The organism is Ruminococcus sp. 1001136sp1_2201st1_G3_2201SCRN_220225, assembly GCF_040924365.1.
Lineage (GTDB): Bacteria > Bacillota > Clostridia > Lachnospirales > Lachnospiraceae > Blautia_A > Blautia_A faecis.
On the sequence record NZ_JBCOME010000038.1, the window covers coordinates 1 to 42,862 of the forward strand.

34 protein-coding genes are annotated in these 42,862 nt (G+C 43.6%); 27 read left to right on the forward strand and 7 right to left on the reverse strand.

The features are described 5' to 3' along the window. Positions 1-61: 61 nt before the first annotated feature. From AB5642_RS12650 to AB5642_RS12670, 5 genes are all read right to left on the reverse strand, one after another. Positions 62-2,041: an ABC transporter permease gene (locus tag AB5642_RS12650; protein ID WP_368371680.1), complete on the reverse strand. Its 1,980-nt coding sequence runs from the start codon at positions 2,039-2,041 to the stop codon at positions 62-64. Then, positions 2,035-2,745, reverse strand: coding sequence for an ABC transporter ATP-binding protein (locus AB5642_RS12655; RefSeq protein WP_008707470.1), 711 nt, complete (start codon positions 2,743-2,745; stop codon positions 2,035-2,037). The genes AB5642_RS12650 and AB5642_RS12655 overlap by 7 nt, the downstream gene beginning before the upstream one ends. Positions 2,746-2,818: 73 nt before the next feature. Next, the gene (locus tag AB5642_RS12660; protein WP_055066700.1) at positions 2,819-3,724 is read right to left on the reverse strand and encodes a sensor histidine kinase KdpD; all 906 of its coding nucleotides are present in this window, start codon (positions 3,722-3,724) and stop codon (positions 2,819-2,821) included. Positions 3,725-3,728: 4 nt separating this feature from the next. Next, on the reverse strand, positions 3,729-4,403 hold the full coding sequence (locus tag AB5642_RS12665; protein ID WP_008707461.1) for a response regulator transcription factor: 675 nt from the start codon (positions 4,401-4,403) through the stop codon (positions 3,729-3,731). Between the two features lie 227 nt (positions 4,404-4,630). After that, the gene (locus AB5642_RS12670) at positions 4,631-4,870 is read right to left on the reverse strand and encodes a DUF6061 family protein (RefSeq protein WP_020994096.1); all 240 of its coding nucleotides are present in this window, start codon (positions 4,868-4,870) and stop codon (positions 4,631-4,633) included. A gap of 415 nt (positions 4,871-5,285) precedes the next feature. Here AB5642_RS12670 and AB5642_RS12675 point away from each other — a divergent pair, with 415 nt between their 5' ends. Together AB5642_RS12675 and AB5642_RS12680 are read left to right on the forward strand one after the other, a co-directional pair. Further along, the gene (locus tag AB5642_RS12675) at positions 5,286-6,614 is read left to right on the forward strand and encodes an ATP-binding protein (RefSeq protein ID WP_237925432.1); all 1,329 of its coding nucleotides are present in this window, start codon (positions 5,286-5,288) and stop codon (positions 6,612-6,614) included. A gap of 22 nt (positions 6,615-6,636) precedes the next feature. Beyond that, positions 6,637-8,220 (forward strand): sugar hydrolase, encoded by a 1,584-nt coding sequence (locus AB5642_RS12680; protein WP_195391776.1) that lies wholly within the window; start codon positions 6,637-6,639, stop codon positions 8,218-8,220. 158 nt (positions 8,221-8,378) lie between these two features. On the opposite strand, the gene AB5642_RS12685 is transcribed toward AB5642_RS12680, so the two are convergent. Then, complete coding sequence (locus AB5642_RS12685; protein WP_118577551.1) at positions 8,379-8,882, reverse strand: hypothetical protein; 504 nt, start codon at positions 8,880-8,882, stop codon at positions 8,379-8,381. 125 nt (positions 8,883-9,007) lie between these two features. After that, on the reverse strand, positions 9,008-9,412 hold the full coding sequence (locus AB5642_RS12690) for a hypothetical protein (RefSeq protein WP_195391775.1): 405 nt from the start codon (positions 9,410-9,412) through the stop codon (positions 9,008-9,010). A gap of 335 nt (positions 9,413-9,747) precedes the next feature. Between AB5642_RS12690 and AB5642_RS12695 the strand changes: the two genes are divergently transcribed. From AB5642_RS12695 to AB5642_RS12815, 25 genes are all read left to right on the forward strand, one after another. Beyond that, positions 9,748-11,649: a polysaccharide deacetylase family protein gene (locus tag AB5642_RS12695; protein ID WP_306467799.1), complete on the forward strand. Its 1,902-nt coding sequence runs from the start codon at positions 9,748-9,750 to the stop codon at positions 11,647-11,649. 212 nt (positions 11,650-11,861) lie between these two features. Further along, positions 11,862-13,217: a trigger factor gene (tig, locus tag AB5642_RS12700; protein ID WP_195391774.1), complete on the forward strand. Its 1,356-nt coding sequence runs from the start codon at positions 11,862-11,864 to the stop codon at positions 13,215-13,217. A gap of 56 nt (positions 13,218-13,273) precedes the next feature. After that, on the forward strand, positions 13,274-14,377 hold the full coding sequence (gene nagA, locus AB5642_RS12705) for an N-acetylglucosamine-6-phosphate deacetylase (protein WP_118577548.1): 1,104 nt from the start codon (positions 13,274-13,276) through the stop codon (positions 14,375-14,377). A 60-nt stretch (positions 14,378-14,437) separates the two neighbouring features. Then, positions 14,438-15,754, forward strand: a complete 1,317-nt coding sequence (locus tag AB5642_RS12710) for a polysaccharide deacetylase family protein (protein WP_195391773.1) — start codon at positions 14,438-14,440, stop codon at positions 15,752-15,754. Positions 15,755-16,020: 266 nt separating this feature from the next. Next, positions 16,021-17,904 (forward strand): 1,4-alpha-glucan branching protein GlgB, encoded by a 1,884-nt coding sequence (gene glgB, locus AB5642_RS12715; protein ID WP_195391772.1) that lies wholly within the window; start codon positions 16,021-16,023, stop codon positions 17,902-17,904. Between the two features lie 232 nt (positions 17,905-18,136). Further along, positions 18,137-18,370 (forward strand): polya polymerase, encoded by a 234-nt coding sequence (locus tag AB5642_RS12720; protein ID WP_118577545.1) that lies wholly within the window; start codon positions 18,137-18,139, stop codon positions 18,368-18,370. Positions 18,371-18,463: 93 nt separating this feature from the next. Next, positions 18,464-19,723 carry a CobW family GTP-binding protein gene (locus AB5642_RS12725; protein ID WP_195391771.1) on the forward strand — a complete coding sequence of 420 codons (1,260 nt, stop codon included), beginning with the start codon at positions 18,464-18,466 and terminating at the stop codon, positions 19,721-19,723. 116 nt (positions 19,724-19,839) lie between these two features. Continuing rightward, positions 19,840-20,790 carry a GTP-binding protein gene (locus AB5642_RS12730; protein ID WP_148461569.1) on the forward strand — a complete coding sequence of 317 codons (951 nt, stop codon included), beginning with the start codon at positions 19,840-19,842 and terminating at the stop codon, positions 20,788-20,790. Between the two features lie 113 nt (positions 20,791-20,903). Then, entirely contained in the window at positions 20,904-21,482 is a 579-nt protein-coding gene (pth, locus tag AB5642_RS12735; protein ID WP_173719233.1) for an aminoacyl-tRNA hydrolase, read from the forward strand. A gap of 152 nt (positions 21,483-21,634) precedes the next feature. Then, positions 21,635-24,973: a transcription-repair coupling factor gene (gene mfd, locus AB5642_RS12740; protein ID WP_173772129.1), complete on the forward strand. Its 3,339-nt coding sequence runs from the start codon at positions 21,635-21,637 to the stop codon at positions 24,971-24,973. Between the two features lie 236 nt (positions 24,974-25,209). After that, positions 25,210-26,544, forward strand: a complete 1,335-nt coding sequence (locus AB5642_RS12745; RefSeq protein WP_173734764.1) for an FKBP-type peptidylprolyl isomerase — start codon at positions 25,210-25,212, stop codon at positions 26,542-26,544. Positions 26,545-26,784: 240 nt separating this feature from the next. Then, positions 26,785-27,786 carry an asparaginase gene (locus AB5642_RS12750; RefSeq protein ID WP_118583704.1) on the forward strand — a complete coding sequence of 334 codons (1,002 nt, stop codon included), beginning with the start codon at positions 26,785-26,787 and terminating at the stop codon, positions 27,784-27,786. Between the two features lie 178 nt (positions 27,787-27,964). Then, positions 27,965-29,122 carry a DUF4317 domain-containing protein gene (locus tag AB5642_RS12755; protein WP_118583706.1) on the forward strand — a complete coding sequence of 386 codons (1,158 nt, stop codon included), beginning with the start codon at positions 27,965-27,967 and terminating at the stop codon, positions 29,120-29,122. A gap of 328 nt (positions 29,123-29,450) precedes the next feature. Further along, on the forward strand, positions 29,451-30,230 hold the full coding sequence (locus AB5642_RS12760; protein WP_195391769.1) for a hypothetical protein: 780 nt from the start codon (positions 29,451-29,453) through the stop codon (positions 30,228-30,230). 222 nt (positions 30,231-30,452) lie between these two features. Next, positions 30,453-31,625 (forward strand): AAA family ATPase, encoded by a 1,173-nt coding sequence (locus tag AB5642_RS12765; RefSeq protein WP_148461573.1) that lies wholly within the window; start codon positions 30,453-30,455, stop codon positions 31,623-31,625. After that, entirely contained in the window at positions 31,622-32,533 is a 912-nt protein-coding gene (locus AB5642_RS12770; protein ID WP_118583712.1) for a LysR family transcriptional regulator, read from the forward strand. The genes AB5642_RS12765 and AB5642_RS12770 overlap by 4 nt, the downstream gene beginning before the upstream one ends. A gap of 449 nt (positions 32,534-32,982) precedes the next feature. Continuing rightward, positions 32,983-34,002 (forward strand): methionine ABC transporter ATP-binding protein, encoded by a 1,020-nt coding sequence (locus AB5642_RS12775; RefSeq protein ID WP_173719240.1) that lies wholly within the window; start codon positions 32,983-32,985, stop codon positions 34,000-34,002. A gap of 2 nt (positions 34,003-34,004) precedes the next feature. After that, a complete protein-coding gene (locus AB5642_RS12780) occupies positions 34,005-34,664 on the forward strand; it encodes a methionine ABC transporter permease (protein ID WP_117849363.1) in 660 nt (219 codons plus the stop codon). A 150-nt stretch (positions 34,665-34,814) separates the two neighbouring features. Next, positions 34,815-35,720 (forward strand): MetQ/NlpA family ABC transporter substrate-binding protein, encoded by a 906-nt coding sequence (locus tag AB5642_RS12785; RefSeq protein ID WP_173719241.1) that lies wholly within the window; start codon positions 34,815-34,817, stop codon positions 35,718-35,720. Positions 35,721-35,955: 235 nt separating this feature from the next. After that, a complete protein-coding gene (locus AB5642_RS12790) occupies positions 35,956-36,357 on the forward strand; it encodes a hypothetical protein (RefSeq protein ID WP_173719242.1) in 402 nt (133 codons plus the stop codon). Between the two features lie 217 nt (positions 36,358-36,574). Next, positions 36,575-37,927, forward strand: a complete 1,353-nt coding sequence (locus AB5642_RS12795; RefSeq protein WP_148461577.1) for an SLC13 family permease — start codon at positions 36,575-36,577, stop codon at positions 37,925-37,927. A 168-nt stretch (positions 37,928-38,095) separates the two neighbouring features. Then, positions 38,096-38,704: an AAA family ATPase gene (locus AB5642_RS12800; RefSeq protein WP_148461578.1), complete on the forward strand. Its 609-nt coding sequence runs from the start codon at positions 38,096-38,098 to the stop codon at positions 38,702-38,704. Between the two features lie 162 nt (positions 38,705-38,866). Next, positions 38,867-39,259, forward strand: coding sequence for a DUF6483 family protein (locus AB5642_RS12805; RefSeq protein WP_148461579.1), 393 nt, complete (start codon positions 38,867-38,869; stop codon positions 39,257-39,259). Positions 39,260-39,442: 183 nt separating this feature from the next. Beyond that, positions 39,443-41,995, forward strand: coding sequence for a transglutaminase domain-containing protein (locus AB5642_RS12810; protein ID WP_368371681.1), 2,553 nt, complete (start codon positions 39,443-39,445; stop codon positions 41,993-41,995). Beyond that, positions 41,992-42,792, forward strand: coding sequence for a TraX family protein (locus AB5642_RS12815; RefSeq protein ID WP_173719244.1), 801 nt, complete (start codon positions 41,992-41,994; stop codon positions 42,790-42,792). The genes AB5642_RS12810 and AB5642_RS12815 overlap by 4 nt, the downstream gene beginning before the upstream one ends. Positions 42,793-42,862 lie beyond the last annotated feature (70 nt).

Below are 42,862 nucleotides of genomic sequence, written 5' to 3' on the forward strand. Positions count from 1 at the left end.
GCATGTCTCTATTGTATCATGCTTATGTGTATTTGGAATTTCTCATTTTGGCTTGTACTATTTATATTCTAGCACCATAGTTTTCTTCGCCACTTTGGAATTTTAACAGTTCATCTGTATAGTTTTCTGTCTTTGGTACTCGAAGAGTAATGGTATCGCCCGGCTTCTTTCCATAAAAAAAGTAATTTCCCTGACCGTCCATATTCGCCGTCACAATCACTTGATTATTATTCTTTATTGTTTCCGGCTGAATCTCTCCCTCCAGAATAAAATCCCGAAGCTGTTCTATCATCGCTTCATCGTAACCGTACACATTATATTTAATCCGATAATTTCCATCTTCCTGCTGCTTACAGATCCCATCATATCTCTGGATATAATACGGCTCCTGATTTTGATATTTGAAATAGTCACTCCATTCTTCTTCTGACAAAAATTCGTTTTTGGAAATCTGTAATTCCCCCATCGTATACTTTGTCGCATATACATTCTCTGTTTCCGGCATGTTTTTAATCTTATCTGCTACCGCCTCCGGAATCGTATCCTTCAGCGAGTCAGATTTTAAAGAAATACGGTACTCAGAACCAAGCCCATCATCCGATATCAGCGAAAGTTCTGCGTGAACCTTCAAATTTTCTACCATATAGGTGGTACATAAGAAAATGCAACCGCCGATAGACAAGGATAATAAAATCCCTATTACCTTTCGTTTATTGGCAAACATGAATTTCCGCACCACTACATTTGCCATATTAACATTTCGCATAGCGTATATTTTTCTTCTTTTTACAAAAGAAGTATCTCCACTCATCACAGTTTTCAGCGAATCTTTCCGCATGGAACGAACCACGAGAAAGGCAACGAGTGCTAACGAAATCAGTAGAAATACAAAACCAAACACAACAGCTTCCTTTGAAACAAAAAACTCTACTGTATTTTCTCCTTCTGCTAACGTATGGTCCGCAACAGAAAGACCATTCCCTGCTCCACTGATTCCTTTTCCACCAAATACACCGCTAAATTTCTGATACATAAGGCTTAAAACACCATTTCCTAAAAGACATCCTAACGGATATCCAATGAAAAATAACGTCCAAAGTTCCAAAAGTAAGGTGCCACCAATCTGCGCTTCACTGATACCTAATGTCTGTAATATTCCGTACTCAGAAGTTCTCTTCGATACAGAAATACTGAATACGCTGTAAACTACGAAAAGACTGAACAGACATAACAGGAAAATCATTCCGTTGTAAGCCAGATTGTAGTCGCTCTGCAATTTCAAAACGATATAAGTGAAGTTTCCTTCTTCTTCAAACAGACCAAATTTCACGATTTCAGAAATGCTGCTTGGTGCTTCTCCGCCAAGATACTGTATTACTTCATCATTTTCTGCTACCGATTCAGAAGATAATTTATGTTCCTGTAAAAAAGCATCCAACTGTTTATATAACTTCTCATCTTCATTAAAACTGAGATATAAAAACGTCTGGCTTCCTCGACCTTTAAAAGAATCACTTACAAAAACTTCCATTTCACTGGAACTTGCCGCCCATTCGCTTTTCAGAACACCAGTAACAATATACTCTTTTTCACCAATGCGAAGGGAATCTCCTAAATTCCCTGAAAATCCAAGATTACTAAGCACAAATCCATCCGCTGCAATTTCATTTTCTTTCTCAGGGAATGTTCCTTCCAACAAGTCTCTGTGTGCCATTTGACGATAAGTTTCATCGGCATGGATAAAACAGATCATAAATTCTTCTGCCACAACGTCACGGATTTCCATTTTTCCACACTGTTCCAGCGTATATCCTTTTCCTTTCTCACCGCTTTCTACAGAATTAAAAAGTTCCTTATCCGTTTCAATATAATAATGCCAGTCTCCGTAAATAGTTTTGCTGTTCGCCAGATCACTTTTCTGACTGCTGTAAATCAAAGAAGAAATCCCGGAAAGCAATGATGCTGTTAATAAAATACTCGCAAAAATTGCAAATGTCTGGCTCTTGTAATACCGCATATATTTCCATGCCAGCTTTAACATACGACATCACCGCCTTTTGCCGGAAATCTTCTCTTTCCTGTAACAATCTGACCATCTTCAATATGAATTACTCTGTCGCAAGTCTGTGCAATGGCTTCATTATGCGTTACCATGAGAATCGTCTGATTGTACTTACGACAACTCGTTTTTAATAACCCCATAACCTCAATGGTTGTGGCTGAGTCCAAATTACCTGTCGGTTCATCGCAAAGCAGGATACTCGGTTTATTTGCCAAAGCTCTGGCGATTGCAACTCTTTGCTGCTGACCGCCGGATAATTCGTTTGGATATTTCTTGCGTTTCTCCCAAATGCCCAGTTCCCGCAACAATTCTTCGATATATTTGCGGTTAATATGTTTTCCACAGTCAAATGTAACCGGCAATGCCACGTTATCATACACATTCAACACAGGCATTAAACTATAATTCTGGAATACAAACCCTATATTTCTTCTACGGAAAATCGTCAGTTCTTTTCTTGAAAGAGAACCAATCTCTTTATTCTTTATAAAAATCTGTCCACTTGTCGGATTATCCAGACCACCGATTAAATTAAGACAAGTAGATTTGCCTGAACCAGATGTGCCTACAATGGCAACAAACTCGCCTTCTTCTACTTTTAGATTGATATTCCGTAGTGCCTTTACCTGATTATCTTTTTCTCCATATATTTTCTCAACATTTCGTAATTCTAAAATACTCATCCGTCATCACTCCTCTTTTCTTGATACATCCAGTATAACTGCCGTATCTTGCAATTTCTTTACAAACGGATGATTAGTTCTTACAGTTTTGTAAGAACACAGAAAAACAGCTTCCCTTTCCATACTCGGAATCTACCGTCATATATCCTTTTTCTTTTTCCAAAATCAGATTAGAAAGATACAAACCAATCCCAGAACCTTCCATATTCTCAACTTCTGGGCTTCTATAAAATCGTTTGAATATATCGGTCATTTCCTCCTGCCGGATACCACGCCCATTATCTGCAATCTGAATCTCTGTGTATAAATCATAACTTTTTACACAAATGGAAATAGTTCCTCCTCTATCGGTGTACTTAACAGCATTTTCCAACAAATTTACAAATACTTCTGCTGTCCATTTTCGATTATGATACAGTAATCTGTCCTCAAATGGTTCCAATGTAAAGTTGATTTCCTTTTTTTCCAGTTTCTCATAAAGCGTATCTACTGCGTCTAAAATCGTCTGCTTGATCCCTATTGCTTTTCCTTCAAAGCCATCAATATTTTGCTCCAATTTTACCATCTTCGATAAAGACTCCACAATCCAACTCAGCTTGTCAATCTGTCGTTGCATTTTTTCAGAAAACAATGTTTTCCGTTCTGATGTAATTTCCTCTTTACTTAAGATTTCTGCATAGAGAGAAATATTCGCTAAGGGCGTTTTTAATTGATGAGACATATTAGATACCAGACTTTTCACCTGCTCTTTTTCTTGTTCGGCACTATTCACGTGATTATCAAGCACTTCCTGTATCTGCTTGATTTTACTGACAAGGGCAGAATATTCTCCTTCTTCCACATCAGAAGCTGCAATCATTTCCCGATTTAACACACTGTCCAGCAAACGGTCAATCAGGCGATATGTTTTTCTTTTTTGATATATGCTATATCCAATCGACAAACACAAAAGCACTGCTAAAAGTATCGTAATCCACATCTCTTTATTCCTTCCAGATATATCCGATTCCATGAACTGTTTGAATCCATTTTGGTTTCGATACATCATCCTCTATCTTTGTACGAAGCCTGCTGATATTCACAGACACCGTATTGTTATCTACATATTTTCCATCACTATCCCATATCTTCTCTAAAATCTGCTCCTTAGAAAGGATATGATTCTTATTTTCAATCAAATACACCAACAGACGGTATTCCAATTTGCTAAGAGAGATTTCTGAACCTCTTTTATATACTTTACAAGTACTCTGGTCTATGCTTAATGAACCTGTAACAATCTTTGTACTTTCAGATTTTTCTTGAAGTATCCGCTTCATTCTTGCTTTTAATACACCCAGAGAAAATGGTTTTGACAAGTAATCATTTACCCCTAATTCTAAAGCCTTTATCTCATCCATTTCTGTATCACGAGCAGTCAGCATAATGATTGGGATATTGCTGTAGCTACGAACTTCTTTACAGAGTTCAAAGCCCGTTCCGTCCGGCAGGTTACAATCCAAAAATACAATATCATAACCACCGTTTGCGATTTCTTGTAAACCATCCTTTTTTGTCCCTGTCTCTGTCACATCATATCCATCACCAGAAAAGGAGAAGGAAAGTCCCTCTCTCAAATCAACATCATCTTCAACTATTAGAATTTTATATTTTTCCATCATGTATTTCCTTTATTGCTTCATATCAAATTACTGCTTTTTACTTCATATTTCATTATACAGTAACCACCCTCGTTGTAAAGCAAAAAGCAAGCCATTTCAGACTTGCTTTCCACCATACAGTTTTAAAAATTAAACTCTATTGTAAAATGCGTATTAGCAATCATCTTGCATCTTAAGAACCCTCAAGAAATGAGATAGATCTACAACAATATTTCACTTCTTGCTTAATAAAGTTCTAATGAATCTTCTGCATCCACCCACATCTGTAAATTGCCATCAAGATATAATCTTGCATATTCCAAAGGCTCATCCACAGCCAATGAAGTAAGCGCACATTCTGATCCATATGTGGTTTTTAAATTTTTTTCAGCTTCCCAGCAATCAATGCGAAGCATATATCCGGCACTTGTGTAAACATCAATACTATCGTGGTTTATGTTGTATTCTGCATAAATTGTTCTCATCGTATCTTATCTCCATTTTCTTTTGATAATCAGTTATAAAGTTAAATATCGAAAACATTTCAATCAGTTCACCATGTCGTTATTGTTATATGTTATATTGTGTTATGAAATTTTCTTTCCCTTAATTTTTCCCATATTAAGGTTCATAAAAACCAATGGGAGAATGTAACACAAGGGAAAGAGTAAGGGAAAGTTCACTTGCTACAAACTTAGTATTTTCAAGGGTTTGCGAAGAATTTGATAATCAAATATAACAGTTATTAAATTTCCTAAAATATGTGAAATATCAACTGGAATTTGTAGAGACTTATCAGGGTAGTGATATTATGGTAAACGGCGATACGATCCAGGTGAGCAGAAGCAGGCGCAAGCCCTTTCTGGATGCGCTGAATGAATACATGAATGAGGTGGGAAAATGAGAGGCACAGTAGTCAACACTCCCGGATATTATTATGCTATTTCCTACTGGCTTTCTGCACTGGTAATGATCCTTGTGCAGGGGCGCGGAAATAAAAAACTGTGGAAATATCTGCACGGGGCACTGAGTTTTATCAGTATTTTTACCGTTATGTTTTTTACAGATGGAATAAAGCAGATGTTTTTCATGCCTCTTATGGTTTGTGTGTTTTTGCTGATGCTTTTGTACATCAGGATGGCAGGAGAGCTTCCATGGCGTGAAACCGGATTTTTCTGTGCGAAGGCATTTATCAACGCAGAATTTGCAGCCTCTTTGTGCTGGCAGATTCATTATTTTTATACAGGTGATTTCAGCGGTCAGGAGAAGGGGACACCAGAGCAGATGCTATGGAGAGTGCTGCATATGGTAGTTATTTATGCAGTACTATACATTCTGATTTATTTGATCGAACGTTATCTGAAGAAGGATATTGAAGAATTGCAGATCACCCGCAGAGAATTACTGGTTGTATATTTTGTGCTGATTATGGTGTATTGTATCAGCAATGTAAGCTATGTGGATGTAAAAAGTATTTTCAGTGCAGGAACAGCTATGGATGTGTTTATTATCCGTACACTGGCGGATCTTAGCGGTATGGCGGTGCTTTATGCTTATCACATTCAGGTAAAAGAGATCCAGATGCGTTTTGAGAAGGATACGCTTCGGAATATTATGGATATGCAGTACAAAAATTACAAGCTTTCCAAGGAGAGTATCGACATTGTAAATCAGAAATACCATGATCTGAAGCATCAGATCAATCTTTTAAAAAGAGGCGCAGATTCTGAAAAAGCAGGGGAATACCTGGAACAGATGGAGCGTGAGATCAAGATTTATGAGACACAGAATAAAACGGGAAATAAGGTCCTTGATACCATTCTTACCAGTAAAAGCATGCATTGTCAGAGACATGGTATTGAGCTGAAATTTATGGGTGAGGGGCAGCTGCTGAATTTTATGGAGGATATGGATATCAGTGCTCTTTTCGGAAATATGCTGGATAATGCTATTGAAAGTGTGGTGAAGATCAAAGACCGTCAGAAACGTCTGATTTCCCTGCATGTGATTCAGGATAAACAGTTTATTCGTATTCGCACAGAGAATTACTGCGAGGAGAACGTTCAGTTCCAGGATGGAATCCCGATCACCACCAAGAAAGACAAACGGTTCCATGGATATGGAATGAAGAGTATGAAAAAAATTGTAGAGAAGTATGGCGGTTCAGTTATGGCGGGCAAGGCGAATAACTGGTTTGAGCTGAAGATACTGATTCCGATGAAACATTAGACGATTTTTAGGAGGAAAAATAATGCCATCATATAGTATAATTGAGAATTTCGAAGTACATAAAAATAATCGTTTTCTGGAAATTGCAGAGGCCCTGAAGCCGGAGCTTTTGCATAAAGAAATTAAGGCTGAAAAGGAAATTATGGTGGGAAAAGACCGCCAGATGAGAACGGTTATTACAGAAGAGCACCCGATTGAAAATCTGTATGCAAAATATTTAAAAAGAGATGATACAGTATTTGTGGATTTCGGGGATCATGCTGTAGGTTATGTGACTTTGGAGCTTAGTAAAACAGGAAGCCATCAGGATGCACCGGTTTATTTTTACCTGAAATTCGGTGAGCGTCTGGAGGAAATGACGGACAAAACTGCTGATTATGACGGCTGGCTCAGCCGTGGCTGGATTCAGGAGGAGTATATTCATGTGGACGTACTTCCGGCGAAGGTGAAGCTGCCAAGAAGATATTCTTTCCGTTATATGGAGCTTCGTGTAATTGATACTTCTGCCAAGTTCCAGCTGAAAATCGATGGTATTTCCTGTGATACGGTTTCTGCTGTAGACATGGAGTCTGTAAAGCCGGTGGATTTCGGAGATCCGCTTCTGAATCAGATTGATCTGGTAAGCCGAAAAACCCTGAAAGAATGCATGCAGGATGTTTTTGAGGATGGACCGAAGCGTGACCGCAGAATGTGGCTGGGAGATCTGAGACTTCAGGCGAGAGCCAATTATTACACCTTTAAGAATTATGATCTTGCCAAACGCTGTATGTATATTTTTGCAGGACTGCTTTTTAATGAGGGAAAGCTAAGCGCCTGTGTATTCACAGAACCGGAGATGGAGCCAGATGATACTTACCTTCTGGACTATGCATTGTTTTTCTCATCTGTGCTTCTGGATTATTATGAGGCAACCGGTGATCTGGAAACACTCAGGGATCTTTATGATGTGGCAATTGATCAGATCCGCATTGCTATGACGCAGTTAAATGAGAAAAATGTTGTGGAGGATTTAGGTGATGCATTCTGGTGCTTCCTGGACTGGGGAGATGGTCTGAATAAGCAGGCCGGAGCTACAGCAGTTCTGATTTACTGTATCCGTTATGGAATCCGCCTTGCAAAGATTCTGGATAAACAGGAGGATATCAGCTGGCTGGAAGAGAAGCAGGCCATGCTGAAAGAGGCAGCAGTGAAAGAGTTCTGGGATGAAGCGCTTGGAATGTTCGTAAGCGGTCCGGACCGTCAGGCTTCCTGGGCAACCCAGATCTGGATGATCCTGGCACGTGTCTTTGACAAAGAGACAAACTGTAAATTGATCCATCATGTAATGGAAGTGAATCCAAGAATCCGCATGGTAACTCCATATATGTATCATCACTATATTGATGCGCTTATCCGCTGTGATGAGAAAGAGCTTGCACTGGAAGAAATGAAGCGTTACTGGGGCGAGATGATCCGCGACGGCGCCGACACCTTCTGGGAACTGTACAATCCATACAACCGGGAAGAATCCCCTTATGGCTCCAGCATGGTTAACAGCTACTGTCACGCATGGAGCTGTACGCCGACGTATTTTCTTAGAAAATTTTATATGGATAATGGGAAATAAGATTGAGAATGAGGATCTTGCAGAAATGCAGGATCCTTTTTGAAATGAGAGAAAGATTCTTGATAAAATGCAACACGCAGGAAATAATGTCTGGCATTACAATATGGGGAAAGGAGCATTAAAATAGCCCTGCCATCATAATGGCAGGGCTAAAATAATCATTTCTTTTTATTCTTTTTGGATTTCTTAGTCTCATTCTGGGCTGCCTGAGCTTCCTCAGCAGATTTCTTAAAACGTGCGAAAAATCCTTTTTTCTTCTTAACCGGAGCGTCCAGGTTACCGCGGATGCCTTTTACACCTACTATGTAAAGTCCACTTACTTCAGCTTTGATCTCTTTCTTCACAGGGATAAGGTCGAATACCTTCTCGTCTGCGATAAGAATGGAAATCTTCGGTCCGACTTTAGCCTTAACGATCGGCATCTTGGAGCGGCGGAGAAGCTTCGGTGTCTGGTCGATGACCATCTGTGGGAGACCTGATTCCTTAAGTGGCATTCTCTTCTTATCAATAACGAGCATGGAAACGGTCTGTTTACTTGCCTCGATCTGTGCCTGCTGTTCTTCCTGCTTCTTCTGGGTCTTCTTGCCAAAGAAATATAAACCAACCAGTAATCCGATGAGGATTACAAGAATCACCAGAAGGACGATTGTTACTGGATGCATACTTATCCTCCTACTATATTATAAAGTTTCTTAATAACTATTCAGCCTGCACGGTTCCGCAAAGCGTGTGACCGTGAAGAAACTGAACAGTTACATTCTTGTTTCACATAAACTATATTTTAACATCATTTTTTGGAAAAGGCAATTGTTTTGTTATCTCCTTTAAAAAGCTTATACGCCGTGAAAGTATATAAAACCGGTACCGCAAATGCTGCAAGATTCATAAGAACCAGTATAATACTTCCCTTAATATGAAAGAAGTGGGCAATCTGGGGAATAAAGGCCAAAATTCCAAAGATAACGGTGCTCATTCTTCCTTTTTCTGCATTCATCACGCCTATAATTCCAATTGCAATCTGAAGAAGTATAAATGCATAAGTAAGTGCAAAAGCCTCTGTAGTATCACCATGGCTTACATGTCTGCCCACAATATTAGTGGTTCCGATCCAGAAGCGGGCTGCGATCAAAGAAGCAGAACCCAGGGCTATTTCAAATAGTGCGCTGATGCGCATAATATCTGATCTGTTCATATTTTCCTCCTTTAGAGTGAATGATATAGAGCTTAATATTTTTGATATTTGAGGTTAAAACATATTTTATCATGTGTTTTTTATTTTAACAATATATGGCAATAGAATGCAAGGATATTTACTGAGAAGAGGTGGTAATTATTTTGAATATCATGTATAATAGAAATCTACTGGTTACAGAATGGATAGATTTATCTGGTATGGTTATAATAAATGCCAGATTACAGATTCCGTTCAGGATTAATAGGAAGCTTTGTAGGTTTTCTTTATTAACTGGTCTTGCGGGAAGAAGGTGTTTTGAGGGGGGCTTACAGTATAGTTAGGAGTTATACATTATGAAGAAATCGGATACAGAACAGGAACAGCCTGGTCTGGAAGAGAATAAAGTTTCCGACAGCCAGTCCAAGCGGGAGCTTGACAGAGAATTACAGGAACTGGCAGAGAAGGAACACCAGGAAGAGATATATTACGAAGAACGACGGCGCGAGAGACATGAGCGCAATCTGAAGAGAAAGAAGAGGCAGATACGGAATCGTAATCTGGCTCTTATTATTACTGCTCTGGCAGTGTTGGGCGGTGTGGGATACTTTTATAGAGAGCAGACAGGGTTAAAAGACGGCATGGAAACGCTGGTAGCCAAGGTAAGGGATTTGGTTCCTGATAAGAATTCCGGTAAAGAGAGCAAGGCAGCAGAAGAACTGGCAAAGGCTGACCAAAGCACCGAAAGCATCGAAAACCCCGATATTAATACAGAGGAAGCTGCTGACAGCTCAGACAGTACAGATATACAACCGGAATCTGGTGAAGGCACGGCAGATGACAGTGATGAGACAACTGGAAATACAGGTGACAATTCAGAGGATACTGCACAGGATGAATCCGGGAATATGTCCGATGAAGAGAAAACAGAAGATAATTCTTCAGATTCTGCAAATCAGCCAGAGCAGGATGCAGCCCAGGCAGCAGCCATAGATTTAAATGGGGTTATGCCACAGGCAGCAGCTGCCGGCACAGGTATCATCAGGAGGCAGATCCGTCACGAGAAGAAGGTACTGACCACAGCCAAGGAGAAAGCTGCTCAGTATGATTATGACGGTGCAATCAGCCTTTTGCAGAAGGACAATGCATATGTGAGAAATGTCCATTTTCAGAATGCTGCAGAGAAATTCCAGAAAAAAAAGGATAAATGTGTAGCCTGGTCTCCGGAACAGGTAACTCACATTTTTTATCATTCCCTGATCGTGGATACTTCCAAGGCGTTTGATGGAGATTACAAGACAGATGGTTATAATCAGGTTATGACCACTATGGATGAGTTTAATAAGATAACCCAGATCATGTATGACGAGGGATATGTAATGGTAAACCTTTATGATCTGGCAGACGTTGATGAAAATGGGAAAATGCAGGCAAAGCAGGTTTATCTTCCTAAGGGAAAAACACCGTTTGTCCTTTCGCAGGACGATGTATGTTATTACCACTCCCAGGATGGAGATGGAATTGCCACCAAGCTTGTTATAGATGAAGAGGGGAAGATCCGCAACGAATATGTACAGGATGATGGAAGCACAGTTGTAGGTGACTATGATGTTGTACCGCTGATCGACCGGTTTGTGGAGGAACATCCTGATTTTGCATATCATGGACATAAGGGAATTGTAGCGCTTACAGGCTACAATGGAATCCTGGGTTACCGCACAGATATCAGCTATCAGACAAGACCAGATGATCTGAATGATGATAAAAAGGCGTGGCTTGACGCGCATCCTGATTTTGATCTGGATACAGAGCGGGCAGAAGCGAAAAAGGTTGCAGATGCCATGAAGGCGGAGGGCTGGACTTTTGCCAGCCATACATGGGGACATAAAAACATGTCCACAGTTTCCATGGAACGCCTTGAAACAGATACACAGAATTTCAAAGAGAACATTGACCCTCTTATTGGCGGAACAGATATTATTATCTTTGCTTTCGGAGCAGATATTAATAACGGCGGAGAGTATACTGGCAATGAGAAATTTGAATATCTGAAATCCCAGGGATATGATTATTATTGCAACGTGGATTCTAATCAATATTTTGTACAGATGGCAGATGAATATTTCCGGATGGGAAGAAGAAATGTGGATGGATACCGAATGTATTACAATCCGGACATGCTGGCAGATCTGTTTGACGTAAGCCAGGTATTTGACCCATCCAGACCCACTCCTGTACCGCCTATGAATGGGGGCTGATAAGACCAGCTGCAAAGAAATCATGCATTCGCATGATTTTGCGCTGAGATTCTCGGGTTTTATGTGAACTTTGTTCACATAAAACACCTCGCGGAACGTTACCAGTGAACAGTAACGCGGCGGAGATAAAATAAAAATGATTGCCTCAGTGGGCTTCCTTTTTAATAGAAAATGTGATAATTTTATAAAAGAGTAACTGAAGGGAGTATGAAATGAAAAGAAAAGTATATTTGGCAGCGTTAGTAATGTGTATGGCACTTGCTGTAAATGGCTGCGGAAGTGATAAAGAAACTACCAGTACAGAGAGTGAGAGCACTGCCACAGAGCAGCAGGCAGAGGATTCGGCAGAGGAAGAAGAGGTACAGGAACCTTATACAGATTCTACCGGTGCGACACGCCTGGTTTCAGTGGATAATGTGGAGAAATATGTTACAATTGCAGACTATAAGGGGATAACTCTTGATAATTCTGTACCAGAAGTGACAGATGAGGATATTGAGAATCGTATCGCAGAGAATTTGAAAGACAATTCAGTGGAAGTGACAGATGAGAACGCTGTCATCCAGAATGGTGATACCGCTACTATTAATTTCGTAGGTACAAAAGACGGGGAAGCTTTTGAAGGTGGAACTGGTAATAATTATGACCTTGTGATCGGAAGCGGCACAATGATTCCCGGATTTGAAGAAGGAATCGTGGGAATGAAGAAGGGTGAGACTAAAGACGTATCGGTAACCTTCCCGGAGAGCTACCGCAACAGTGAACTGGCTGGACAGGATGCAGTATTCCAGATTACCGTGCAGAGCTTTAAGAGACCACCGGAACTGACCGATGACTGGGTTGCAGCGAATACCGATTACAAGACAATTGATGAATATAAGGCTTCTGTTCGCGCACAGCTGGAGCAGGAAGCACAGGATCAGGCCGACAGCAGTCTGCGCAGCACTGCATGGAATACTGTTTACACCAATTCTGAGGTTGTGGAATATCCAGAGAAAGACGTAGAAGAGGCAGTGAAGACATTTAAGAAACAGGCAGAAGCATACGCGAAGCAGGGAAATATGGAGCTTGAAGACTTCGTAGAGTCTCAGGGCGTTTCCATGGATGATTTCGAAGCCCAGTGCCAGCAGTATGCCCAGGCCAAGGTAAAACAGAATCTGCTTATTCAGGGAATCATGGACGCAGAGGGAATGACTTTGGAGGATGAGGAAAGTCTTGCAATCCAGAATCAGCTGGTAGAGCAGTATGCTTCTGGCGATCTTGCAGTTCTTATCGATACTTACGGTCAGGTTGCAGTGGATGAGAGTATCGGACTTATGAGAGTTCAGGATTTCATTATTGCAAATGCTAATTATGATCAGACAGCAGCGGATACATCTGCTGAAGGTGAGGATGCACAGGCTGCTGAGGGAACAGAAGCAGCAGATCATGCAGATGACAGTACGACTGACGGACAGAGCACTGATGGCGGGGATACAGCAGAAGAGCAGGAAGCTGGTGCAACCGCAGATACAGGCACAGCAGCGGATGCTTCAACAGATACACAGGATGACAGTACGGAGAATTGACGGTTGCCGCTTATAACAGAAACAGCAGCCAATGAATCTCAGGAGGGAATGGAGTTATGATTATTAAAAATGGAGAAGTTTTTCAGGAGGATGGAAGCTTCAGATTACAGGATCTGTATGTGGAGAATCATAGAATCGTGGCTTCAGAGGATGAGGTTACGGACAAGACGATTGTAGACGCGGCTGGGCTCAGGGTGCTTCCGGGGCTGGTGGATATTCACAGTCACGGTGCATTTGGACATGATTTTTCTGATGCTGATCCGGAAGGACTTAAGATTATTCTGAAATACGAAAAGAGTCACGGAATTACTTCCTATTGTCCTACTTCCATGACATTGCCGGCAGAAGAACTGAAGGAAATTTTTGCTACTATTAAGACTGTGGGAGAAATGAAAGACGGAGCTGCTGTCCGGGGAATCAATATGGAAGGCCCATTTCTGGATGCGAAGAAAAAAGGCGCCCATGTGGAGGGCTATATCCGCAAACCAGATGCCGGATTTTTCCGTGAACTGAATGAATATTCCGGAAATATGGTGAAGCTGGTAACTCTGGCACCGAATGTGGATGGTGCTATGGAATTCATTGATGAGGTACATAATGAGGTGTGCATTTCCCTTGGTCATACAGCAGCTGATTACGATACAGCAGCGGAGGCCATGAGAAGAGGTGCACACCATGTGACACATCTTTATAATGCCATGCAGCCACTGGCGCACAGAGAACCAGGACTGATCGGAGCTGCCTGTGATGATGGGCAGTGTATGGCAGAGATGATCTGTGATGGCATTCACATTCATCCCGCTGTGATCCGCGCTACATTTAAGATGTTTGGACCAGAGAGGATTGTACTGATCAGTGACTCTATGATGGCTACTGGAATGGAGAACGGAACCTACCAGCTGGGTGGACAGGAAGTAACGATGAAGGACTGTAAGGCAACTTTGAAGGACGGTACGATTGCCGGTTCTGCTACGAACCTGTATGATTGTATGCGCAAGGCTGTTTCTTTTGGTGTTCCCCTTGAAGAAGCGATTTTTGCAGCAACACGAAATCCGGCAAAGAGTATTGGTATTTATGATGAAGTTGGTTCCCTTTCTGTTGGAAAGAAAGCGGATATTCTTCTTGTAACAGATGATCTGGAGCTGAGAGAAGTGCTATGACAGAACTTTTTTGCGGAAAATTTTTTCCACTATGTAACGAGAGATAAAGAGGGAATATGAATGGATAGAAGGGTTTTGCGCGAAAGAATGCGCAGGAAACAGCGCCAGATAAGACGAAGGAGGATCATTAAGCTGGTTACCTATGTTGTGGCAATGGTGCTGGCTGTGATTTTTGTAATAAGAGGAGTGATTTTTCCAATCGTAAGTCGTGTGGGAGGAAAGAGTACTGGAAAATCACAGAGCGTGCAGGCGGATGCAGGTGACGGAGCTGCTTCGAATGCGGATTCCAATTCTACAGATGCTCTGAGACAGCCTCTGAAAGGACAGAGCGATGTGACCAAGGTTTCTTCACTGACTCCAGGCTGGCATGAGGATTCCAGCGGACGCTGGTATCAGAATGCAGATGGTACATATTATACCAATGGTTTTGCAGAGATTGACGGAGTGAAATATGCATTTGATTCCAATGGATACATGCAGACCGGCTGGGTGACCAAGGGGGTAAACGATTATTATTTTAATGAGGATGGTTCTTACAATGCTGAGAAGAAACGCCCTTTGATCGCACTTACCTTTGATGATGGTCCGGGACAGTATACAGACAAGCTTCTGGACTGTCTGGAGGAGAACAATGCACATGCTACCTTCTTTATGTTGGGACAGCTGGTTGGACAGTATCCGGACGAAGTGAAGAGAATGGTGGAACTTGGCTGTGAGATCGGAAACCATTCCTGGGATCATCAGGATATGCTGAATCTGAGTATTGATGATGTTATAAAGGAATTCGGCGATACCGATCAGGCATTGATTGATGCCTGTGGACAGGAGTCCACGGTAATTCGTCCGCCTTATGGAGACTGCAATGATGAAATTATTTCGGCAGTTGGGAAACCTTTTATTTTGTGGTCTATTGACAGTCTGGACTGGAAATATCTGGATACAGATCTGGATTACAATGGCATTATGAATGACAGCAATCTGGGAGACGGAGCCGTTATTCTGATGCATGATATTCATGGTCCTTCAGTTGATGCGGCACTCAGACTGATTCCAGATCTTATTGCACAGGGATATAAACTGGTAACGGTAAGTGAGATGGCAGCGGCGAAGAATGTTACCCTTCAGCCAGCAAAATATGCAGAGTTCTGGCAGAGCGCCCTTGATGCAGGTTATGTGCCTGGATATAATGGAAATGGCTCTTCTGAGGACTCTTCCACAGATGGAACTTCTGATGGCAGTTCAGATGACAGCAGTAATGGAGATGAGAGCGACTTCAGTGATGGTTCCGGTGATGGAAGCGACGGCAGTGAAAGTGACGGATACACAGACGGCAGTGAGAATAGCGAAGGGGATTTTAGCAGCGACTTAGGCGAATAACGGAGAAAATAAGAGGCTCTAGAGCCTGTCTGGCATATGTGTTAAGCTTCGGGACTTCCGGAAATCGCAGATGCTGTATAGTGTGAATGATAGTATACGCTTGTACTTATGAGAAAAATGTCAAAGTACAGGCGTATTTTTTTACAGTAAAAATGAATTTTGATGTAGATTTTTTATGAATAATAGACAAGTTTTTGGTGGCATGGAGGAAAAGAGTATGCTATAATGTGCATAAGAATTTGAAAGTTTAGGGAGGTAACTTTCTGATGGGAGAGAAATTACAGTTTACAGAGCTTGACCAGTATCTCTTTGGTCAGGGAACCCATTATGATGTTTACAGAAAGCTTGGCGCACATCCTGTGAAACAAGGGAAAAAAGAAGGTGTTTATTTTGCAGTATGGGCACCTAATGCGCAAGCTGTTTCTGTAATTGGAGAGTTTAATGACTGGAATGAACAGGCTGCTCCAATGAAAAAGGCAGGTCCGATCGGTGTATTTGAGACATTTGTCCCTGGAGCGAAGATTGGACAGCTGTATAAGTTTTTTATTGTAGGAATGAACGGGGAGCATATTTATAAAGCTGACCCTTATGCAAATGAGGCAGAATTAAGACCGGGAACGGCATCCAGAATCACGGATATCGGGGATTACAAATGGAAAGATACCACCTGGATGAAGAATCGTCAGAAATTTGACGAGACTAAGGATGCCATGGCGATCTATGAGGTACATCCTGGCTCCTGGATGAAGCATCCGGCTACAGAGGAGAATGAGAAAGGCTTTTTCAATTACAGGGAACTGGCGGTGAAGCTTGCCCAGTATGTGAAGGATATGGGCTATACACATGTGGAGCTGATGGGGATTGCAGAGCATCCCTTTGACGGTTCCTGGGGATATCAGGTCACCGGTTATTATGCGCCTACTTCCCGCTATGGAACACCCCAGGATTTCAAATATCTGGTAGATTATCTTCACAGACAGAAAATCGGGGTTATTCTGGACTGGGTGCCGGCACATTTTCCCAAGGATGCCCATGGACTGGCGAATTTTGACGGAACTGCAGTTTATGAGCATGCAGATCCCAGACAGGGGGAGCATCCGGACTGGGGAACCAAGATCTACAATTATGGCAGACCGGAGGTAAAGAACTTCCTGATCGCAAATGCTCTGTTCTGGATCGAGGAGTGTCATGTGGACGGTCTTCGTGTGGATGCCGTTGCATCCATGCTGTATCTGGATTATGGAAAGAATGATGGTCAGTGGGTAGCCAATAAATATGGCGGAAATCAGAATCTGGAAGCAATTGAGTTTTTTAAGCATCTGAATACAGTGGTTCTTGGAAGAAACCATGGTACTGTGATGATTGCAGAGGAGTCTACCGCATGGCCGAAGGTTACAGGTAAGGCAGAGGATGACGGCCTTGGATTTTCCCTGAAATGGAACATGGGCTGGATGAATGACTTCCTGGAATATATGAAGCTGGACCCCTATTTCCGTAAGTTTAACCATAATAAGATGACTTTCTCCATGACATATGCTTACAGTGAGAAATATGTGTTAGTAATCTCCCATGATGAGGTGGTTCATCTGAAGAAGTCTATGCTGGAGAAAATGCCAGGTGAGCTAGATGATAAGTTTAAGAATCTGAAGGCTGCTTATACATTTATGTTCTGCCATCCGGGCAAGAAGCTTTTATTTATGGGGCAGGAATTCGGTCAACTTCGAGAGTGGAGCGAGGAGAGAGAACTTGACTGGTTCCTTCTTGGGGAAGAGAAGCATCGGGATTTGAAGGATTTTGTGCAGACATTGCTGAAGATGTATCGCAAATATCCTGCGCTCTATGGAACGGATACGGATCCGTCTGGCTTTGAGTGGATCAATGCAGATGACGGGGACAGAAGTATTTACAGCTTCGTAAGGAAATCCCCTACAAAAAGAAATAACCTTCTGGTAGTATGCAATTTCACTCCTGTAGAACGTCCGGATTACCGTGTTGGTGTGCCAAAGAAGAAACAATACACACTGATTCTGGATGAAAACGGACAGACTGCGAAAAAGGTATTTAAGGCAGAAAAGCAGGATTGTGACAATCGTCCGTTCTCCTTTGCTTATCCGCTGCCAGCTTACGGAGTTGCTGTGTTCCAGTATTAAAAGCTTCCAAATTCCGCAAGGAACAATTCTCACAGACAATTTTCAGATTGCTGTGATAATTTAGTATTAAAAATACCCAAAGAATGGGGCAAATTCGGGTTTTGTTTGTGACTGTTGGGGATTTTTTCCCAGAAGGTGAAAAACCTGTTGCTATTTGGAAAAAGTTGAGATATAATGAGCCCGAACAAAAAGAAATGGAAAAAGTTGTACATGTTGAAAGGAGAATATTGACATGAAGGTATCTAATATTAAAGACATTCAGAAATTTTTTGATGTAGTAGACAGCTGCGCTGGTAAAGTAGAGCTTGTAACTGGCGAAGGTGACAGACTGAACCTGAAATCTAAATTATCACAGTATGTATCTCTTGCGAACATCTTCTCTAACGGTGAGATTCCGGAGCTTGAGATCGTTGCATATGAGAAAGAAGACATTGATAAGCTTATGCACTTCATGATCAACGGCTGATTTGCATAAAACTGTGAAATTGGGATAAATATATTAGGGGATGTGACTTGGTCATGTCCCCTTTTTCTGGCATAATAGAAAGGGGAATACAAAATGGTAAAGATTGACATTATCTCCGGTTTCCTTGGAGCTGGTAAGACAACTCTTATTAAGAAACTGCTGAAAGAAGCATTTGAAGGTGAGCAGGTAGTTTTGATCGAGAATGAGTTCGGTGAGATTGGTATTGACGGGGGATTCCTGAAAGATGCCGGAATCGAGATCCGTGAGATGAACTCCGGATGTATCTGCTGTTCTCTGGTTGGAGATTTTGGTGCTTCCCTGAAGGAAGTTGTAGAGAAGTATCATCCGGACCGTATCCTGATCGAGCCATCAGGTGTTGGTAAGCTTTCCGACGTTATCAAGGCTGTACAGGGTGTGGAAGAGGATGTTGATATTCAGCTGAACAGCTACACTACAGTTGTTGATGCCAAGAAATGCAAAATGTATATGAGAAACTTCGGCGAGTTCTTTGACAATCAGGTTCAGTATGCAGGCGCGATTATCATGAGCCGTACCGATATTGTAGACGAGAAGAAAGCAATGGAGTCTATGGAGCTTCTTCGTTCTATCAATGAGAAGGCAGCTATTATTACCACTCCGATTGAGAAGCTGGATGGAAAGAAAATCCTGGAGGTTATGGAGCATCCGGTATCTCTGGCGGATGAGCTGCTGAAAGAGGAGCATGAGCATCATCATGCCCATGATGATGAGTGCGGTTGCGGACATGACCACGATCACGAGCATCATCACGACCATGATGATGAGTGCGGCTGCGGACATGACCACGATCACGAGCATCATCATCACGACCATGATGATGAGTGCGGCTGCGGACATGACCACGATCATGAGCATCATCACCATCATGACCATGATGATGAATGTGGCTGCGGACATGACCACGATCACGAGCATCATCATCACGACCATGACGAGTGTGGCTGCGGACATGACCACGATCATGAGCATCATCATCACGACCATGATGACGAATGTGGCTGCGGACATCATCATGATCATCACCATCATCACGCAGACGAAGTATTTACCAGCTGGGGACGTGAGACTATTAAGAAGTTTACAAGAGAAGGGCTTGAAAAAATGCTGGAGAGCCTTTCCGCTTCTGAAGAGTATGGCGTGATCCTTCGTGCTAAGGGAATGCTTCCGGCAGAGGACGGAACATGGATCTACTTCGATATGGTTCCGGAAGAAACTGAGATCCGTGAAGGTTCACCGGAGTACACCGGACGTCTTTGCGTAATTGGTTCCAAGTTAAATGAAGAGAAACTGGCCAAGCTGTTCGGCGTAGCTTAATGCTTGACATATAAACGGGATAAAAGGCTTTTTGTAAGCTTGTTTGTTGCTGTTTATAAGCGATATATGCGAACGTACTGCTTTTAATTAAGAAAAATACAGGGAGGTTTCTGTAAATGGATGAAATTACAGTACCGATTTATCTCATAACCGGCTTCCTGGAAAGCGGCAAGACCTCTTTCCTTAGCTTTACCCTCCAGCAGGATTACTTCCGTACAGAGGGAAAGACACTTCTCATTCTCTGCGAAGAGGGAGAGGAAGAGTACGATGAAGAGGCTCTTGCAAAAGATAATGTTGTAGTCGAGGTTATTGAGAAAGAAGAAGATTTTACACCGGAGCGCCTTCAGGCACTGGATATTATCCATCAGCCGGAGCGTGTGGTTATGGAATATAATGGAATGTGGCTGGTAAGCAAATTTGAGGAGATGAAGCTCCCGGCAGGCTGGGGAATTGAACAGCACATTACCTGTGTAGATGCAAGCACATTCCAGGTATATATGCAGAATATGAAATCCATTTTTATGGATATGGTTCGTAATGCGGATATGGTTGTGTTTAACCGCAGCAAGAAAGAATATCCTCTTGCAAACTTCCGCAGAAGCATTAAGGTTGTAAACCCAAGTGCAGAGGTTATTTTTGAGGACGAAGAAGGCGAGATGACGGATATTTTCGCAGATCAGATGCCATTTGACCTGGATGCAGAGATTGTAGATATTCCGCCTGAAGATTACGGAATCTGGTTTGTAGATGCTATGGATCATCCGGATCGTTATGTGGGAAAAACTCTTCGCTTTAAGGCTCGTGCAAGACGTCCGAGAGGTATGGGCAGCAAGTTCTTCATTCCGGGACGTACTGCCATGACCTGCTGTGCAGATGATACTTCATTCCTGGGATATATCTGTAAGAGTGCATATGCACCGAAGCTGAAGCCCGGCGAGTGGGTTGAGGTGACTGCCAAGGTTGCCTTTGAAAACCGTTCTGAGTACCAGGGCGAGGGAATTGTTCTTTATGCAGAGAATGTGACCCCGTGCGAACCTCTGGCTGATGAGATGGTTTATTTCAACTAATTTGATAATAAATGAAAGTCATCTGCTTTATGCTATTGGTTAAGCAGGCTGCGGCTCTAGAGCTTTGGAATTGCTGTGGAGGACTTTCGTAGTAGAATAAGGAAAATAAGATTATGTATTTAGTTGTTGGACTGGGAAACCCCGGGAAGCAGTATGAGGCGACCCGCCACAATATGGGTTTTGATACGATCGATGTGCTTGTGGAACGTCATAAGATTCCGCAGGGCGGCGTAAAATTTAATGCTATGTACGGTTCCGGATTCATCGGAGGAGAGAAGGTAATCTTTATGAAACCTTTGTCCTTTATGAATTTAAGCGGTGGTCCGGTACAGGAGATGGCTGCTTATTTCAAAATCAATCCGGAGAGTGAGCTGATCATTATTCAGGACGATATTGATCTGGAGCCGGGACAGCTTCGTATCCGGAAGCAGGGCAGTGCAGGCGGCCATAATGGTCTGAAGGACATTATTGGCAGACTTGGCACACAGAAATTCATGCGTGTAAAAATTGGTGTAGGAGCCAAACCAAAAGGATGGGATCTGGCAGACCATGTGCTTGGCCGTTTTTCATCCGGGGACCGCAAGCTCGTGGATGAAGCAATTGAGTTTGCAGCAGATGCTGTAGAAAAAATTATAACAGATGGTCCGGATGCGGCGATGAATGAATACAACCGAAAGAGGGTTACTGAGTAACAAAGGAAGTCCAGCAACAAGCTGGGCTTCTTTTGCCCCTGGAGCGTCCCCCAAAAGCTTTGTGAAAATTATGACGTGCAGATAGCTTGCAGGAATGGTTTCATGTTTTGGGTGGGCTCTAAGGTGCGGCTTTTGAGAAAAGGAGGAAAGCCATGCTTTCATTTACCCAGCCCCTGAAGGGGATGGCAGAATTTGAAGAAATAGAAAAAAGCCTTGAGAAAAATCAAGGCATTGTGCAGATCACAGGCTGTCTGGAATCCCAGAAGGCACATCTGATCCATGGGCTTTCCGGCAAAACACCTATGCGCCTTGTGATCGCAGGAGATGAGCGCCAGGCTAAGGAAATCTTCGAGGACTTGCGCTTTTATGACAAAAATACCATGTTTTACCCGGCGAAGGATCTTCTCTTTTTCCAGGCAGATATTCAGGGAAATCTGTTGATCCGCCAGAGAATGTGTGTGGTAAAGGCACTTCTGGAGCAGAAGGAACTGACTGTGGTTACCAGCATTGACGGCTGTATGGACTATCTGATGCCCCTGGAAGAAATCGGGAAAAAGGTGCTTCATTTCTATTCTGACAGCGTGATCAACATGGATGTACTGAAAAATACCCTTGTGCAGCTTGGATATGAACGCGTAGGACAGGTGGAAATGCCGGGACAGTTTTCTGTGCGCGGTGGTATTGTAGATATTTATTCCCTTACAGAAGAGAATCCATGGAGAATTGAGCTGTGGGGAGATGAAGTGGATTCTATCCGAAGCTTTGACGCAGAGAGCCAGCGCTCTCTTGAAAATCTGGATGAGATTGCCATTTATCCGGCTGTGGAGTGGAATAACGGCAAAAAGATGGTATCTTTTGTGGATTATTTTCCCAGGGAAAAAATGCTTCTGTTTCTGGATGAACCCAACCGTATTTTGGAAAACGGACTGGGCGTGGAGGAAGAGTATGCCGCCAGCCGCACACATCGTGAAGAAAAAGGAGAAAAGAACCTTCCGGTTCAGTGGCTTTGTGAATTTTCCAAGGTTCAGAAAGAGCTGAATAAACTTCGTGCAGTGTCGTTGTCGGCATTGGAGCCAAGAGGCGTGGAGTGGAATTTTGCCCCGGAGAAATATAATCTGACGGTGCAGAGCGTAACTTCTTATAACAGCAGCTTTGAGCTTCTGGTGGAGGATCTGAGAAAGTATAAGAAAAAAGGCTACCAGATTGCCTTGCTTTCCGGTTCCAGGACAAGGGCGGAGCGTCTGGCAAAGGATTTGCAGGAGCATGAGCTGAATGCTTTTTACGGTTCAGATTATGACCGCGTGATCAATCCAGGGGAAATTATGGTTCTCTATGGACACGCCCGGAAAGGCTTTGAGTATCCGCTGATCAAATTTGCGGTGATCACAGAGTCCGATATTTTCGGCCAGGAGCAGAAAAAAAAGAAAAAGAAAAAAGTCTACAACGGCAAGCGGATCCAGGATTTTGCAGAGCTGTCTATCGGGGATTATGTGGTCCATGAAAAGCATGGACTGGGAATTTACCGTGGAATTGAGAAAGTTGAAGTAGATAAGGTCTTAAAAGACTATATCAAGATTGAATATCGTGATGGAAGTAATCTGTATATTCTGGCAACGCAGCTGGATGCGCTGCAGAAATATTCCGGCGCAGATACAGCCAAGGCACCGAAGTTGAACAAGCTGGGAACCCAGGAGTGGAACCGCACGAAGTCCAAGGTAAAGGGCGCTGTCAAAAATATCGCCAAAGAGCTGGTGGAGCTTTACGCTGTGCGCCAGGAAAAAGAAGGTTATGTGTGCGGTCCGGATACAGTGTGGCAAAAGGAATTTGAGGAAATGTTCCCATATGAGGAGACAGAGGATCAGCTGAACGCCATCGAGGATACCAAGCGGGATATGGAGAGCACCAAGATCATGGATCGTCTGGTGTGCGGAGATGTTGGATATGGTAAGACGGAGGTTGCTCTTCGCGCAGCGTTTAAAGAGGTGCAGGAGAGCCGGCAGGTTGTTTACCTTGCACCAACTACCATTTTGGCGCAGCAGGTGTACAACACCTTTGTCCAGAGAATGAAGGAGTTTCCGGTGCGCGTGGATCTGCTTTGCCGATTCCGTACACCTGCCCAGCAGAAAAAGACTTTGCAGGATCTGAAAAAAGGACAGGTAGACGTTGTGATCGGTACCCACAGAGTTCTTTCCAAGGATGTGGAGTATAAGAATCTGGGGCTTCTGATCGTTGACGAGGAACAGCGTTTCGGCGTTACTCACAAGGAGAAAATCAAGCAGCTGAAAAAGGATATTGATGTTCTGACTCTGACTGCGACACCCATTCCACGAACCCTTCATATGAGTATGATCGGAATCCGTGACATGAGTGTGCTGGAGGAGCCGCCTATGGATCGTATGCCGATCCAGACTTATGTGATGGAGTATGATGAGGAGACTGTCAGGGAAGCTATCGGAAGAGAACTGCGAAGAGGCGGCCAGGTTTATTATGTTTATAACCGGGTTACAGATATTGATGAGGTTGCCCTGCGGATTTCCAAGCTGGTGCCGGACGCAAGGGTGGATTTTGCCCATGGACAGATGAGCGAGAGAGAACTGGAACGGGTTATGTATGACTTTATCAATGGGGACATTGATGTGCTGGTTTCCACTACTATTATCGAGACAGGACTGGATATTTCCAATGTAAATACCATGATCATCCATGATTCTGACAAGTATGGGCTTTCCCAGCTTTATCAGCTGCGAGGCAGGATCGGACGTTCCAACAGGACAGCGTATGCGTTTCTGATGTACCGAAGGAACACCATGCTTCGGGAAGTGGCGGAAAAACGACTTTCTGCTATCCGTGAGTTTACAGATCTGGGAAGCGGATTTAAGATCGCCATGCGTGATCTGGAGCTTCGAGGGGCTGGAAATCTGCTGGGAGCACAGCAGCATGGGCATATGAACGCAGTGGGCTATGATCTTTACTGTAAAATGCTTAGCGAGGCGGTCAAGGAGGCAAAGGGTATTCATACCATGGAAGACTTCGAGACTACCATTGACCTGAATATGGATGCTTTTATCCCGGACACCTACATCAGCAATGAATTCCAGAAACTGGATATTTATAAGCGCATTGCAGGGATTGAGTCCCAGCAGGAGTATGATGATATGCTGGAAGAGCTGATCGACCGGTTTGGGGAGCCGCCGAAAGCAGTGCTGAATCTGCTGGCTATTGCAAGACTGAAAGCACTGGCACATCAGGGCTACATTACGGAAATCAAGCAGATGCAGCGTGAGATCAGGATCACCCTTTACGAAAATGCACATCTGAACCCGGAAGGAATTCCGCCGCTGGTTGCCAAGTACCGCAGACAGCTGCAGTTTAAACCGGATAAAGAACCGAAGTTCCTGTTTGCACCGGTGGGGGATATTGTGCAGGCGCTGACGGTGTTTGCAAAGGAACTGATGGAATTGGTGGAAGAGGAAGGAAAGAGCGAAAAGTAGTAGACAGCTGGGCTGTTGAATGCTTTCGGATATTTTGATTTAAAGTAGGTTTTGGGTGGGGAAGATCCGATGGAAATTCGCGAAAATTGTGTGAATTCTATCAGATTTTCCCCTTTCTACTTGCCCTCATGGGAAAAAAGTTTTATACTCTTATTAGCGTGTCCGCATTGGGAAATCATGTCGGCTGTGCGTGGTGACTAAGCGGCACATCAGTGAAAGGGTAATTGGTGATCAATATGAAGAAAATCGTGAAGAACACAACCGTAGTGGCATTAAGTGGCGTAATGGCAATTGGAATGCTTTCCGGATGTGGAAGTAAGTCTATAGATGGAGAGAAAACCGTTGCGACTGTAGATGGCACAGACATTCCTATGGGTGTTGTAAGTCTGTATGCACGTGAGTCACAGGCACAGACCGTTGCCATGTATAAGAGCTTTATGGGAAGTGCAGGAAATATCTGGAGCCAGGTAGTAGATGAGGATGCTGGTACTACGTACGGTGAGCAGGCTGTAGGACAGTTCCTGGAGCAGGTTGAGCTGATGTACATCATGAAGGAGAAGGCAGCAGACTATGGCGTTGAGGTTACTTCTGATGATGAGACTGCTATTGCAGATGCAGCAGCACAGTTTATGCAGGACAATGACGAGGACACTCTGAAGGAGCTTGCTGTTTCCGAAGATCAGGTTAAGACTCTTCTGGAGCTTGAGACTTATCGTCAGAGAATTTACGATCCGATCCGCAACGAGGCTGAGGTTAACATAACGGATGAGGAGGCACAGCAGTCTTCTTTCAGCTATGTAAGTATTTCCATCAGTGGAGATGACCTTACCGATGATGATATTGCTACCCGCAAGGAGCAGGCACAGGAGATCCTGGATAAGATGAAAGAGGATCCGACAGCAGACATGGGCGAGACAGCCAAGGCTGTTGATGATACTTACAGCGGACTGACCGGAACTATTTTCACAAATGACAGTGATGATGAGGATATTTCCAATTCTTATGATGACGCTGTTGTAGAAGCGCTGAGAACTCTGAAGGATGGAGAGGTTTACGACGAGCTGGTTGAGACTGATAGCAGCGTATATGTACTTCGGATGGACAAAGTAAAAGACGAGGATGCAACCGCTTCCAAGAAAGAGTCCCTTGAGAACACCAAGCGCAGCGAATACTATTCCGAGACAACTCAGAAATGGCTGGATGATGCTGATATTACTGTAAATGATAAGGTGCTTTCTACTTTGACAATTACAGATGAGCACAGCTTTACAATTAAGGAGACTACAGCGGATACAAGTGAAGATGCAGCAGCTGATACAACAGATGCTACCGAGGATACTACTTCTGAGGATGCCGAGGCAGCAGATGAGGACGAGGATGCTGATACTGCTGAGACAGATGCTGCAAAGAGCGACAGCGCAGAGGAAGCTGATACCACAGACAGCGCTGACAGTACAGACGAGACTGCAGAAGAGGACAGTGCAGACAGCAAGGCCGAGGACAGCAGCGAGAGCGCTGATTCTGAGGAGAACGCAGAGGATACTGCAGAAGAGACAACTGAGGAGAACTAAAAGTGAGATAAAGATCGAAACTTGTTGTATCGTATGTATTGCAAAATGTTTTCTGAAAGAATTGAGATTATATAAAGTGGAGAAAATGATAAAAGAGCCTGCCTGGGGTGATTCGGGCGGGCCCTTTGTCTATACAAAGTAAAATACTTATGAAAAAAGCTTTTCGCTACAAAGTAAGGTTTCAGAAAATGCAGGTACAGCAGATTGAACATGTGGATAACAATTACACAGGGGGACAACATGAAAAAGATACTTCTTATTGCAACCGGGGGAACCATTGCTTCCAAATATACAGCAGAGGGGCTGGCACCGCAGATTTCCGCAGATGAGCTGTTGGAATATATTCCTGAAGCCCGGGAATTCTGCACCATTGATACCGTTCAGCCTTTTGCCCTGGACAGTACCAATGTGTGTGCAGACCATTGGCTGAAGCTGGCCAGACTGATCGAATCCAAATATGAATTTTATGATGGCTTTGTGCTTTGCCATGGAACGGACACTATGGCATATACAGCTGCTGCTTTGTCTTATCTGATCCAGAATAACCGCAGACCTATCGTGATTACCGGTGCCCAGAAACCTATTGACCTGGCAATTACAGATGCACGTTCCAATCTTCTGGACAGTCTCCGCTTTGCCTCTCACGACCGCGCTCATGGAATTTCCATTGTGTTTGGGGGAAAAGTGATCGCAGGAACCAGAGCAAAGAAGGAATTTTCCAAAAGTTACAATGCCTTTTCCAGTATTAATTATCCGGATATTGCATCCATTCACGATCAGAAGATTATTTTTTATATTGATGACAAAGACCAGTCCACCAAGCCACTGGTGTTTTATCATGAGATGAATCAGAAGATTTTTCTGCTCAAATTGATTCCGGGGATTGACGGGAAAGTATTGGATGCTCTTTTTCCCTCTTATTCCGGACTGATCATTGAATCCTTCGGCGTAGGCGGTCTGCCTCATTACGAAAATGATAATTTTATAGATGCGATCGCGCATTGGATTGAAGCTGGCAAGCCTGTGTGCATGGCGACCCAGGTTACCCATGAGGGAAGCGACATGGAAGTTTATCAGGTTGGAAAGGTCATCAAGGAACGGTTCCCGGTGCTGGAGTCGTATGATATGACGCTGGAGGCGTCTGTGACGAAAATGATGTGGGCGCTGGGACAGACACGGGATATGGAGAAGTTTAAGGAGTTATTTTATACGACCATTAATCATGATTTATTGTTTCTGTAAGTAAGTCTTGAAATTTTCTGGAGTGTTAAGCTAAAATAAAAAAGCTGAAATTATGGAGCTGATAATACTTTCAGAGAATCTTTATGGATGGAGCGCAAGGCAACAGACTCAATTCATATCAGAGATGGGATATCGGTTTTGAAAACATATTTTCTGGAATACTGGAGGACATATATAAATGAACAAAAAAGAAATTTCTGAAATCAAGAAACAGCTGACACCAGCCAATTGCAACATTACCAGAATTTGTGGATGCTATGTGGATGCTGAAAAGAATAAAAAAACAGAACTGAAAGAAGCGTTCCTTTCCCTCTCCGAGGAAGAAATGTTCAAATATTTTGAAATATTCAAGAAAACCCTTTCTGGTACTCTTGGAAAGAACCTGATGAATATGGAATTCCCTCTGGCAGAGGAAAAAGAGGGTGGCAAACACGAATTCCTCATGAAGCTCCGCGCCAGTAAACTGAAGGATGACGCTTTAATTGAGAGCTTTTATGACAAAATTATCGAAAATTACGATTATCCGGAAAATTACTACATAATCCTGGTACACGCTGTGTACGATATCCCGGGAAGAACTTCAGATGGAATCGATATGGATGATGCTTCTGAAGAGATTTATGAGCACCTTCTTTGCAGTATCTGTCCGGTGAAGCTGTCTAAGGCAGGTCTTTGCTACAATGCGGAGGCAAATCTGATCCAGGACCGTATCCGTGACTGGATCGTGGAAATGCCAGAGAACGGCTTCCTTTTCCCGTTATTTAATGACAGAAGCACAGACATCCACGGCATGCTCTACTATTCTAAGAATGCAGAGCAGCTTCACGATATTTTTGTGGATGAAGTGTTTGGCTGTACTGCTCCGCTTTCTGCAGGCGGACAGCGTGATTCTTTCAACATGCTGGTGGAGGAAACCCTTGGTGACGACTGCCAGTATGACACCGTTATTGGAATCCATGAGAAATTGAACGAGATCATTGAAGCACAGAAAGATTCCCCAGACCCGGTTGTGCTCACTCAGTCTGAGGTGAAACGTCTCTTTGAGGACTGCGGTGTAGAAGACGAGAAACTGGAAACTTTTGATAACCAGTATGAGGCTGTAGCCGGTGAAAAAGCCACCATGGTAGCCTCTAATATTACCAATACCCGTAAATTCGAGATCAAAACTCCGGATGTAGTGATCCATGTTGAACCAGATAAAGTGGAACTGGTGGAGACCAGGATCATTGACGGCCGCAAGTGTCTGGTGATTCCTATGGAAGACGTAGAGATCAACGGAATCCGTGTGCGGATGGGCGGGGAGAGCAGTGAGGAATCCGAGGAAGAGTTTGAGTAATATTCTTGGTTGTGATAAAATTTTTTTGCCGAATATGAAATATAAAAGGCTTGTTGTAAAAGAAATAGTTGTAAAACAAATAGTTTTAAAACAGGAAGGATGCAATTCTTGGCGAGTTGCATCCTTCCTGTTTTTGCCTGGATGAGGGTTTCATAATGGGGGCATGCAAATTGTGGGAATGATTTTGGGGCGTAATCTGGAATTAAGAATATCAGAAGTAAAACCTAAATAATTCTACGATTGTAGAAAAAGTGATTGACATTTAATTTCTACAGATGTAGTATATAACCAACTTCTACAAAAGTAGAAAATGAAAGGGGATTTTACTATGAAAATGAAACTGGTTAAAATGATAGCACTTATGGCGGCGGTGACATTAAGTGGTTGTTCAGCTGGAACTTTAGAAAATACCGGAAATTCTGCCTCTGATTCTGCTGCAAATATAGTATCTTCAAATAAAAAGGCTTCTTCATCCACGAAGGGATCAAATACTGTAAGTTCCATTGGTACGGCAGGTAATACTGCAAGTGGTGCAGCAGGTAATACCGCAAATAGCACAGCAGGTAATACTACAGGTGGCGCGGCAGGGAATACCATAGCCAGTACAGCAGGTAATACCACAGCTGGCACAGCAGGTAATACCACAGGTGGTGTGGCAGGGAATACCACAGCCAGTACAGCAGGTAATGCCACAGCTGGTGCGACAAGTAATACCACAACTGCCACAACAGATGCTACATCCGATATTCTTTCCACCACAACAATCACCCTGTATGATAGTGATGGAAATACAGTTTCTGTAGAAAGAACAATTTACAAAAATTATGACTGCGAATATGTAGATGCTGACGGTATGGAATACAGCACCGATGACGATGTTTATTTTACAGATGAAAATGGAAAGACCTACCAGTCCTTAAATGACAGTACCCATTATTTTGGTGCCGAGTTAGAGCAGCATGTATTACAAGATGCCAATGGAAACGGTGTGACAGTTACAGAAACAACTAATGGAGATTATTACTATATGGATGATAATGGTACTGGTTATATTGACAACGGCGACGGAACCTGGACGGATGAGAATGGGAATAGTTATACAGAATAAGAGGAGGGATGCGGCTGAAAGTTTTTTTCAAAAAGGTGTCAGGCTGTGTACCATTCTCGGGCTATGGAAATGTGGTGTTTGGCTTTTTTAGTCATACACCCTTTTTTTGTATTAAAGACTGGCAAAAATCCTCAGTGGAATAAATCGCAGTGCTGTGTTAATATAGAAGAAAATTGTTATTGTTTATTGGTAACGCAAAATCGCAGAAAGGACGGCTGTCTTATGGGAATCTACCTGAATCCGGGGAATAATAAATTCAAAAGAGCGGTGAATTCGGATATTTACGTGGATAAAACAGGATTAATAAAATATACAAATAGTATTGTCGATACGCTGCAGTCCTGTGTATGTGTCAGCAGACCAAGGCGTTTTGGAAAGTCTATGGCAGCAGATATGCTTACGGCTTATTACAGTAAGGGCTGTGATTCCAGAGAACTCTTTTCCGGTTTGGAAATTGCCAAGGATGAAAGCTTTGAGGAACATTTGAATAAATACGATACCATTTTTCTGAACATGCAGGAATTTTTGAGCAGAAGTTCAAATGTGAAGGAATTGTTGGAGAGAGTAGAAGGCAAAGTAATCCGCGAATTGAAGAAACAGTACCCTGATGTGGAATTATATGACGAAAATGATCTGGCGGAAACTATGCAGGATATTTTTGCAGAAAGTGAGTGCCCTTTTATAGTTATTATTGACGAGTGGGATTGTATTTTCCGGGAGTTCAAACATGATAAGGCTGCGCAGGAGATTTACCTTGATTTTCTGCGTGATCTGCTTAAGGATAAAGAATACATTTATCTTGCCTATATGACGGGAATTTTGCCAATAAAGAAATACGGAACCCACAGTGCACTGAATATGTTCGATGAATTTTCAATGATTGATCCGGGCCCCTTGGCTGAATATGTAGGTTTTACAGAAAAAGAAGTAGAAGCACTTTGCCAGAAGTATCAGATGGATATTAATGAGATCAAAAACTGGTATGATGGTTATTCTTTTGAAGAAGTAGAATCTGTATACAGCCCGAAGTCGGTTGTGAGCTGCATGCGCCTTGGAAAACTGGGAAATTATTGGAATCAGACAGAGACTTTTGAGGCATTGCAGATTTATATTGATATGAATTTTGAAGGACTCCGGGATGATGTTCTGAGAATGATTGCAGGAGAAGCAGTACCAGTAAATACAGGAATTTTTACCAACGATATGATAACTTTCAGAATTAAAGATGATGTGTTGACATTGTTGATTCATTTGGGGTATCTGGGGTATCATTATGCAGAAAAGACTGTTTTCATTCCAAATAATGATATTCGCTTAAAATTTATCTGTGCATTTTTAGATATATATGTAAAAGCTAGTTTGAAAATACAATACAGAAAAGAGGAATCCATATGACTCTGGCACAACTTCGTTACGCGATTACGGTGGCAAATTCCAATTCCATGAATGAAGCTGCCCGGAATCTTTTTATATCACAGCCCAGTTTATCCTCAGCAATCCGTGAACTGGAGGAGGAAATCGGAGTAGAGCTTTTTCGCAGGACCAACCGTGGAATTTCCGTCACCCCAGAGGGAGAGGAATTCCTGGGCTACGCCCGCCAGGTGGTAGAGCAATACGAACTGATCGAATCCAAATACGTTTCCAAAGAACATACCAAGAAGAAATTCAGTGTTTCCATGCAGCACTACACCTTCGCAGTAAATGCTTTCGTGGAAATGGTGAAGCAGTTCGGAATGGACGAATACGAATTCGCCGTCCACGAAACCCGCACCTACGACATCATCACCGACGTAAAAGACTTCAAAAGCGAGATCGGCATCCTTTACCTGAACGACTTTAACCACAAAGTCCTTGAGAAACTTTTCCACGAGTTCAATTTGGAATTCCACCCAATTCTGGAATGCAGCATCTATGTCTACATGTGGAAAGGCCATCCCCTTGCCGACCGCGACCTGATCACCCTGGAAGACCTTCGCGAGTACCCCTGCCTCTCCTTCGAGCAAGGCACCTACAACTCCTTCTACTTCGCCGAAGAAGTCCTGAGCACCTACGAATACAAACGCCTTATCAAAGCCAACGACCGCGCCACCCTCCTGAACCTGATGGTAGGCCTCAACGGCTACACCCTCTGCTCCGGAATCATCTGCGAAGAACTAAACGGCTCCGACTACTGCGCCGTGAAGCTAGACTCCGACGAGGTCATGACAATTGGCTACCTGGCTAGGAAAGGTACCACAATTAGCAAATTAGGGCAGAAGTACCTGGAAGAGATTGCCAAATACAAGGACAAAGCATTACGATAATCCATTCACTTACGTAAACTTCCATTTGCAACTAAAGCTGAACCTAACCACCCACTACACCCCCCACTTTCAGTTTGGGCGGAAACAGCGCAGCGCCTTCCCGCCCAAACGTCCGCTTCGCTCAACTGTTCACCAACCAGTACACAGCCAGTGGGGGAGGGATAAATCTAAGCGAGCCATTTAAGGAGCGCCCTTAGTGGCGGTGAGATCCATGACTTACGGAGACTTATGCGAGAGGGCTCTCCCGAGCGCATTAGTCGCAGTTAGTCATTAGCTCACCAGAACGTTGCGACGGCGAGCGTGATTTATCCCTCCCCCGCTGGCGTCCACTTTAGCTATAGCCTTACCCTATAACTAGCCCAAACTTTTAAGAATTAACACTTTTACTCCAATTGTGTTATAGTAACCATATCGACGATGAAACACCACTTAAAGGAAAGAGGAAAGACATGTCTTCAATATTAATCCAAGATGTGAGCAAAACCTTCGAAACCAAAGACGGTTCCGTACAAGCCCTGAAACACGTAAGCCTCTCCATTGAAACCGGAGACATCTACGGAATCATCGGAATGTCCGGTGCAGGAAAAAGTACCCTGGTACGATGTATGAACTTTCTGGAAGTACCATCCGAAGGAAAAGTATTAATAGACGGAAAATCCCTCAGCGAATTTTCCCCAAAAGAACTCCGCAAAGAGCGAGAGAAAATAGGAATGATTTTCCAGCATTTTAACCTGCTCATGCAGAAAAACGTACTGGAAAACGTCTGCTTCCCACTGTACATCCAGGGGAAGAAAAAAGCCGAAGCAAGAGCAAAAGCCCTGGAGCTTCTGGAAATCGTAGGACTGGCAGACAGAGCGAAAGCATATCCCGCACAGCTCTCCGGTGGACAGAAACAAAGAGTGGCAATCGCCAGAGCCCTGGCCTCCGATCCACAGATACTGCTCTGTGACGAAGCCACAAGCGCTCTGGATCCCCAGACCACATCCTCCATACTTGAACTTTTGCAGGACATCAATCAGAAATTCGGAATCACCATTGTGATCATTACCCACCAGATGTCAGTTGTCCGTGAGATTTGTACTCATGTGGCAATTATGAAAGACGGTGAAGTAAAAGAACAAGGCCTTGTAGAAGAAATCTTCAGCCACCCGAAATCACAGGTAGCCAAAGAACTGATTAGCAAGGATTCTGGAAACGACGTAGAAAGCAAAAAGCTTACCCAGTCAGAAATCCAGGACGGCGAAATCGTTCGAATCGTATTCTCTGAGAACTCCGCATTCGAACCAGTAATCGCAAACCTTATATTAACCTTCCACGAACCTGTAAACATTCTGAAGGCAAACACCAAAAACGTAGGCGGTGTAGCCAAAGGAGAAATGATCCTCCAGTTCATGAGTGACAGTACCAATGTACCGGAGATGAAGAAATTCCTTACAGAACGTGGACTTGAGATAGGGGAGGCGAACTGATTATGTGGACGAAACAAGTAACCGATATGATAATCGCAGGTGTAGGGGAAACATTATATATGACCCTGTTTTCCACCTTCTTCGGATATGTATTTGGAATGCCCCTTGGAATCCTGCTGAAAGTATCCGACAAAGAGGGTCTGCGGCCAAACGCAGTACTATATAAGATCCTAGATGTGATCGCAAATATTTTCCGAAGCATCCCATTCCTGATCCTGTTGATCCTGCTCATTCCATTCACCAGATTTCTGGTAGGAAAAAGCTATGGAACCACAGCCACTATCGTACCCCTTACCATTGCGGCAATCCCTTTTATCGGACGAATGGTAGAGTCTTCCTTAAATGAGGTAGACCCGGGAGTTATCGAGGCTGCAAGATCCATGGGAGCAAGCAACCTTCAGATCGTATTTAGGGTAATGCTGGTAGAAGCAAGAACATCCCTGATCTCAGGAGCTACCATTGTAACAGGAACTATCCTTGGTTACTCCGCAATGGCAGGAACCGTAGGAGGAGGCGGACTTGGAGACATTGCAGTCCGTTACGGATACAACCGCTGGCAGACGGACATCATGCTGGTGACAGTTATCCTTCTGGTAGTACTGGTACAGATTTTCCAGACAATTGGTATGTTCATAGCCAACAAGCTGGATAAAAGAAAATAAGCCACAGATTATTTTATAAGAAATGGTATCTGTGAGCAGTAACCAAAATCGATAATTGACAGGAGTTTTTAGTAGCCCCTGTTTATTATAAAAAATGATTGTAATGTAGAAACTAAATATATTTTTCAAAAAATAAGGAGGAACTTTATTATGAAAAAATTAATCGCAGCAGCACTCACAGGAGCATTAGTACTTGGAACCGTTGGAACATCCGTTGTTTTCGCAGCAGATGATGACAAAACCATTACAGTAGCAGCATCCGAGACACCACATTCCGAGATCCTTGAAGCAGCAAAACCGATCCTTGAGGAAGAGGGATACGACCTTGAGGTAACGGTATTTGATGATTATGTACAGCCAAACGAAGTTGTAGAGAGCGGCGATTTCGATGCAAACTACTTCCAGCACATTCCATATCTGAACAGCTTCAACGAGGAAAAAGGAACTCACCTTGTAAATGCAGGCGGAATCCACTACGAGCCCTTTGGAATTTATCCTGGAACAAAATCCAGCCTTGATGATATCGCAGATGGCGACACAATCGCAGTACCGAACGATACCACAAACGAGGCAAGAGCACTTCTTCTTCTCCAGGACAACGGAATTATCAAACTGAAAGACGGTGCTGGCCTTGAGGCAACTGTAAACGATATTGAGGAGAACCCATACAACGTAGAAATCGTTGAGCTTGCAGCTGAGCAGGTAGCACGTGTTGCAGAAGAGACTTCTTACATTGTCCTTAACGGAAACTATGCACTTCAGGCTGGTTATTCTGTATCCAAAGATGCACTTGCATATGAGACCTCTGATTCCGAAGCTGCCAAAACATATGTAAACGTAATCGCAGTAAAAGAAGGAAACGAGAACAGCGACAAGATCAAAGCTCTTGTAGATGTATTAAAATCTGACGAGATCAAAGACTTCATCAACGAGAAATATGACGGAGCCGTTATCCCATTCGAGGATAGCGATGACGCAGAGGCTGAGGACACAGAAGCAGCAGATGCAGAAGCTGACACAGCAGACGAGGCAGCTGAGGAGACAGACGCTGAATAATCTGTAAAAATTAAACAGGATTTTATTAAGAGAGTGATTATAAATCGGATTGAAATGCATTGGAAAAGATACATTTCAGTCCGATTTTTGCCTGTAAAAAAAGAAGTGTCCAATATATAGAACAGCACATAATTATGGAAAAGGGTGACCTGCAGCCCTCTGCAAAAACAGTTGAAAAACCTTATAAAATCTGCTATTATAAAAACGAATTTTTTAGGTATCGAGGTGAGGCCAAGTGAAAAAAAACGAATGTGCGAACCGGTTTGTCTGCCTGTTTTTCAGTGTGGCAGTTGCGGTTTTGTGTGTGCTTTTTGCAGGCATGGAAGCGAAGAGCATTATGCATGTTTACGATCTGAAACCGGCCTCAGCTTCTTTGATTTCACCAGAGCTTTCCAGAAGCACCCAGACAAGTGCAGAAGAATTGACAGGACTTCGGCAGGTGTCTGTAAGGCTGGAGGCGGACCAGCGCCTTCGCCACAGGTCAGGCGTGGAAATTGTGGTGCTCATCATGCTGGCAGTTCTGCTGGCGAATACCGTATTTTATAAAGCAAAGAAACATCTGCTGACCAGAAATGATGCTGACGGCAGACGGTTTATCATCTGTTACATCCATCATCAGGACGGACAGAAGCACTGAAGATCATATACCATTGTTTCATATTGCTGATTGCTGCAATTGTTTTCATTATGAGTAAAGCATTGCAGTGGAGAGCAATTATTTTCCATGTAAACAAACGTATATGATTGGAGGTATGGCACTATATGTTACTTAATATTTTTATAGGAGTAATGATTGTTGCAGCCATTGCTGTCGGTATCTGGATGGCATGGTTTGACAGTCATGGAGGAAAGAAATGATAGCACAGATTTTTGCAGTAGTAATTTTCCTGGCGATGTTCATTCTGATCATCACAGAAGTATGGGAAAGACATATTGTTACGCTGGGATGTGCGCTCCTTACATTGATTCTTGTATTTGGAATCTGTATGCACAGCCCCTCAGCAATTATTGAAACACTGAACATACATAGTATTTTTTCACCGGGATTCTGGCACACAGCAGGTGAAGCAAGCGAAGCTTCTGCTGGAATCAACTGGGAAACTATCGTGTTCATCGCTGGTATGATGATCATGGTAGAAGGCATGGCAAACTCCGGATTTTTCCGCTGGTTATGCATGAAGATCGCGAAATTGGTTAAATACCAGATCATCCCGATCTTTATCACATTTATGCTCCTGTCCTTTGTACTTGCTATGTTTATCGATAGTATCACCGTAATCCTGTTCCTTGCAGCGGTTACCGTAGAATTGTCACAGCTGCTGAAATTTAATCCGGTACCAATGATCCTTGCAGAGATTTTCTGCGCCAACCTTGGTGGATCCGCAACCATGTGCGGAGATCCGCCGAACATTATCATTGGAACATCACTTGGATTTTCCTTTGCAGATTTCGTGACAAACACAGGTCTGATCGCGGTGATCGCACTGGTACTGGTTGTAATCTATTTTTACTTTATTTTCCGCAAAGAGCTTACCGAAAATGCGGGAAAAATTGATCCGTCTACGTTACCGGATCCGGAAGAAGCGATTGTAAGCAAGAAGGGCTTCACCATCAGCTGTGTGATCTTCCTCTGCGCTGTTGTCCTTCTGGTAACACATTCCCAGACAGGGCTTACCGTATCCTGTATCGGTGTATTTATCGCAGCAGTGACACTGATCACTTCCGGAAAAGATGCTTTGGACCTTCTGAAAAAGGTTGATTACAAGACACTGCTGTTCTTCGTAGGACTTTTCGTAGTTGTTGGCGGTCTGGAGCAGACCGGTATCCTTACGATCCTGGCTGGATTTATTGGAAAAGTCAGCGGCGGAAACCTGATGGTAATGATCGCCATCATTATCTGGGTATCTGCTATCGCAAGTGCATTTATTGATAACATTCCGTTTGCAGCTACCATGATCCCGGTTATTGACAGTCTAGCAGCCGCACAGGGAGTTGATATTTCCATTCTGGCATGGGCTCTTGCAATGGGTACTGACATCGGCGGAAGTGCAACCCCGATCGGAGCTTCTGCAAACGTAGTCGGTATCGCAACAGCAGCCAAGAGCGGTCACATGATCAAATGGGGAAAATACTGCAAGGCAATGGCACCTGCCACGATCCTGGTTGTCCTCGTTTCCATGCTGATGATTTATGCTAGATATTTATAATGCCATAAGGGGGAAGTGTAGAACTGTCAATTATCAGAGAAAAAGCAGTGCCAAAGATCTGGCATGCCATGAATAACTGACAGTTGGTCTTGCCCGCTTTTAACGGCATTTTATCCGGAAAAATCCGTGAAACAAGAGCGGATTTCTCTGGTTAGAAGGGAGGATACCATGAAAACACAAAAACAGGTGATCATTTCCATCGGACGAGAGTTCGGAAGCGCAGGCCATGAAATTGCAGAGCGAATCGCCAAGCGCTATGGACTTTCTTTATACGATCACAATCTTTTACGCGAGGTGGCAGACAGCCATAACGTAAATCCAGAAGAGCTGGAAATCTTTGACGAGATGAAGCACAACAAATTTCTTTACCGCACAGTGAAAGGAATGAGCAGTTCTCCGGCAGACAACGTTGCTATGATGCAGTTCAATTTTCTTCGGGAAAAGGCTGAAAAAGGAGAATCCTTTGTAGTTGTAGGACGTTGCTCTGAGACAATCCTGAAGGATTATGAGGGCCTGATTTCCATCTTCATTATTGGAGACATGGATCAGAAAATTGCCCGTGTAGCCCGTCTTTATGGAAAAACCGATAAAGAAGCTGAGCGCTTTATCAAAGAGAAAGACAGAAAGAGAAAGAAATACCACGACAGTCATTGCAATTCCAAATGGTCAGATTCCCATACCTATGATCTGAGTCTGAACAGCAGCACTCTTGGCGTGGAGGGAAGCGTTGAATTTCTTTCATCTTATATTGACAAAAGGATATCAAAAATGAAATAATAAGCTTAATGACAAAGGTTCTGCCAGGACGCATACAAGTGTCAGGGCGGAACCTTTGTGGTTTTTGTGGCCGCAGTCAGTAAGAGTAGTCAGAAATAGTTCTGATGTTGGGAAGGTGCTACCCTAAAGCCACGAACTCTCATTTATCCAGGAGGAAAATTTATGTTCACTGATGACGAAAAAGACTACATTATGCGTATGATCAAAGAGATTGCCCGTGTCCTTGCCAGCGTCATGCTTGGGAAAAAATATGTCCAGGTGGAATTGCCGGTAGAATCCAAATATCAGATTTCCGGAGACAAGCTTCACCATATGAAAACCATGGTGGACAGAGGCGAGATCAACGAGGCAGAGAACGAACTTCTTGACCGGATCGATTACGCTGACAAAGAAGCTCTGGCAGAAGCTATGTTTTTCTACGAATATGCTGCATCCAAAGGGGATGAATTTCTGGAAGCGCACAACTATTCCCTGGAGGAAATAAGGGATGGGATCCAGCAGCTGGCAGAAGATGCTGGATATGGAAATATTATAAATATGCTTGATATAAAATAGAATCTCTTGTGATATATGAAATACTGCGATTTTATTAAGTCTGCGCCCAAAAGTATTTTTGCCAAGTGGGAGCGCCATAGGCGTGGAACAGCTGACTTTCCTATATGGAGATGTCGCCGACAGGCGGCATGTCCGTTTAGAGTGAAATTGTGATCACGCTTAAAATGATGAGGAGATTATAAGATGTTTCTTGAAAAAAACAGAGACCGGATAGAAAAAGACTTTGAAGATTTTTCCAGGGAACTGCCAGGAAAAGCGGAAGAGATAAAGAAGAGAATGGAAGCACTAAGTCCTGATATTGTGATCGGAATGAAATATCTGTACAGCAATATGCCCTACAGCGATGTGGGAAACTATACCTTTGACACTTATCTGGATTATGTGCAGCAGGGAATCTATCTCTGGGAAAATTCCCCTTATGTAAAGAATTATCCAGAGCTTTATTTCCTGAATTACGTGCTTTTTCATCGGACAAATGATGAAGAAATCAAACCATGCCGTACCTATTTCTGGAAAAAAATAAAGGATAAGGTCCAGGGGAAGGCCATGGTGGAAGCTGCACTGGAAATCAATCACTGGTGTGCGGGAGAAGTGATGTACCAGGGAACGGACATGCGTACCGGCTCCGCACTGGAAATTTACAGAAGCGGTGTAGGCCGCTGTGGTGAGGAAGCCGTCTTTGTGGTAAATGTAATGCGAAGTGCCGGAATCCCTGCAAGACCAGTGTATGTGCCGAGATGGTCCCACTGTGATGACAACCACGCCTGGGTAGAGGTCTGGTGCGATGGCGACTGGCATTATCTGGGAGCTTGCGAGCCAGAAGCTGTTCTGGACAAGGGCTGGTTTACCAATGCAGCATCCAGGGCCATGATGATCGGCTCCAGATGGTATGACCGCGCTATGCCAGACGAAAAAGTGATCGGAAAAGACGGAATGAACCGGATCATCAATCTTCTTGGTAAATATGCCAAAACCAGGTGGATCACTATTACAGTGGAAGATCTGGATGGAACTCCGGCTGCTGGGGCAAAAGTACGGGCTGAGGTAATGAACTATGGGGAATTTTCCCCGATTGCAATAATGGAAGCAGACAAAAATGGCTGTATTTCCTTTGAAACCGGTTTTGGAAGCCTGCTGATCTGTGCTGTTTATGATGGTGCTTACGGGGAAAAGGTAATCGACACAAGAGAGGACGACCATTTTACCTGTACTCTTGGTGAGGAATATGAAGATGAGCTTTGGGTGGATTTTGACATGAATGCACCGGAGGATACCGGCAGAATAAGCTGGAATATTACCCAAGAACAGGAAGAAGAGAATAATCGCCGGATTGCCGCTGAGGCAGAACACTGTCGACGTAAGATTGAGAAATTCCAGCCGCTGTGGAAGCGCTGCCTTTTTGGACATACCATGAAGGAAGTGGAGCCTATGATGGCTGTTTTGTCTGAGAAAGATAGAAGGGATGCTTTTCCAGAAGTGCTGGAGGGCCATTATCAGGAGGCCTCGGTTTATCGCGAATTTAATCCAGATGAGATTTACATTCCATATGTATGGAATCCCCGCGTGGAAAATGAGGTTCTTACCAGGTGGAGAAAGAAGATCCTGGGCTATTTTGACAAGGGGCAGAGGGATGCCTTTGAAGCAGATCCCAAGAGCATCTGGACCTGGATCGAAGAGAACATTTCAGTCCGCAATGACAAAGAGCGCCTGACTGCATACACCACTCCTGGTGCAGCACTGGAGCTTGGAATTGCCGGAGAGAAATCCCACAAGGTGCTTTTCGTGGCAATCGCCAGAACTCTGGGAATCCCGGCACGTCTGAATCCTGCTGATGGAGCTATTGAATATTGGGATGGAATGAGGTTTGTAGCAGTATTGGAAGAGAGCCGGAAGGAATCCCATCTTACAGTCTTCGCCGGGGAAAAAGGGGACTGGAATTATTTCCAGAACTGGACCATTGCGGTGACAGACGGAAGAGGATACCTTACCCTGGATTTCAGCGACCGCAAGTGGGAAGCTGGAAAACTGGAATTGGATATTATGCCGGGAGATTACCGGATCCTGACTGGAAACCGTCTGCCAAATGGAAACATTCTGGGAAAAAGATACGATTTTCATATTGAAAAAGATGAGACGAAGCGGGTGGAACTGGAGCTTCGGGAGTATTGTCTGGAGGAAATGTTCAACCGTCATTCCATTCCGGATTCCAAGCTGACCGATCGGGCTGGAAATCAGGTGCTGGTGTCTGAATTGACGGGAAGAAGGCGCTGCGAACTGTCTGATGCAGAGCACATAGATGTTCCTTGCAAGGCAGACGAAGGGCTGGATGCGGCTGTAGCCTTTGGAGACGCTGCCAAACGGGAGAATAGTCTGGTTGCGCGCAATATTCTCTTCTGGTTAGAAGAGGGCCGCGAGCCTACCGAGCACATCCTCAATGAAATGATGGATTTGAAAGAAAAATATGAAAAAATCCAAAAGCAGGTTATATTTATCCTTCGCAGTAAAGATTCTTTAAAGAATGCTACTATGGTGAAATGTCTGGAACTGTTCCCTGAAATTCAGGTGTACTTCCACGATTTCGGCAAGGACAAGGAAATGACCGCCCGCCGCATGTACGTAGATTCCGAGAAGCTGCCGCTTATGGTCATTACCGAAGGCCCTTGCCAGGGCATTTTTGCAGCAGCTGGATACTCTGTGGGTATGGCGGATATGCTGATGAGGATTTTTGAGGCATGAACCGGGACCAGATTAAATATGCAGCCATGTTTACCATGCTATTAAACCATATTGCAAACATTTTCCTGGAACCAGGTACCTTCCTTTTTGAGGTGATGGTGGACGTGGGTTATTTTACCGCTATCACCATGTGCTACTTTCTGGTAGAAGGCTACGGCTACACCCGCTCCAAAGAGAAATACGGCAAACGGCTTCTGCTGTTTGCCCTGATCTCCGAAATTCCCTTCTGTCTTGCATTTACAGAAGAAGGAACCATCAGTTTCGTAAACATGAACATGCTATTCACCCTTTTTCTATGCTTTTTGATTCTTTATGCAATGGAAAAGATCCCTTCAGGAACCCGGCGGATACTCTGCATCTTGGGCCTGGTATTTGCCTCCGCCTACAGTGACTGGGCCCTTCTTGCCCCCATCTTCACCTACTGGTTCGCAAGCGGTGGCCTCCGGGATGCACAGGGGAAAATGCTGCCAGCCGGCGGCCGGAATGCTGATCAGAAAAGCCATCTGGCTGGCGGCCAGAATCCTGAACGAAAAAAACTTTTATGGAAGGTTTTCAGAAAGGCAATGCTGTTCTTTGGTCTGTTAAACCTTGTAGAAAACATGGAGCAGACCACTCCTGCCAGGGCTGTTATCCAGTCCCTCGGCGCCACCGCCGGAATTCTGCTCTCAGCACTTTGCATCATCTATCTCTACAACGGAAAGCGCTCCGAAAAACATCGAACCTTTTCTAAGTGGTTCTTCTACATTTTTTATCCGGCACATTTGCTAATATTAGGTATATTGAGAATTGCTATTTAGTTGATTAAAAGTTCTTTAATGCGGACGCATTTGGACAATGTGTATTACTCACTCGCCGGCGCAACGCTCC

Coding starts and splice junctions, on each gene's coding strand:
- tig (WP_195391774.1), top strand. CDS start 11,862: ATGAAAAGAAAAGTATATTTGGCAGCGTTAGTAATGTGTATGGCACTT.
- AB5642_RS12725 (WP_195391771.1), top strand. CDS start 18,464: ATGGTAAAGATTGACATTATCTCCGGTTTCCTTGGAGCTGGTAAGACA.
- AB5642_RS12760 (WP_195391769.1), top strand. CDS start 29,451: ATGAAAATGAAACTGGTTAAAATGATAGCACTTATGGCGGCGGTGACA.
- AB5642_RS12670 (WP_020994096.1), bottom strand. CDS start 4,870: ATGAGAACAATTTATGCAGAATACAACATAAACCACGATAGTATTGAT.
- AB5642_RS12690 (WP_195391775.1), bottom strand. CDS start 9,412: ATGAACAGATCAGATATTATGCGCATCAGCGCACTATTTGAAATAGCC.
- AB5642_RS12765 (WP_148461573.1), top strand. CDS start 30,453: ATGGGAATCTACCTGAATCCGGGGAATAATAAATTCAAAAGAGCGGTG.
- AB5642_RS12770 (WP_118583712.1), top strand. CDS start 31,622: ATGACTCTGGCACAACTTCGTTACGCGATTACGGTGGCAAATTCCAAT.
- AB5642_RS12680 (WP_195391776.1), top strand. CDS start 6,637: ATGCCATCATATAGTATAATTGAGAATTTCGAAGTACATAAAAATAAT.
- AB5642_RS12750 (WP_118583704.1), top strand. CDS start 26,785: ATGAAAAAGATACTTCTTATTGCAACCGGGGGAACCATTGCTTCCAAA.
- mfd (WP_173772129.1), top strand. CDS start 21,635: ATGCTTTCATTTACCCAGCCCCTGAAGGGGATGGCAGAATTTGAAGAA.
- AB5642_RS12755 (WP_118583706.1), top strand. CDS start 27,965: ATGAACAAAAAAGAAATTTCTGAAATCAAGAAACAGCTGACACCAGCC.
- AB5642_RS12810 (WP_368371681.1), top strand. CDS start 39,443: ATGTTTCTTGAAAAAAACAGAGACCGGATAGAAAAAGACTTTGAAGAT.
- AB5642_RS12655 (WP_008707470.1), bottom strand. CDS start 2,745: ATGAGTATTTTAGAATTACGAAATGTTGAGAAAATATATGGAGAAAAA.
- AB5642_RS12695 (WP_306467799.1), top strand. CDS start 9,748: ATGAAGAAATCGGATACAGAACAGGAACAGCCTGGTCTGGAAGAGAAT.
- AB5642_RS12685 (WP_118577551.1), bottom strand. CDS start 8,882: ATGCATCCAGTAACAATCGTCCTTCTGGTGATTCTTGTAATCCTCATC.
- AB5642_RS12805 (WP_148461579.1), top strand. CDS start 38,867: ATGTTCACTGATGACGAAAAAGACTACATTATGCGTATGATCAAAGAG.
- AB5642_RS12780 (WP_117849363.1), top strand. CDS start 34,005: ATGTGGACGAAACAAGTAACCGATATGATAATCGCAGGTGTAGGGGAA.
- nagA (WP_118577548.1), top strand. CDS start 13,274: ATGATTATTAAAAATGGAGAAGTTTTTCAGGAGGATGGAAGCTTCAGA.
- glgB (WP_195391772.1), top strand. CDS start 16,021: ATGGGAGAGAAATTACAGTTTACAGAGCTTGACCAGTATCTCTTTGGT.
- AB5642_RS12665 (WP_008707461.1), bottom strand. CDS start 4,403: ATGGAAAAATATAAAATTCTAATAGTTGAAGATGATGTTGATTTGAGA.
- AB5642_RS12800 (WP_148461578.1), top strand. CDS start 38,096: ATGAAAACACAAAAACAGGTGATCATTTCCATCGGACGAGAGTTCGGA.
- AB5642_RS12730 (WP_148461569.1), top strand. CDS start 19,840: ATGGATGAAATTACAGTACCGATTTATCTCATAACCGGCTTCCTGGAA.
- AB5642_RS12745 (WP_173734764.1), top strand. CDS start 25,210: ATGAAGAAAATCGTGAAGAACACAACCGTAGTGGCATTAAGTGGCGTA.
- AB5642_RS12795 (WP_148461577.1), top strand. CDS start 36,575: ATGATAGCACAGATTTTTGCAGTAGTAATTTTCCTGGCGATGTTCATT.
- AB5642_RS12815 (WP_173719244.1), top strand. CDS start 41,992: ATGAACCGGGACCAGATTAAATATGCAGCCATGTTTACCATGCTATTA.
- AB5642_RS12660 (WP_055066700.1), bottom strand. CDS start 3,724: ATGTGGATTACGATACTTTTAGCAGTGCTTTTGTGTTTGTCGATTGGA.
- pth (WP_173719233.1), top strand. CDS start 20,904: ATGTATTTAGTTGTTGGACTGGGAAACCCCGGGAAGCAGTATGAGGCG.
- AB5642_RS12720 (WP_118577545.1), top strand. CDS start 18,137: ATGAAGGTATCTAATATTAAAGACATTCAGAAATTTTTTGATGTAGTA.
- AB5642_RS12785 (WP_173719241.1), top strand. CDS start 34,815: ATGAAAAAATTAATCGCAGCAGCACTCACAGGAGCATTAGTACTTGGA.
- AB5642_RS12675 (WP_237925432.1), top strand. CDS start 5,286: ATGAGAGGCACAGTAGTCAACACTCCCGGATATTATTATGCTATTTCC.
- AB5642_RS12710 (WP_195391773.1), top strand. CDS start 14,438: ATGGATAGAAGGGTTTTGCGCGAAAGAATGCGCAGGAAACAGCGCCAG.
- AB5642_RS12775 (WP_173719240.1), top strand. CDS start 32,983: ATGTCTTCAATATTAATCCAAGATGTGAGCAAAACCTTCGAAACCAAA.
- AB5642_RS12650 (WP_368371680.1), bottom strand. CDS start 2,041: ATGTTAAAGCTGGCATGGAAATATATGCGGTATTACAAGAGCCAGACA.